42 protein-coding genes are annotated in these 54,241 nt (G+C 36.5%); 12 read left to right on the forward strand and 30 right to left on the reverse strand.

Translation table 11 applies throughout. The annotated features are described in order from the left end of the window. Window positions 1-774: 774 nt before the first annotated feature. The gene (locus D1839_RS14975) at window positions 775-996 is read right to left on the reverse strand and encodes a hypothetical protein (RefSeq protein WP_120380706.1); all 222 of its coding nucleotides are present in this window, start codon (window positions 994-996) and stop codon (window positions 775-777) included. 752 nt (window positions 997-1,748) lie between these two features. Here D1839_RS14975 and pdaB point away from each other — a divergent pair. Continuing rightward, window positions 1,749-2,507 carry a polysaccharide deacetylase family sporulation protein PdaB gene (pdaB, locus tag D1839_RS14980; protein ID WP_120380707.1) on the forward strand — a complete coding sequence of 253 codons (759 nt, stop codon included), beginning with the start codon at window positions 1,749-1,751 and terminating at the stop codon, window positions 2,505-2,507. A gap of 325 nt (window positions 2,508-2,832) precedes the next feature. On the opposite strand, the gene D1839_RS14985 is transcribed toward pdaB, so the two are convergent. Then, window positions 2,833-3,480: a KinB-signaling pathway activation protein gene (locus D1839_RS14985; RefSeq protein WP_120380708.1), complete on the reverse strand. Its 648-nt coding sequence runs from the start codon at window positions 3,478-3,480 to the stop codon at window positions 2,833-2,835. A gap of 666 nt (window positions 3,481-4,146) precedes the next feature. Between D1839_RS14985 and gerD the strand changes: the two genes are divergently transcribed. Continuing rightward, window positions 4,147-4,785 carry a spore germination lipoprotein GerD gene (gene gerD / locus D1839_RS14990; RefSeq protein WP_199690224.1) on the forward strand — a complete coding sequence of 213 codons (639 nt, stop codon included), beginning with the start codon at window positions 4,147-4,149 and terminating at the stop codon, window positions 4,783-4,785. Between the two features lie 599 nt (window positions 4,786-5,384). Here gerD and D1839_RS14995 read toward each other — a convergent pair. Next, on the reverse strand, window positions 5,385-6,443 hold the full coding sequence (locus D1839_RS14995) for an Mrp/NBP35 family ATP-binding protein (RefSeq protein WP_120380709.1): 1,059 nt from the start codon (window positions 6,441-6,443) through the stop codon (window positions 5,385-5,387). 484 nt (window positions 6,444-6,927) lie between these two features. After that, window positions 6,928-7,662 carry an N-acetylmuramoyl-L-alanine amidase CwlD gene (gene cwlD, locus D1839_RS15000; RefSeq protein ID WP_120380710.1) on the reverse strand — a complete coding sequence of 245 codons (735 nt, stop codon included), beginning with the start codon at window positions 7,660-7,662 and terminating at the stop codon, window positions 6,928-6,930. Window positions 7,663-8,094: 432 nt separating this feature from the next. On the opposite strand from cwlD, the gene D1839_RS15005 reads away from it, so the two are divergent. Then, entirely contained in the window at window positions 8,095-8,535 is a 441-nt protein-coding gene (locus D1839_RS15005; RefSeq protein ID WP_120380711.1) for a DUF948 domain-containing protein, read from the forward strand. Between the two features lie 393 nt (window positions 8,536-8,928). Here the strand turns inward: D1839_RS15005 and D1839_RS15010 are convergent, their stop codons facing one another. Continuing rightward, window positions 8,929-9,351 carry a DUF948 domain-containing protein gene (locus D1839_RS15010; protein WP_120380712.1) on the reverse strand — a complete coding sequence of 141 codons (423 nt, stop codon included), beginning with the start codon at window positions 9,349-9,351 and terminating at the stop codon, window positions 8,929-8,931. A 2-nt stretch (window positions 9,352-9,353) separates the two neighbouring features. Then, window positions 9,354-9,818, reverse strand: a complete 465-nt coding sequence (locus D1839_RS15015; protein WP_158589676.1) for a DUF948 domain-containing protein — start codon at window positions 9,816-9,818, stop codon at window positions 9,354-9,356. Between the two features lie 156 nt (window positions 9,819-9,974). On the opposite strand from D1839_RS15015, the gene D1839_RS15020 reads away from it, so the two are divergent. Together D1839_RS15020 and D1839_RS15025 are read left to right on the forward strand one after the other, a co-directional pair. Further along, the gene (locus D1839_RS15020; RefSeq protein ID WP_120380714.1) at window positions 9,975-10,826 is read left to right on the forward strand and encodes a YihY/virulence factor BrkB family protein; all 852 of its coding nucleotides are present in this window, start codon (window positions 9,975-9,977) and stop codon (window positions 10,824-10,826) included. An 857-nt stretch (window positions 10,827-11,683) separates the two neighbouring features. Then, window positions 11,684-12,850 (forward strand): bis-aminopropyl spermidine synthase family protein, encoded by a 1,167-nt coding sequence (locus D1839_RS15025; protein WP_120380715.1) that lies wholly within the window; start codon window positions 11,684-11,686, stop codon window positions 12,848-12,850. A 417-nt stretch (window positions 12,851-13,267) separates the two neighbouring features. On the opposite strand, the gene D1839_RS15030 is transcribed toward D1839_RS15025, so the two are convergent. The 9 genes from D1839_RS15030 to D1839_RS15070 all read right to left on the reverse strand — a co-directional run bounded on the left by D1839_RS15030 (window position 13,268) and on the right by D1839_RS15070 (window position 25,312). Further along, entirely contained in the window at window positions 13,268-14,614 is a 1,347-nt protein-coding gene (locus D1839_RS15030; RefSeq protein WP_158589677.1) for an efflux RND transporter periplasmic adaptor subunit, read from the reverse strand. Continuing rightward, window positions 14,614-15,234: a hypothetical protein gene (locus D1839_RS15035; RefSeq protein WP_199690225.1), complete on the reverse strand. Its 621-nt coding sequence runs from the start codon at window positions 15,232-15,234 to the stop codon at window positions 14,614-14,616. Before D1839_RS15035 ends, D1839_RS15030 begins: the two co-directional genes overlap by 1 nt. Window positions 15,235-15,696: 462 nt before the next feature. Further along, window positions 15,697-17,610 (reverse strand): vWA domain-containing protein, encoded by a 1,914-nt coding sequence (locus tag D1839_RS15040; RefSeq protein WP_120380718.1) that lies wholly within the window; start codon window positions 17,608-17,610, stop codon window positions 15,697-15,699. 11 nt (window positions 17,611-17,621) lie between these two features. Then, window positions 17,622-18,497, reverse strand: coding sequence for an AAA family ATPase (locus D1839_RS15045; RefSeq protein ID WP_120380719.1), 876 nt, complete (start codon window positions 18,495-18,497; stop codon window positions 17,622-17,624). A gap of 200 nt (window positions 18,498-18,697) precedes the next feature. After that, window positions 18,698-19,711, reverse strand: coding sequence for an NADP-dependent oxidoreductase (locus D1839_RS15050; protein WP_120380720.1), 1,014 nt, complete (start codon window positions 19,709-19,711; stop codon window positions 18,698-18,700). 674 nt (window positions 19,712-20,385) lie between these two features. Further along, entirely contained in the window at window positions 20,386-21,045 is a 660-nt protein-coding gene (locus tag D1839_RS15055) for an L-fuculose-phosphate aldolase (RefSeq protein WP_120380721.1), read from the reverse strand. A 313-nt stretch (window positions 21,046-21,358) separates the two neighbouring features. Further along, window positions 21,359-22,411: a s-methyl-5-thioribose-1-phosphate isomerase gene (locus D1839_RS15060; protein WP_120380722.1), complete on the reverse strand. Its 1,053-nt coding sequence runs from the start codon at window positions 22,409-22,411 to the stop codon at window positions 21,359-21,361. 25 nt (window positions 22,412-22,436) lie between these two features. Next, window positions 22,437-23,639 carry an S-methyl-5-thioribose kinase gene (gene mtnK, locus D1839_RS15065; RefSeq protein WP_286164828.1) on the reverse strand — a complete coding sequence of 401 codons (1,203 nt, stop codon included), beginning with the start codon at window positions 23,637-23,639 and terminating at the stop codon, window positions 22,437-22,439. Between the two features lie 344 nt (window positions 23,640-23,983). After that, window positions 23,984-25,312: a Na+/H+ antiporter NhaC family protein gene (locus D1839_RS15070; protein WP_120380724.1), complete on the reverse strand. Its 1,329-nt coding sequence runs from the start codon at window positions 25,310-25,312 to the stop codon at window positions 23,984-23,986. Between the two features lie 296 nt (window positions 25,313-25,608). On the opposite strand from D1839_RS15070, the gene D1839_RS15075 reads away from it, so the two are divergent. Both D1839_RS15075 and D1839_RS15080 read left to right on the forward strand, forming a co-directional pair. Next, window positions 25,609-26,367, forward strand: a complete 759-nt coding sequence (locus D1839_RS15075; protein ID WP_120380725.1) for a DeoR/GlpR family DNA-binding transcription regulator — start codon at window positions 25,609-25,611, stop codon at window positions 26,365-26,367. Window positions 26,368-26,437: 70 nt separating this feature from the next. After that, window positions 26,438-27,607, forward strand: a complete 1,170-nt coding sequence (locus D1839_RS15080; protein ID WP_120380726.1) for an iron-containing alcohol dehydrogenase — start codon at window positions 26,438-26,440, stop codon at window positions 27,605-27,607. Between the two features lie 285 nt (window positions 27,608-27,892). On the opposite strand, the gene D1839_RS15085 is transcribed toward D1839_RS15080, so the two are convergent. The 7 genes from D1839_RS15085 to D1839_RS15115 all read right to left on the reverse strand — a co-directional run bounded on the left by D1839_RS15085 (window position 27,893) and on the right by D1839_RS15115 (window position 35,830). After that, a complete protein-coding gene (locus tag D1839_RS15085; RefSeq protein WP_120380727.1) occupies window positions 27,893-28,090 on the reverse strand; it encodes a hypothetical protein in 198 nt (65 codons plus the stop codon). 31 nt (window positions 28,091-28,121) lie between these two features. Then, on the reverse strand, window positions 28,122-28,475 hold the full coding sequence (locus tag D1839_RS15090) for a hypothetical protein (protein ID WP_120380728.1): 354 nt from the start codon (window positions 28,473-28,475) through the stop codon (window positions 28,122-28,124). Window positions 28,476-28,775: 300 nt separating this feature from the next. Beyond that, on the reverse strand, window positions 28,776-29,084 hold the full coding sequence (locus tag D1839_RS15095; RefSeq protein WP_120380729.1) for a hypothetical protein: 309 nt from the start codon (window positions 29,082-29,084) through the stop codon (window positions 28,776-28,778). 979 nt (window positions 29,085-30,063) lie between these two features. Further along, window positions 30,064-30,993, reverse strand: coding sequence for a bile acid:sodium symporter family protein (locus D1839_RS15100; protein ID WP_120380730.1), 930 nt, complete (start codon window positions 30,991-30,993; stop codon window positions 30,064-30,066). Between the two features lie 654 nt (window positions 30,994-31,647). After that, a complete protein-coding gene (locus D1839_RS15105; RefSeq protein WP_199690227.1) occupies window positions 31,648-32,697 on the reverse strand; it encodes a DUF2332 domain-containing protein in 1,050 nt (349 codons plus the stop codon). Between the two features lie 527 nt (window positions 32,698-33,224). Beyond that, the gene (locus D1839_RS15110) at window positions 33,225-33,950 is read right to left on the reverse strand and encodes a glucosamine-6-phosphate deaminase (RefSeq protein ID WP_120380744.1); all 726 of its coding nucleotides are present in this window, start codon (window positions 33,948-33,950) and stop codon (window positions 33,225-33,227) included. Between the two features lie 293 nt (window positions 33,951-34,243). Next, window positions 34,244-35,830 (reverse strand): PTS transporter subunit EIIC, encoded by a 1,587-nt coding sequence (locus D1839_RS15115; RefSeq protein WP_120380731.1) that lies wholly within the window; start codon window positions 35,828-35,830, stop codon window positions 34,244-34,246. A gap of 720 nt (window positions 35,831-36,550) precedes the next feature. On the opposite strand from D1839_RS15115, the gene D1839_RS15120 reads away from it, so the two are divergent. Together D1839_RS15120 and D1839_RS15125 are read left to right on the forward strand one after the other, a co-directional pair. Then, window positions 36,551-37,807 carry a M20 family metallo-hydrolase gene (locus D1839_RS15120; protein WP_120380732.1) on the forward strand — a complete coding sequence of 419 codons (1,257 nt, stop codon included), beginning with the start codon at window positions 36,551-36,553 and terminating at the stop codon, window positions 37,805-37,807. 415 nt (window positions 37,808-38,222) lie between these two features. Further along, on the forward strand, window positions 38,223-38,705 hold the full coding sequence (locus D1839_RS15125; RefSeq protein ID WP_120380733.1) for a PTS sugar transporter subunit IIA: 483 nt from the start codon (window positions 38,223-38,225) through the stop codon (window positions 38,703-38,705). 279 nt (window positions 38,706-38,984) lie between these two features. Here the strand turns inward: D1839_RS15125 and D1839_RS15130 are convergent, their stop codons facing one another. Beyond that, window positions 38,985-39,758: a MurR/RpiR family transcriptional regulator gene (locus D1839_RS15130; protein ID WP_050349570.1), complete on the reverse strand. Its 774-nt coding sequence runs from the start codon at window positions 39,756-39,758 to the stop codon at window positions 38,985-38,987. Between the two features lie 938 nt (window positions 39,759-40,696). Here D1839_RS15130 and D1839_RS15135 point away from each other — a divergent pair. From D1839_RS15135 to D1839_RS21125, 3 genes are all read left to right on the forward strand, one after another. After that, a complete protein-coding gene (locus D1839_RS15135; RefSeq protein WP_120380734.1) occupies window positions 40,697-41,323 on the forward strand; it encodes a DUF3885 domain-containing protein in 627 nt (208 codons plus the stop codon). 433 nt (window positions 41,324-41,756) lie between these two features. Continuing rightward, complete coding sequence (locus tag D1839_RS21120) at window positions 41,757-42,521, forward strand: MFS transporter (RefSeq protein ID WP_330585551.1); 765 nt, start codon at window positions 41,757-41,759, stop codon at window positions 42,519-42,521. 4 nt (window positions 42,522-42,525) lie between these two features. After that, the gene (locus D1839_RS21125) at window positions 42,526-43,116 is read left to right on the forward strand and encodes an MFS transporter (RefSeq protein ID WP_330585552.1); all 591 of its coding nucleotides are present in this window, start codon (window positions 42,526-42,528) and stop codon (window positions 43,114-43,116) included. Window positions 43,117-44,069: 953 nt separating this feature from the next. Here the strand turns inward: D1839_RS21125 and D1839_RS15145 are convergent. From D1839_RS15145 to D1839_RS15175, 7 genes are all read right to left on the reverse strand, one after another. Continuing rightward, window positions 44,070-45,467: an MFS transporter gene (locus D1839_RS15145; protein WP_120380735.1), complete on the reverse strand. Its 1,398-nt coding sequence runs from the start codon at window positions 45,465-45,467 to the stop codon at window positions 44,070-44,072. A 607-nt stretch (window positions 45,468-46,074) separates the two neighbouring features. After that, window positions 46,075-46,497, reverse strand: coding sequence for an L-fucose mutarotase (fucU, locus tag D1839_RS15150; RefSeq protein WP_120380736.1), 423 nt, complete (start codon window positions 46,495-46,497; stop codon window positions 46,075-46,077). 15 nt (window positions 46,498-46,512) lie between these two features. Further along, entirely contained in the window at window positions 46,513-47,991 is a 1,479-nt protein-coding gene (locus D1839_RS15155; RefSeq protein WP_120380737.1) for a rhamnulokinase, read from the reverse strand. Between the two features lie 452 nt (window positions 47,992-48,443). After that, the gene (locus D1839_RS15160; RefSeq protein ID WP_120380738.1) at window positions 48,444-49,088 is read right to left on the reverse strand and encodes an L-fuculose-phosphate aldolase; all 645 of its coding nucleotides are present in this window, start codon (window positions 49,086-49,088) and stop codon (window positions 48,444-48,446) included. A 165-nt stretch (window positions 49,089-49,253) separates the two neighbouring features. Beyond that, window positions 49,254-51,041, reverse strand: coding sequence for an L-fucose isomerase (locus tag D1839_RS15165; RefSeq protein WP_120380739.1), 1,788 nt, complete (start codon window positions 51,039-51,041; stop codon window positions 49,254-49,256). Between the two features lie 482 nt (window positions 51,042-51,523). After that, the gene (locus D1839_RS15170; protein ID WP_120380740.1) at window positions 51,524-52,285 is read right to left on the reverse strand and encodes a DeoR/GlpR family DNA-binding transcription regulator; all 762 of its coding nucleotides are present in this window, start codon (window positions 52,283-52,285) and stop codon (window positions 51,524-51,526) included. 770 nt (window positions 52,286-53,055) lie between these two features. After that, entirely contained in the window at window positions 53,056-54,156 is a 1,101-nt protein-coding gene (locus D1839_RS15175; protein ID WP_120380741.1) for a class II histone deacetylase, read from the reverse strand. Between the last annotated feature and the right edge of the window lie 85 nt (window positions 54,157-54,241).

The following is a 54,241-nucleotide window of genomic DNA, read 5'->3' on the forward strand; positions in this document are numbered from 1 at the left end:
GCCGCCAGCGTTCGTCCTGAGCCAAGATCAAACTCTCCAAAAATAACTTGCTTTTGGTTTTCACCAAAGTGAAGTTGGACTTGTGCAAATCAGTAACACGTTACTGATTTACCAAAGAAGTTTGCGATGATGAACACCGTTCTTCATCGTTCTTAGCTTCTACCAAGATTAAAATCTCGGTCGATTTTTTATAAGAAAAACAGAGATTGCTTTTCTTGACATACTGGTTGTTTTGTTCAGTTTTCAAAGAGCAATTTATTAATTTGTCGTTTTTTGCGACAAGATATAATTTACCATGTTTCTTAATGGTTGTCAACAGTTTTTTTGAAGATTTTTATTTCGTTTTTCACTGTTGTGGTGCCGTTTATTGACAACAGAATTTAATATAGCATATATATTTTAAAATAGCAATAGGAAAATCTAAATTTTTCTTTATAAATCAGAAATACGCCGTATCTATGCCTGAAGATCAGATATAACCAATAATCTCAACAGTTTACAGCGCATTTAATCACACGCTCTTGCTTTTAATGGTTTCTATACTTCTAGTCCTTGTCAAACATCTGCCTTTTACCTTTCAACTCAGCAGGAACTCTCATCAAAAAATCCTGAATTGCCCATTAATAATGGTATTCTTAAAGTTATATAAGGATTTTACTTGATAAAGATAACTATCTTTTTTTCGAATATCTACTTTAAGAAGAATTAGGATCAATGCAAAAGTCATCATTTTACTATATACAGCATTTTGTATCTATCTCTTCATTATTTCATTTATTGATTTTTACTCCGTTTGGGCATGTATTTCATACATTCTTTTTCATTGGCTACTCTACGAAATAACTGAAATAACATTTGGTACCTTTCTCTCATGGATTCTTTAACTATATTATCAATTCGTGAATCCTCTAAATCCATTAAAAGTTCTTCTAGCTCTCTTCTGATCAAATATTCTAATTCCTTTTGTTCCATATTATTAATTAATAAACCTAGCATTTGTTTCACCGCCTCACATTTACTTAACCATTTTGCTTTTTACTGTTTTCAGTTTCTCCTACTTGAACAAAATCATGCAAAACATGTATATAAAATCATTCGCAAAACATATCGAATTATGTCGGTTTTTAGTAATAATTATCGCTTTTATTTTTAATTACTAATAAACAATTTATTTAGCAAGTGCTTTTATCATTCTTAGTGATGAGCACGGAAAAAAGAAGAATACGGCTACTTACAGTTTCCTGTCACAACAATCTTGAAATACGCCTTTTTCTTTTACCATATGCTGTTAACCTTAGATTTCTTTACCTTCGAAAAAAGCAGTCTTCTCCCAAGCGGCCGTTTATCTGATTGTCTGGGTCACCAACAATTCGAATAGTTAGCGCGACCCTTTCTCAAGTTTCAATTGCTCCATGGTTACTGTATGTAGAGCACCATTATGGCACTTTAGATGCGTAATAAGTGATTCTTGTTCTTAATACTTATACAACAACATAATATGTATTAGCGCTCTTTTATACAGGCCCTTCTCTCACTCCAAAACACGCATAGAACCAAAATTCCGGACGCTCTTTATCTCTATCTAAGAGACCTTTTCTTACTTAGCATCATACACATCATAAGCAATAGTAAAAGAAGGACAAGCCATGTATATAATAAACTTGACTGAAATTATTACATCCTGTTTAAGTTTTTAGTTGCAATCATCTACTTAATATTACTAATGGATTTATAAAGGAGGAGGAATATTGCAGCATTTCTATGTATGGCGCTTTAACAAATGGAAAAGGTGGTTTGCTGTAGCAGCTGTCGCTCTATTTACAGCAACATTTCTATGGCTAGAGTGGAATGGAGAATTTACAGTTTTTTCGAACAAGGAGCCCACTGCCATGTCAAAAGGTAATGCAAATGAGAATAATATTGCATTAACCTTTAATATTAGCTGGGGAGAAGAACGCGTTGATCACATCCTTAAACGGCTAAAAGAAGAAGGTGTCCAAGCAACTTTCTTTGTAAGTGGGGAGTGGGCAGAAAAGCATCCAGATATTGTTGAAAAAATTGCGAAAAACAAGCATGAATTAGGCATGCTTGGCTACCGCTATAAAAGTTACTTGGACCAAGATTTGGAAACTGTAAGCAAAGATTTGCGAAAAGCACGGGAAGTATTCCATAAATTAGGGTATGAAGAAGTGAGTTTATTACGCCCTCCTAGCGGTCATTTTAATAAAGATATTATAGAAACAGCTGAAAACATGGGATATAACGTGATTCATTGGAATGTGAATCCGCATGATTGGAAAAATCCTGGTACAAATACAATTGTAGATTATGTAATGAAAAATACAACAAATGGAGATATCATTTTACTTCATGCCTCCGATTCAGTAAAACAAACTGCGAAAGCACTAGAAACAATACTACCCGGTTTAAAAAATAAAGGGTTTTCGTTTGTTTCTATGACTGAATTAATTAATCAAGCCCATGCCAGCGCGGAATTAGTTGAGTAAAATGAATCTTCAGTTCGGAATTTTCATTTATCCTCACTGATTGTTAGTACCGTAATGGTATAATTTAAGTGCCTCTTCCAAAATAGGGTATTTAGGTTGCTGTTTTCTCCAAAGTAAAGATGCGTCGATGACCATCATCGACGCATTTTACGTATGACATAAAATGTAACATTCAAGTACGCATGGCTATAACCTTAAAGTCTCTAAAAACATGGAACATGTAACTTGCAGTTGAATCCTCCGCTTATTTTTTGGGGGTTTACTTTGCAGTATTAATGACAAGTTTTGATTGCCAGTTAGATATTGGATGAAGTATTCAGCCCCTTTAACCTTTTACTTTTGCTTTTATTGTTGCTCTATTTGAAGATGTAGCTTGAGAACTAGCATCATTCCGGTTGATTCGATGTAGTGCCAATAATTGATATGTATTACAAGCTAACAAAGGAACGATCATTAACCAAGCATAATCTGTGCCTTCTGTTCGCAGTCCTGGCACCCATTCAATAGTTGTGATTACTACCATTAAAAATAATGCAGGAATAAACGCTTGCTTGTTCGTTTCTTTTGCTTTAATGGTTGATACAATCCATCCGTAGGCTAATATAGCTGCTGCTATTAAGATATACCAATAAACAGCCACTTCTCCTTTTGTTGCTTGGTATGGAAAATAAACTAAATCAAACACAACAAATGCTATTAATAATACTTGCACGGTTGGCCAAAAAGAACGAAAAAATCCCAAACCAAAACGGTTAATAAATAAAAATGCAAAAAAACCCGTCTGACTGACAACACTAAATACAAGCCCCAGCCCGATAAAAAAGATAATTAACCCCAATAATTCCATCCAATTTATCGGGTCAAGATTTGCAGCGTAATCCTCTGCTTTTACAAAAAAGCTTGTAATAAGTCCTGCTACACCACCTATAATCAACGTTTTAAAAAAGAAATTGACTAATTTTCGAGTGTTCAAAACCCTTATCCCCCTAAACTTTATAACGTATTATTTTTACAATTATTCAGTAGGCGTATTTTATCCAAGAACAAAGGCGCAGTGCGCCCGTTTAGCAACGTAGCGACTGGAACGAATCAACTAAAGTTTTAGGAATCATGCTCCTGCAACAGGAGTATGCTGACACCTGAGCGACAAGCCCGTTTTTAGTCGGCCTTCCTCTTAGCTACAACGATGATGACTTATCGTAGGGCGATTTCGTGTGAAGTCGCCTAGTTGCTGGGCGCTTGCGCCGGACGTGGCTATTCGGTTATTTTGGTATCCCCAAGCACCTAATTTTATACTTTTTTATCTTTCGAATAAAGCGAAACCTTAGTTTCTCCCCACTGGTTATTAGAGTTGGGCATATGACTTGCAGTTGAAATCCTCCCCCTATCCCCTTAAAGTTTCAACTCATAGGATGGAAACAGCTTTATTGCCAGCTACCTCCGGAATAAAACAATATAGCTGCTCTCCGTGTCCAATACCCTTACAATGGATACAGATTTCTGGAACATCTTAACATACGGACAAACTTGCCTTCCTCTCCCGTATTCTATCATGAAGTAATCGTTTTTTCCTTATATAACGAATATTTTTCTCTGTATCCACGCAAATTAAAACAGAGAAGGAAGGAGGATTTCCAAAGTGAATTTGAATCGATTAAGAATCCTTGGCATCGCTGTTATCGTTTCTTTCATTATTATCAGTGGGTGTACAGATGGAAATGCCTCGGACAAAGAAGGAGATTACGATACAACAAAGAAAATGGTTGTTGATATATTACAAACAGAAGATGGAAAAAAAGCAATACGTGAGTTAATGACAGACGAAAAAATGAAACAAGAGCTTGTCTTGGATTCTGACGTTGTAAAGAAATCCATTAACGAAGCGCTTGTATCTGAAAAAGGAAAACAAATGTGGACAACGCTGTTCCAAGATACCGATTTTGTTAAAGAGTATACTAAATCTATGCAAGAAGAACATAAGAAGCTAATGAAAAGCTTAATGAATGATGCAGATTTTCAAAAACAAATGCTTGAATTATTGCAAAATCCTGAGATGACCGATCAAATACTCCAAGTAGTGAAAAGCCAGCAATTTCGTGAGCACCTTGAAGAGACTATTCAACAAACACTTGAAACTCCACTTTTCCAAGAAAAAATTCAAGAAACACTTCTAAAAGCTGCTGAAAAACAAGGTAAGCAAAAGAAAGAAGAAGGAGGAGGAAAAGGACAAGGCGGTGAGGGCGGCGGCGGAGCAGGCGAAGCTGGAGGAGGAGGTTAAAACACAAAAAGCATAAGTGCCTTGATCCCAATCACCTGATAAAGTAAATCTTCAATCCGTGACGATTTGTTTTCATCCCCCACGGATTGTTATAACCGTAATGGTATGACCTAAAGACCTCAAACGAATGGGTACCTAGGGTGCTGTTATCTTCCAAGACTTGTTGTAGTGTAGATTCTCCAGTTCTTGAAGCGGGAGCCTTACAGCACCTTATATAATCAGACGAGCCCATTTGAGTTACTGTAGAAAAGAAGCGACCTTATGAGCAAGTACTTGAGAATGTACCAAATTAACAAAATAGCACCTGACATTAAAAAACAGTGAATTGTGTTTAGTTCTATACTTTCTTATCTCCGAACAAAGGCGCAGAGCGCCTGGTTAGCAACGTAGCAACTGGAACGAATCAACTAAAGATAAAGGAATCATGGTGAGGCACGAACCAATGATGACTTAGTCGCCTAGTTGCTGGGCGCTTGCGCCGGACGTGGCTATTCCGTTAATTCGTTATGCCAAAGTAATAAATTTTATACTTCCTTACTCTTTAAGAAAAAAGACGTCTCAAGCGCACCAAATCAACGCTTGAGACGTCCTCTACAATTTTATTCTTCTAATTGTGCCACTATTTTAGCTGCAATTTTGTGGTATGCTTGTCCAATTGGATGGTCTTGCTGATAAATAGATGGAGCAAAAACATCCTCTTCCTCATACGGCTGCTGCAATGGCAATTGACCAAGTACTTTTGTTTTCAACACTTCCGCCAACTTCTTGCCACCGCCTTGACCAAATACATATTCCTTCTGACCTGTAAGCTCACTTTCAAAATAAGCCATATTTTCAATAACACCTAGAATTTCGTGCTCTGTTTTTAATGCCATTTGCCCGGCACGAGCTGCAACAAATGCAGCTGTTGGATGTGGTGTCGTCACGATTACTTCCTTACAGGATGGAAGAAGCTCATGTACATCCATTGCAATGTCACCCGTTCCTGGTGGCAGATCAAGCAATAAATAATCTAGATCCCCCCACTCGACTTCTTTAAAGAAGCTATTTAACATTTTTCCGAGCATCGGACCACGCCAAATAATCGGAGAATTATCTTCTACAAAAAAGCCCATCGAGATGACTTTCACGCCAAACCGTTCCACAGGGATAATTTTTTCGCCACGAACCTTTGGACGTTCTTCCACTCCCATCATATCTGGTACACTAAAGCCATAAATATCCGCATCAATAATTCCTACTTTTTTTCCTAAACGTTTTAAGGACATCGCTAAATTAACGGTGACAGTGGATTTGCCAACGCCACCTTTACCACTGGAAACAGCAATAAACTTTGTACCGCTATTCCCCCCCATTAACGCAACTTCTTGCTCTTTTTCAGCGGCAGGTTGATATTTCTTTATAACATCATCTGGTAACTGTTCAAACCGTAAACCTACTGTAGACGCTCCATTTCTCTTAAGGATTCCGACAATCTCCTGTTGCAGTTGCATCTGTTCAGCAGTATTGGTTTTGGAAATTCCAATTTTTACACTCACATGATTCTTGTCCTCTTTAATATTAACTTCCTTTATACCTTCAGTTTCTTCTAACGATATATGTAAAAACGGATCTCTAACAGGGTTAAGCAGTTGAATTACTTCTTCCTTCGTTAGCATCGAAATCACCATCCCTTTGTAAATGCATACAACGTCAGTATAACATAAAATAAAACATCCATCAGTTTATGAGATCGCATATCTTTATCAGTAATTTCCGTTCAGCTAATGAAAGCGTACTAGTTGCAAAAAGTTGTTCCATACTTACCTATTTCATTGTTTTTTTAGCTATTAACTACCAAGACTTGACCTTAAACTACCACTTGCTAAAGCAGGTGGATTTTAGACCTAAATGTCGGGACTAAAATCGTTTTTTAGACTAAAGACCTGCTCAAAGATCATAGACTGAATAAACCTCAAAGCTAGACTAGACTCACTCTTCTAGCTTGAATATTTGAATAGGTTACACTTGACTAGACAAAAAAGATAAGGCTAAAAGCGAATACCGTCTATAGATAGTGAAGATAACACGCATATGTAATTTAAAATAATGAGCGCTTCTAAGTACTCATAGTTATATACGTGTGTTTAGCCCAAAGTCTAACTAACTCTCTTCTCCGTCATCCTTTACCTCCTCTGTAATATAACGCAGAATACCTTTGTAAATGCTTGCAGCGACTTTTTGCTGGTAATCCGAATTTTTCAACAATTCTCGTTCTTCTGCATTGGATAAGAACCCGATTTCTACTAGTGCTCCTGGCACTTCCGCATGCTTTAGTAAATAAACATTATTAATCGCTAGCGCCACACGATTGGTATTCTCCAAATTACGAATCAACTCTGCCTGAATCATTTCTGCCAAATGCTTATTTTCGTCCTTAAGAGGATTATAAAATGTCTGAGCCCCTCTCCATTTAGACGAAGGTAGCGCGTTTAAGTGCAATGTAATAAAAAAATCAGCTTCTTTTTTATTGATAAACGCTAAACGGTTACGAATATCCTCCGATTTTCTTTTAGATAACCCTTTTACATCTGGTGAAGCGAGATCTTTATCTGTTTCCCGTGTTAAGTACACGATTGCTCCAACTTGCTGTAAGTATTTTTGTACTTTTTTTGAAACTTCTAATGATATATCCTTTTCCTGTGTATCATCCTTCCCAACAGCACCACCATCCGGTCCGCCATGCCCAGGGTCAATCACGATCGTCTTCCCGGATAAAGGTAATGAAAAGGAAGATCCTACATTAAAAGATAATGGATTGGCAATCGGTAACTGAATAAGATACCCTAAAACAAATACACCTACTAACCAAAGCACTATTTTATACCACCGCTTCAATTGCTAACCTCCTTTTTCCACTCATATCTAATTATCTTTCAAATACTTATCTTCAAAAGACATGAACCTATAATATGCTACTCTTTAATCAAAAGAGCGCAGAAAATATCAGCACTAATAAGAATAGTGTTACCCTTTGTTTAGGACACTGATCATAAAAGCGATTCATCAGATAAGCAAGGATGGCTACGACAGCCTGCATGGAGTGAAAATTTCCTTTTATAAAATCCCCCGAATCGTCTTTTTCTGCTTTTATCTATAGGGAAAATTCAACTGTAGTAAAATTCGCTTTATTCTCTTTTATAATCTATGGGACAGGCAATGGAATTATGTCTACGTAATCGGGTGGGTATTGATGCACCTTCGTTTACAATTTGACATTTCGTGGTATATTAAAGAAATACATCAATATATAAAAAAGGAGAGAGCCAAATGGATTGGTTAGGCCTTGGAGTTACTGTTTTTGGAGTTGCTTTCCTAATACTCTCTATTATATTAATTAAACCACTATTAAGCCTAGCAGGAGTACTAAGCAACCTACAGAAAACAACGAACAAGTTGCCAGAACAAGTGGAAGAACTTACTAATCAAGCTACCGATACCCTAAGTACTGGACATGAGACGCTCCATGAAGTAAATAAGCAAGTTAAACAATTAACACCTATCTTTCATATGGTTGGAGAGGCTTCAAGAGCCGCTAACGCCGCTTCATCCTCCATGGTAAATGCTGTAATGAGCGTACAAAATTCATCAAGAGAAGGAAATGTATTTACAAATAAACACCATCTCGAAGGTATTTACGGCCTTGCTACTTTAGCTTACTATGCAATCAAGCAAAGCAAGAAACAACCAGCTGCTGATAATCCTAAATAACATATTTATTTTTAATCAGGACAATCATTCACCTAACATTACTAATGATTGTCTCTTTTTACATTCCATTTCTTATTTAAATAGAATGATTCTATCAGTAAATTGTCTTTAACCCGCTACAAGGTTATGACCTAAAGACATTTGAATTGGAACGACGTTTTCATTAGGAAATTACTTCTACATATTTTTATGGTTTTTAATGAAAACACAACAAAATTCAACATGAACAAAGGCGCAGAGCGCCCGTTAGCAACGTAGCGACTGGAACGAAGCAATTAAAAAGGCAACTTTTATGAGTCTTGGTTTTTCTCTCATCAGTTGCCTGTATTGCTTTTAGAGCGGCTTGTTTTTACTAACTATTCGTATGGTTATTAACTGCTACACCTTGTTTTGCTACATTTTTTGCTGTCTGCGTTTTTTCAACCAACCATACCCCGTTGTAAAAGAACCAAACAAGCCCCCGGATTTCTTTTTACCCGTAGGATCACTTCCATTGTCAGACTTGTTCTTTAATGATTCTGTTACTTGGACGAGTGATGAGGTAAATTTCCGCGTCACATTTCCCACATCTCCCACTACATAAAACAGCGGACTAAGCTGCTTCATCTTATCATTGATATCCTCTAACGTATGATTGCTTTCTTTAATCAGTCCAGTCGTTTCTTTGACCATTGCGTTCATTTGATCTGGTACTTGCTCGACTGTTTTTTCAACACCTCGAAGAACACCTGCTAAGTTATTTAGAGCATATGACACGAATATGGCTGCAATAAAAAATGCAATGCCAATTAATAATACACCAATTTCTAATAACATTCTTATCCCTCTTTTCCTGTTTGATCGATTGCATCACTTCTTCTTTTTGCAGATGTATTTGCTTCTTTCCATTTCTTATATAAATAAGAAGCTGCTACTGACCAACGTACCCCTTCCACATAAGGTTTTGTTTCTTCTTCTAATTCATCACTCGTTAATGTTGGCTTTGTTTTTTGTATAGCCTGATTAATATGATTGACAGAGTGCCCCAAATTTTCAGCGGTGTCAAATAAGGAATCTGTGGCTTGTAATTTTTCCCCTATATCATCTACCGTTATTTGGGTTTGGTACAGTGTATTTTGCAGCTCTGGTATCGTTTGTTGCATATCTGTTTCTACTTGTCCTAAAGTACTCCCTGCTGTTCTTAATAATTTGGTAAAACGATGTAATACGATAACAATAAAAACAACTGTCAGCGCAAAAGCAACAGCTATTATTAACAATGTCAAATATAAAACGTCTTCCACTCGAAATTTCCCCCTTTCTTTATAATGCATTATACCACCGGCAAGATAAATTGAAACGCTATTTGTTTCCTGACTATCACCTCTACAAACGGTAGATTAGTCTACTTCGATAAAGGGTATAGAAGGATAAAGCAACTTTAGCTTGGAGGAAATTCTATGACCACCATTAAAAAATATGTTCATTTATTTTTAGAAAAATTTCAATCCGACCAAGTTCCTTTATTAGCAGCAGCATTAGCTTATTATTTCCTATTATCCATTGTTCCCCTTTTTTTAGTAGGATTTGCATTAATCCCCTATTTTCCAATTAACCCGGACGATGCCATTGCTTTTATTAACAGCGCTCTGCCAGACGAACTTGCTGTGTTATTAGAAGAAAATATTGTCAGCCTTGTCGAAGTGCCTCGCGGTGGTCTTCTAACGCTAGGGATCATCGGTGCTTTGTGGTCTTCATCTGCGGCCATGAACGCTTTTATCAAAGCAAGTAATGCAGCCTACGAGGTAGAAGAAACACGAAACATGCTGCTCGTTCGTCTCACTGCTTTAGGGCTTACCTTAAGTATGATTATTACTTTTATTATCGCAATCATTATGCCACTATTCGGCAATCTCATTCTACAATTCCTTGAGACCTTCATCGGATTAACTGCTGCAATGGGATTATTTTTGCAAGTTTTGCGATGGGCTCTCAGCATAACCGTGTTGACAGGTTTTCTGGTTATTTTATATCGTTTTGCTCCTAATAAACGACTCCCAATTAAGCATATTCTCCCTGGGGCAATTACTGCAAGTATTTTTTGGCAGCTAATCTCATTCGGATTCTCTTTCTATATTAGCAATTTCAGTAACTATTCTGCAACTTATGGCAGTCTCGGTGGTATTATTATTCTGCTTATTTGGTTTTACTTAACAGGGATGATTTTTATGAGCGGAGCGATTATTAACGTCCTATACCATGCTAAACGATCAAAAGCACTAGAACATGATCTGCATAGAACCTCTTCTTGACATAAACCTCTTGTCTAAATAGTTTGTGTTCATTTCATCCATAAATCTTTCAATTAGGAACAAAGGCACAGAGCGCCCGTTTAGCAACGTAGCGACTGGAACGAAGCAACTAAAGTTTTAAGTAATCATGCCACTAAAAACAGGGGTATGCCAACGCCTGAGCGGCTAGCCCGTATTTAGTCGGCCTTCCTCAGCTACAACCAATGATGACTTATCGGAGGGTGATTCGTGAAGTCGTCTAGTTGCTGGGCTCATGCGTCGGACGTGGCTTATTCAGTTATTTTGTTATACATAACCACTAATTTTATGCTTTCTTATCTCTTCAAAAAAGCTCATTCCCCTTTTCTATTTCTTTTTACATTCATCATAGTCATAAGAGTACCGAAAGTGGCTTGTTTTTTTGACTCCTAGAACCCGCCTTTTCAAGCTTGACTTTTCAGAACTTTAATGTATACTTTATCCTGACAAATAATGAATTATATAGGAGTTGTCTTGATGTCGGTTTTGGTTCTTAACTAACTAATTGTATATGGTTTGTTCTGCATTTTTTGTCGATAACCCATTTTTTGAGGGTTTATTTGACTTGGGAAAAAGCAGACTGCCAATTAAGTTAAGAACACTACGATCATCCATTAAATTTTACGACTATTAACTTAGCTGTTTATGCTTGTGATTTTTTTATTTTCAGAACCCATTTTGAAGCTAAAAAATCCCACTGATAGTCTATTCTTACGGACAGAAGATGAACGAAATGTTCAAATTCTGTCCTTTTTTGTTTAAATAAAAGCATGATTGGATGACGTTGTGCTCTTACATTTCGTATAGAACTTTATCATACCGATGGAAAGAGTGATTCCGTGAAAAATTATATAGAGAAGGCAAATACAAATTTAAATCTGCAAGAAGGAGCTAAGGTAATTGAACAGCTACTGATTGAGTGTTATATAAATCCAGGAATTTCAACCAAAAAATTGGCACGAAACGTACTTCTTCCTGTCCCAATTGCTGTTGCCATTAAGAAAGAGTTCATAAAAGCAGGTATTCTTATGCAAGATCGTGGTGTGCGTTGTACCCGTGAAGGGATCATCTACATTGAAAATGAATTAGGATATGGTGGGTTAGATAAGAGCTTGTACCAGAAATTAATGAACAGCCAAACCGATTGGAAAACAGAGCTTACTGATCTATTATCGATACTTACACAACTCTTTCAAATGCGACCGGAAGTAAATGTACAAATTGATCAGTCGAAATGCACTCCCACAACAAGCTTACATCGAGCAATCCTTTGTCTAAGAGAGCATTCATTAATTGGCAAAACGATTATATGTATTGGTGATGACGATCTAGTGAGTGTGTCACTCGGTTTACTACTAAAACGTCTGTTCCCTTTAAAAAGCACTAATACAATGATTACAGTCGTAGATATCGATGAAAGGTTTTTACACTACATTCATAATATAATGGAGCAGGATAAACTCCCAATCAACTGTCACCAAATTGATTTGCGTCAAGCGCTGTCTGAGACGTTGCACGGGAAATTCGATTGTGTTTTTACAGATCCGCCTTACACCCTACAAGGGATGGTGTTATTCGTTTCCCGTGGTATAGAAGCAATAAAACAAGAAAAAAGTTTACCTATATTTTTATCATATGCTCATAAATCTCCTGACTTTATGCTAGCCATGCAACGAGAATTTATCCGGATGGGGTTATCCATCAAAGAGGTAATTTTACATTTTAATGAGTATGAAGGCGCCCAAATGATTGGTAATAAAGGACAAATGATTATACTAAGAACAACAGAAGCTGCAAAACCAATTATCTCAGGGGATTACGAAGATGCCATTTATACTGGTGAAGTAAAACAAATTTTACGAACGTATGAGTGTAAACAGTGTCAACACTCCATACTTGTCGGGATCCAGGGTGATTTCTCAACCATAGAGGAACTGAAGAATAAAGGGTGTCCTATTTGCAATAGGAATAAATTTCGCTTAATTAAAAGGGAAAAGATGGGATAGGAAAAATAAGCTACGATAAGTCTTATGCTTAAACTGGGAAATGTAAGAAAAACACAGGCGTTTTCGCATAGTTAATATGCAGCAAATCATAGTTTGAGATAATAAAAGTATTTAATGTAATACGAGCTGAAAAAGGTACCGCACCCCGAAAGTTAGAGTGAAAAATCTAACTTTCGGGTATTTTGGTATGCAAAGTAAAGTGAAAAATTCATTAACTATCGTAAAATAATAACTAGCACGTACTCTAGGCTATAATTAATTAGCCCAAAACCTCGGTAATCCTAACTCAGTAACTGATATCGGCACCTAAATGCCCGATTCCTTTAGCTCATACCATTAAGACACTAATCATCAGTGGTGGATTGAAGTTTTACTTTATTGGTCATTTTTTTAATCAGCTATTTTTTTCCTAGCTTTTTATCTGCTTACTATCCCCGTCACGAAAAACGCAAACCAATCCATACCCTTTGGTGACATCGTGCTCTTGAATCCATTCTCCCATTTTAAAGGTGTAATAAATGCGGCTTGTGAACGTAAGTGACTTTCCGGCTGCAAAACTACTCTATCTCCTATATCTAGTCCTGATGTTATCTCAATCCGGTCTCCTTCCTCAATACCTGTCGTTAGTTTCTGGCGTATCACCTTACCACTTTTCGTCATCTTCCAAGCAAAATTTTGAAAGATCGCTGCTTCGTTCAGTACAGGAGCTTCTTTTGAAGTATCTGTTATTATGTCTATATTCACATGATATCCTGGTAAAAATTCTCTTTCTACAGCAGGTGGAAGCTGCTCTTGACCTTCCACTTTCTTATCCTTTGATTTTTTAGCCTGTTCATTATCTTCCGTTCCATCTATACTATCCCCAGCTGCATCTTGTTCATTAGGCTCCTTTAGCTCAATGATAAACGGATAAATACTGGAAGTTTTTGCAGCAGCTTCTTCCTTTGGTGTTTCACTCACTTGTGCTACTGTTCCAGTTAATGACTTGTTTAACTCGATAACCTCCATATCGACAGGTAGGTTCTTTTTAACATACACTCTTTCTTGTTCCGTTAGTTCCCCTGTCACACGCAGTTCCTTACCAGAAACAGTGATAATTGGATCATTTAATTGTTCAGAAAGCTGCGTTATTACTCCTTCATATGGACTTTCAACTGTAATCGTATCACCCGTTTCCTCCAGCTCAGCTAATTGTCTGTCCACACTTGCCAACGCAGCTTGCTTCTGTGCTACTTCTTGTTCCTTTTCCAACAAAAACTGCTGCTTTACTAAATTTGCCTGAACAGGGTCTTGGGGAATTTTAATTTTAAGCTCTTCCTCTGTCCATTCCAGACCGGCATCTGCTTCTAAATTGACATCAGGTATTTGCAACGCTGACATTTGGGTAATTGCTTGTTCAACCGCTGCTATTTCGTCTGTCAACTGGTTTCTCTTTTCGAGCAATTTAGACAATGCTTCTTGATAACGAGCTACTTTATAGGAAAATAGCGCATCACCAGCCTGCACCGAACTCCCTTCTTCCACTGCAAAAGCTTCAAAGCTCCCAGTTGATGGGTCAAAATAAACATGATTTTCTTGTGTAGATGCTAACACACCTATAGTATGTAATTTCTTTTCCAAATCAGATTGCAAAACCGCTGTCCAATCAGAAACATATGCAATGCGGTCTACTTTCCTGTCATCATCCATATAAACCAACAAAATATTCAAGCCGATAAATAAGGCAACAGCAATCATCTGTAATCGCTTTCTTTTATTTGACATTAATGAAACCACCCATTTAGTAAGTATTGATCCGCAAATGCCAGCACAGAAGCCATAGCCCAATAAAACGCGTGCAACCCAATCACCATCAGCCATAACCAAAGCTTCTTTATTTCACAGAAAAAACTTAAATACTTCACTTGAAACCCGATGATCCAAATTTGAAATAACGAAATCATTCCAAAAAAATAAGTGAAGTACTCATGTTCTGTAAGATAGGAAGCAATTATCCCGAATGATAGCGGAGAAACGTACCAATCCAGCCCATTCCACATAGCAAGCGGAATCCAAGTCAAACGTTCTACTAACATAACAAGTAAAACCATTTGTTGCATTGTCACTATTTTACGATAAGGTATCCCGGTAAGAGCATAGTAGAATAATGATGGGACAAATAAAACCAATCCTGCAAACAAGCCAGCATATCCCATTCTGCCAACCATAAACCAAAATTTCTGCTGCTCATATTCCAATGGACTGAGTTTTGCTATATTCGGAGAAAGAATGGCCGTACCCATCCCTATATAAGCCATTAAGCCATATAACAAAATCGTACAAACTATTAAAACACCAATACCCTTCCAGAAGTTCCGAATTCTTTCTGCATATTTTATTTGCACTAAATGGTCTTCCATTGAAAAAAGAAACTTAAACACATTGTTTTGATACGACATCCCCAACAACCCTTTTCCAAATTACCATATTAAATGTAGAAATATTGCTTCAATTTTATCGCACAATGAGATAAAAATCTATTAATTTTGTAAATTTTTGACTATCCCCTATGACAAGCAGTTTTCTCTTCTGCGAAAAAAGGAGCTGTTCGCAAACGAAATACTGGGACACCCCCTTTATAATGTAAGAATACCTAACTTACAGATGGTACATCTTTATTACCTCTTAAGGCTGGATTAATTGGTAAGCAGTTGTTTTTATTCAGTTTTTTCGTGAACCTTCCCAACTCCCTGACAGCGATGCTCTGATTGGCAACAGAAATACTTGCTTCTATAGCAAACATTCTTGAGGACACGCTAGAAATGCTCGTTTCCAAGGCGACCATGTTATCATGCGTCACACTGATACTAAAGCGTCTTTAATAGCAATTTTTTTATAAGTGGTGCAAAATGATTGGGAAGCTCTGCTACATTTGGAACAAGTATTCTTTCTCTTCCATAAATATTTTGCATCCATTGATCCTCAAGCTCATCAATCTCACCGTCGGCCAGAAATGTACCAATTACTTCTATTCCTTGCTTCCTTGCCTCTATTACTGCTAAATTCGTATCCACAATTCCATTTTGATTATAGTTTGCAGCGGCTGGCTCTCCGTCTGAAAACACAAGTAAAAATTTATTCTTCTCTCGTCTGGCAGCAAGCTCCTCCGTGGCTACACGAATACTAAACCCATCGCGATTATCCTCTTGGGGTTCAAGTTGCATTATCTTAGGGCCGTTAGATGCATAAAAAGAGTCCGTAAAAGAATGAATGACATGAAAATAGTTTGGTTGATAATGCTCCTTCACTTCCATTGCATCTTCCCAAAAACCAATAATGGAATGCGGAATATGAAAAGCTTTTAGCACTTCGTGAAATAACACAATTCCACGCTTTGTTTCCTCCATTTTCCCATACATGGAAGCCGAACAATCAACTAATAACGTAAATGCGGCATCAAACTCCTTTGCCTCCTCGTTCTTTTTATAGAAAATTCGCGGTTTCTCATCAAGGAAAATGGGCAGCAGCTTTCTGGATAAACGCCCAGCCATAATATCTTTTCTAGGGGCGTTCTGTTTATGCTCCAAAGCCTTTTTTAGTATATTTGCCAGCTTTCGCTTATACGGCTCGACATCATTCACATACTTATCATATAGGGATAACTCTGATTCGGTTGGGGTTACAGTTCGTTTAATCAGCTTTACTGCATCTTTATTCTCTCCTCCATATTTATCTTGATCACGTTTCCCTTGCTTATTTTCCTGCTTATCTAGTGACTCTAGATCCGAGTAATCTTTGTTTTTTGTTTGACCTGAAGCACCCTGTATCGTTCCCATAGCTTGATCGCCATCTTCTGTTTCCCTTGCTCCATTTCCCTTCAAATTGGTTTTCGTTCCAACCTCTAGTTCAAACTGCAGAAAAGTTTGCTTGCGGTTGCTGTTCTCGTTTTCTCTATGCCATGTCGAAAACGTTTCGTCAATATATTCGTTTTTGTCTTCATCCAAATCTTCTTTATCGTCATTTTCCAATGCGTCCGTTCGAGTTAATTCATCAAATAAAGTATTTTTAGAAAAAGCATCGACATGGCTGATTGGAAGTACAAAATAATCGTGAAGCATGTCGATATAATTATTGGCCGACAATTCTTTAAGGATGTCGAGCGAAATTCGCGCAATATCGCGCGTGTTTTTCGCTTCAAAGACTGCAAATAAACATGGAGCAAGCTTTTCAAGTTGTTCAAGCTGCTTAAATGTTGCTCTTGGAAAACTCGGCTCCGGAACATCAGCCTGGATGCGTAAATAAATTAAACAGAATAATTCATCAAGGGCAAGCCCCCTCGTTACATGGGCAGCACGATCATTGTCAAATTGATGCTCTAAATAGCTTTTTCTGATTGAAAATGCTCCCCTCGTGCCGGGTCGATCCTGCTTAATTCTTTCCTCGAGCCGTATATCTTCTAATAAAGCAAATAATTGTCCACCAAATTTAGACAATGACGAACCGCTTAATGTCTCTACGTATTGTTGCATTGCCTGTACATCTGTATAAAAGAGCGAGCCAATTGTTCGTAAGTAAATATCCGTTTTCAAGCCGGCTACTTGATATTCCCTTTTTGCAGTATCCCAAGTTCTGCTTGCACTTACTTCCCGATCGACTAGGTCAATATACGAACCAAACCGATAGATAAGTTTGAGATCAGGGATTCCTGATAAAACAGCAGCCAAGTCTTGTAACTGACGAAATAAATCGGTGTCTATGGTGCTGTGATGAAATCGATACATCATCCATACTCCTAACTAAATAATGTTTCCGCTAAACTCATGACAAATTCTCGTTCACGGTCTTCATCCAATTTATCAGCGATCGCCCGTTGAATAGCACGTCTAGCAGGTATATGTTTGCTTAAATCGCAAGCATCTAATAAGGCACGAATAGAAGCTCCATCCTCTGCAATTTTCCCTTGAGCTACTGCTTGAATAAGGTCATTGGACAATTTTACAAATAAATCAATTACCGTCTCGTCAACCAGCTGTGTATTACCGAGAATTAACTGCTTTAGTTGTTCTCCTTGAATATAAGGAATTTCAATCACGATAAATCGATTTTTAAGTGCCTCATTTAATGGAACAGTACCTACATAACCTTCATTAATTGCAGCAATAACGTTAAATCCGGTACGTGCTGTAACCAACTCATTTGTAAAAGGATTCGTAATCGAACGTCGGTAGTCCAGCACGCCATTTATGATTGGAAGTGTCTCTGGCTTTGCCATATTAATTTCATCTATATATAAAAAAGTTCCATGCTCCATTGCTTTAATCACCGGACCAGGGATAAATTCGATTACTTGCTTTTCCCCCTCATAATTAAGTGTTTTAAAGCCAAGCAAGCTTTCTGCATCTATATCGACCGAGGAGTTGATGCTAAACATGGGCTGTTGAAACAGATTGGATAATGTCTCAGCAAACTTTGTTTTCCCGGCTCCAGTTGGACCTTTTAGTAAAATGTTTTTTCCCAATAAAAGAGCTGTAATAGCATCAGTGACTATTTCCTTATTCGGTGGCATATAGCCGCCTTCCCTGATTAGCGCTGTATAGGTTGTGGAATTTGTCTTGTAATGTTCTAATTGCTCTTTTATGCTTTCTGGTAGTTCGTCTTTAATTTGCATACGTATAAATGCTCCTTTCAGGGTTATTGTACCCTGTTTGAAGGAATTACAAAAGTTAGCTGTTTCATACGGCAAGGCAATTTCTTTAAAATACACATATTATTAATAAGTTGCATATTAATATAAAGAATCAACCATCACACCAAAACTAGAGAGCACAATCTGCTTTATAGATTGTGCTCCAATTATATGTTCTATTTTTACTTTTGCTCCGCTACCTTCACCAGTTGCTTCCCGATGTTCTCGCCTGTAAACAAACCGATAAACGCATCAGGAATTGATTCAAACCCTTCTCTGATAGTCTCTTCATATTTTATCTCCCCACTGGCTATTGCTTTTCCTAACTCTTCATATGCTTCCTTAAAGTGGTCCGCAAAATCACCTACTAAAAAGCCTTGCATTTTGGCTCTAGCTTTAATCAAATATGTTTGTACTCGGAGACCGATATCACGTTCTCCCGCTTCCAAATTATAAGCAGAAATAGCACCACATACTGGTACACGTGCAAATGTATTTAATAACGGCCATACAGCGTCAGAAATCTCTCCTCCAACATTCTCAAAATAGATATCGATTCCATTTGGGCAGGTTTCCTTTAATTGCTGTGGCACATCTTCGTGTTTATAGACAATTGCGTCATCATAGCCTAATGTTTCTGTAATATAGTTTGCTTTTTCTTTGGAACCGACAATCCCTATTACGTGAGCGCCTGCTCTCTTAGCCAGCTGCCCTGCCACTTGACCGACTGCCCCCGCTGCACCTGAAATAACTACCGTTTCCCCTTGTTTTGGTTTGCCAATCTTCATCATGCCAAAGTAAGCTGTCAACCCCGGCATTCCCAAAGGTCCAAGAGCAACACTTGGACGTAAGCCAAATGTATTTACCTTCCGCACTTGATCGGCTTTAACGACATGATACTCTTGAAAGTCCAGCATTCCAGTGACAATATCACCTTGTTGGAATTGCTCACTTTTTGAAGTGACAACTTGAGCGACGACACCGCCGTTTAACGGGGCTCCGATTTGGAATGGTTCTATATACGAAGGACCATCTACCATTCTCCCACGCATATATGGGTCAACGGAAACATATAACGTTTTTAACAATAGTTGCTCATGACCAGGATTCTCTACATCAATCTCTTTAAAGGCAAACGTATTAACATTCGGCAATCCATTTGGGCGTTCATTTAAAACGAGCTGTTGCTGTTTCACTCTATTCCTCCTCTGCATAATTTGAGAAAATACATAACTTAGTTTACGCCATAACAAATCATTAAAAAGATGATTTGCTTCCATTTATGGATGCGTTTCTTTATGTATTACCCGTTTTGAACAATGCTAACACGATGGATTTATTTATGCTACCCATTAGCATATGCTTCTTTCACCCTTAAACCGATGGTTAGGTTAGTATTATAATAATATATATCTAAGGTCGGTTAAACAAATCGGTTATTTATGTTATCTTTCACTTAAACGTTATCCAACTCCTTGAAGAAAGAAGTTTACAGCAGATGATACGCGGGATATGATTTTCAAACTAATACAAATAAACTCCTTCTTGTGAACACTGATAGGGAGTTTATTTGGTTGCATAATGATTTATTTTTACAAGAAATCCCACTGGTGTCGAATTCAGCTAAGTTTTTGAACATCCTTTGTCCACGAACAAAGGCGAAAGCGCCCGTTTAGCAACGTAGCAACTAACCAATGATGACTTATCGTAGGGCGGTACCTAGTTGCTGGGCTCATGCGCCGGACGTGGCTATTCCGTTATATCGGTATCCCAATGCCAAAATTTTTATACTTTCTTCTCTCTCAAAAAAAAGAAGCACCACCTTTTCGATGCTTCTTGTCTGATCCATTACACAGAAAACATATTTAACTCACTCTTGACCGTATGTCCTTAATTGCCCGTACGTATCAAATTTTTCAACAACCTCTTCAAGTGCCTCGTCTGATAAAAGGACTGGTTTGCCTATACTACGCGCACGGTAGTAGAGCTTTGCAATAAATTCAATATCTTTTGCAACTGAAAAAGACGCAGGTAAATCTCCGCCAACGGCAATAACCCCATGATTACCAAGAAGCAAGCCTTTATCATTCCCTATCTTATGGAAAACCTCTTCTGCTAATTCATACGTACCGAACGTTTTATAATCACAGCAGCGAATTTTATTGCCCACTGATCCAATGATATAATGTAGTGGCAAGATTTCCTCATGTAAACAAGCAAATACAGTCGCATACTCCGAATGGGTGTGCACCACCGAGTTCACATGGGCTGTTCGTTGATAAAAAATGCGGTGCATATCGTACTCGCTGGAAGGCTTACGATTACCTTCCAAAACCTCACCTTCAAGATTTAGTAGTACGATATCTTCCTCTTTAATCTCTGGATAAGGAATACCGCTTGGTGAAATCAGCATCACTTGGTCTTCGCGAATAAATATACTAATATTTCCCCCGGTACCAGTCGTTAGCTTCTCTTCTAATAGTTTATTTCCATATTCCACAATTTGTTTCCGTTTTTCAACATATTTCATTGTATTATCCTCACTCATTATAGTTTTCTCACATGATCACATAGTGAATCTTCCATCAGCAGGGGTTTTACTTCCTCAACTGATTAGTAGTACGCAAGAGTATGACCTAAACACCCGAACAAAGTTTGGCAATCGACTTGCCAGTTAGACCCTCCACTTCTAATGTTTTAGTGCTTTACGCATAGGATTAAGTCAGATGTCTTACTGCCAGTTATTCGCGTGAAAAACTCATCCTGTGATCCTGGTCATCCATCCTTTCCAAAGATGATGATGGCAAAAGATATGACTCATAATTTTTTATATGGCCTGCTTTTTAATAAAAACGGGTCTCTTCCTCAGAAAAATATGTAGCTAAATCATAAGGAGAATAGACACCTTTATCTGTTACAATTCCGCTTATTCGCGATGGGCTAGTAATATCAAAAGACGGATAGATAGCTTGAACTCCTGCTAATGTATTGGGGATTCCCCGATACGCTAACACTTGTTTTGGATCACGTTCTTCAATCACAATATCTTCCTTTGTCTGCTTATCTGTATCTGGAATCCCTGTAACATAGTAAGGAACTTCATAGTGTTGACCGACAATAGCCATCTGATTGGTACCAATTTTATTGGCTATATGACCGTCCCTTGCGATCGAATCAGCTGCTGACGTAAACACATCAATATGTTTATATTCCATTGCATAGGCTACCATGTTATCAGTAATGACCGTTGTTGGAAAGCCTAAATCAATTGCACAGCTAGAGGTTAAACGTGCACCTTGCAAATACGGGCGTGTTTCTGCACAAAAAATCTCCAAATCTTTATTTTCTGATCTCGCAGCTCGCAGGAAGGTGCCGACTATAGTTTCTCCGAAGCATTGTGTTAAGATCTTTCCGTTATGAGGCATCAACTTGATTAAATGCTTGCCCACTTGATCCATAATCGAATACCGGCGATTCAAAGAATCTACCGTTGATAGAAAAATAGCTTCAATCGGATCCTCACCCTTTGCTAGCGCTGCTTTTCCTACGTTGAAGCATCCCTTTGTGATTTTTCCCATTCGGTTGGCCGTGGTTGGTCGTGCATAAGCAAGCGTGTGAGCTGCTTTTTCTAAAAAAGCTACTTGCTCTGCTTCTTTTTTTCCCCGCGTTTCATAAGCCGCTAAAGCCATGCCCATACCAGCTGCCGTATATGGTCCGGCACTTTGCGTCACCATATCTGTAATCGCTTGGGCAACCTCTTGGTGAGTCGTACATTCTACAAACCGCACTTCTGTCGGGTAAATCCGGCGATCTAATATTCTTACTTTGCCATTTTCATACCAAGCTACATTCTCATATGTCAATAAAAATGGCAAATCATAATCAGCACGTTGCATCTTCAACAACCTCCTCAAGTCGTAGTTAAGCCATTATCATATTAAAACGGCGAACTAATTCCGTACCTGTTACGATCTCTTTCCGTTGTGTAATTAATTCTATTCCCATCTTAAGCAGTGCACGTTCCATCGCAATACGTTCTTCTCCAAGCGGCGCTTCTGACACTTCTTTTACTTTGGAATCACCGATGACACGACGAATGATTTCTGTTCCTGCATATCCTAAAGAATCAGCCATCACTTCAGCTAAGTAAGACGCCTTAAATATCGCCTTTGTATAGAGTGGTAACGTTACTCGTTCATTATAAACAGCTACAAGTTTATCCTTCACCTGATCATAAACCTCAGCAATGGTAAGTTCTAACCATGCTTGAAACTGCTTATCTCCATTGTAATAATGAGCACGCGCTAATGGAAAGAATAAATTTCCAATGACGTTCCCGATATCGTAGCCCATCGGCCCATAGAAAGCAAACTCCGGATCAATGACTTTTATACCCTCTTGATTAATAAAAATCGAGCCAGAATGTAAATCTCCGTGTACTAAAGCTTGGGCATTGTTCATATACTTGTTGCGCAGTGTTGCTACATGACTGACTAATGCGTCATTCTGATAAATATGTTCTTCGACAAACTGTTGGTTAGCTTCAATAATAATATTTTGGCCTTTATAGTTATAATACGGCTCTGTAAACACAAGGTCTTCACTAATGTCACACATATCTACATTGGTAAAATTCTTGACCAACTCTTTTTTCTCGTGACGATCCCAGCATAAATCCGTTGTTGGTAATAGCGCCTTTGCTAAAAAAGTACTTATTTCTTCTGCAAAATTCGGAAAGATTTGTTCCTCCATTAATTCATAACGTAAATTCTTAAACGCAGAGATATCCTCCATCGTTAGTGCGCTCATCGTTTCATGATAATTAAAAATTTCCGGGATAAATTCCGGCACTAAATCGTACTGTATTTTTAAAATATCTGCTTCAATTTTGTTTCGTGAAATATCCAGTGGACGACCAGAAGATCGTAGTAATACATCCGCTTGTTTCACGACGACACTCTTTCCTGATGTTTCATCGACCACTTGAAACACGTAATTAATATTACCATCGCCAATTTCACTTACCGTAAGTTTTGCATGTTTAGAAAATAGCTCCAGCTCTTCGGTCACAAATTCTTTTACATCTCTATGGGACATTAAAAAATGCTGTGTAAATTTAGACAACGTACTCTCCTCCTGTTGACTTTTTTGATTGACATATATATTTCCGAAAGCTTTCATGAACTCTTAAAATGGAACAAAATTCGCCAAAGCCTCTATAAGTTCTTTGACATGTCTTTTTCCCTAACACATGTTACTATTATTATATAAGCTGTTCTTTTATAACTGAATATAAAAGGTTTCATGGAGAATACTACTCATACCTTCCATGTGTAAAATATTCAGGGTACAAAAGAATATTCATTTTCACTAACGAGGAACTTCCCAAAGCTGATTATAAGACGAGTCGGACAACCGTCTCAGAAGAGAAGCTCCTGCGTATATTGACTGTTAAGTAATTCACATAATTAGTTAACCTTTACATCTTTCCCTTTTGGAAAACCTATTGCAATAGAAATTAACCCGACTACAATCATTAAAATAGAGTACCAGTTATAGGGCATAATACTAACAGGTGATACTCCTGCCATTCCACCAATTACTAATAATTGCCCAGCATAAGGTAACAAACCATTAAATGCAGAAGAGAATACATCTAACAAACTTGCTGTACGTGAACGCGAGATACCGAATTCATCAGATATATCTTTTGCTAATGGTCCTGCAGCTATAATCGAAATCGTGTTATTCGTAGTTGAAATATCCATTAGGCTAACAAGAGCTGCAATAGATAACTCTCCACCACGTGCTGTTTTCGTTTTTCTAGTAAGTGTATGAAGAAGCCAATCAATTCCTCCGAGATATTTCATCAATGCGACAAGTCCACCAACCAAAATAGCAATAATAGCCATATCTTCCATGCTCCTCATGCCATCATGAGCAATCTTCATGAACTCGATAATCGTAAAATCTCCATGGTATAAACCAATGAACATACCTGCAAAAATTCCTGTAACCATCACTGTAATTACTTGAATACCGATTAATGACAAAACGATAACTAGCAAATACGGAATAATGTTTATCAAGCTGTATTCATAAGAACCAGAGATGGAAACGGTATCTATGGGAACAAAAACCAATAATATTAAATTAATTACTACTGCCGGCAAAACCATTAGAACGTTTGCTTTGAATTTATCTTTCATAGATATTTCTTGCGTACGGGTTGCAGCAATAGTTGTATCAGAAATAAAAGACAAGTTATCACCAAACATGGCAGCCCCTACAACAATCCCACATACCAGTGCTATATTACATCCGGTTTTATCAGCTATATCAATCGCTAGTGGTGCCAAAGCCGCTACCGTTCCCATGGATGTTCCCATTGAAAAGCTAAGTACACAACCAATTATAAACAAGCCTGGTAAAATCAAATTAGAAGGCAGAACACTTAAACCTAAATTTGTAACCGAATCAACAGCATTCATTCCACTTGCTACACCATGAAATGCCCCAGCTAAAATAAAGATAATAACCATTAAGATCAATGTGTGATCGCCGCCACCTTTACAAAACATCGTCACACGCTCTTCAAGCTTTGTTGGGTTGTCTTTATTCGACATCATTAATGCAATACCTGAGGCAATTAATATTCCAATCATTAATGGCATATTTTCAAAATTACCTGAGATCAAACCAGTTAACATATATAAAGCCAAAAAGATGATTAGCGGAACAAGCCCTATAAATTTCCCTTTATTGGAAATTTTGTTTTTTTCTTCGTTTTTCTGCATTAGGATTCTCCTCTTATCTAAGATAGTTAGAAAACAAGACTCCCCCCAACCTTAAATAAATCTTTACTCCTTTCCGCTATATTTATTTATGAAACTTTATGTATACGCTCCCAACGGAATTAATCATAAGCGAGATAAAACAGATTGTCAATACATTTCAAAGAAATTCAAAATAATTTAGTTTGATTTATTTTAATTTATTTGTAAAAAGTTTGAAACCATACTTTGTTTTGTTTACTTTTAACTTGTTTTGTGATAAGGTGCAAGTAGTAAATCGTAAAGGAAAGATTCTTTTGATGAAATATGACAGATTACAAGAAATTTTAAAACAACTCAATCATACTGGTAGCGTAAAAGTGACAGATTTGAGCAAACGATTAAATGTAACAGAAGAAACGATCCGCAAAGATTTAGCAACTTTAGAGAAAGAAAAAAAATTAAAGCGCGTTCGTGGCGGAGCCTACCAACCCAAAACGTTTGATAAAGAAGTACCAGTTTTATTAAGAGAAACGATGTTTAAAGAAGAAAAGCAAATTATGGCTAATAAATGTTTGAAATTTATTGAAGATGGTGATTCCATTGCTTTAGACAGTTCTACAACATCATTATCTATCGCAGCTTTATTAAACAGGACCACATTAAAAGTTACAGTAATTTCCAATTCATTAGATATTGCAAACGTCTTAAAAGATCATAAGTCCATTAAGTTAATTATAATTGGCGGTAACTTTAGAAATGTAACCCACTCTTTTATTGGCGTGAATGCCCAGGCTGTTATTTCCAGATACTTAATTGACAAAGCATTCATAAGTAGTTCAGGCATTAGTCTTCACATTGGTCCAACGGATTACAGTGAAGAAGAATCACTGATTAGAAAGCAGTTCCTGCAGCAATCGGAGCAAAACTTTTTAGTAGTGGATCACACAAAGTTTGATTTTAGAACCATTCATTTAATTGATGACTTTTCTCATATTTCTACAATTATTACTGATCAAAAGCCATCTAATGAATGGATTGAATTCTTTCAAAGTAATCATATGCAATTAATTTATTAATCTCATTGATTCCTTTAATGATATACGTCTCCCAACAAAAACTTATATGTTAAAGGAGTTTAAATTAATCATGCAAAATTTCAACTACTATAATCCAGCAAATATTTATTTTGGAAAAGGTGAGGAAAGTCGTATTGGAGAGCTTATTGACGCAGAGAGTCATTCCAAAAATGTCTTAGTGCTCTATAGCGGCGACTACGTCTTTGATTTAGGGATTTATGACACAATCGAAGCAAAGCTGTCCGAGAAAAATATAAAGATTTTCAAAAATGGAAATATCGTTCCCAACCCAGAAATCACTTTAATTCGTCACTTGGTAACCATTGTAAAAGAAAATCAAATTGACTTCATTTTAGCTGTAGGTGGTGGCAGCGTTATCGATACAGCTAAAGCCGTAGCCTTTGGTGCATTGCACGATGGGGATGCTTGGGATTTCTTTATTGGTAAAGCAGAAGTAGAAAAAGCATTACCAATTGGTGTAATATCTACAGTTGCCTCTTCTGGATCCGAAATGTCAAACGCAACCATTGTTTCTAACGCTGAGCATAAACTAGGTGTTGAAACAAATTTAATTATCCCGGCATTTTCGATTCTTAACCCGGAATTTACAGTAAAACTCCCAAGTTATCACACTGGCGTAGGCGTATCCGATATTTTAACGCATCTTTTAGAGCGATATTTCACTAACATCGAAAATGTCAATTTAACCGATTTTCTTCTCGAAGGCGCAATTCAATCACTTTTAATCAGCGGGCAAAAATTGATGAATCAATTAGAAAATTACGATTTAAGAGCTGAAATAATGTGGACTGCCGTCATGGCGCATAACAATAGTTTAGAATTAGGGCGTGAACCAGATTGGGCGTCACATCGAATTGAGCATGAAATTAGCGGGCAGTATGGAATTGTCCATGGTGAAGGGATGGCAGTTGTCTTCCCAGCTTGGATGCAATATGTAAGCCAATTTCATCCAGATATTTTTGTTAAGTATGGAGTCCGTGTATTCCAAATTGATCCTTTTGCTTATTCTAAAGAGGAAATTATTCAACTGAGTATAGAAAAAACGCGTGATTTCTTTAACAGGATGGGAATGAAATCTCGTTTGAGTGAATTCGGAATAGACGATACACATTTTGTCGAAATGGCAAATCGAGCAACGAAGAATAACACCCAGCCTGTCGGACATTTGAAAAAGTTGGATGCTGCAGATATTGTCGAAATTTTAAAATCAGCTTTGTAATAGCTTAAATAGCTTATTATTCTGTCCTTGGATATTGGTTCACATAAGCGGATAGATACCTTCGTGGGTTATTAGTACCCGAGTGGCCCTCCCCTAAAGGCCTTTTGAACATAGTTTACAGGACTTGCAGTTAGTCCTCCAAACTTACCCTTATGGATTTATAAATTACCACCCTAGTATGGATGGAGAGTTTTTGCTGGCTATTACACGTGGAATAAAAAGCATCCCAGGAGTTCGAGTAATAAACGAACTCTTGGGATGCACTACCATAAACGATGCTTTCCGTTATTCAAGAAAGAAAAGCTGTCGTAATAAATCTATATTGATATCCCATTCAAATTTACTTATATAGCTCATCCAGTGTGTACCTGCTATTTCTCCACTAATTGCAATCGTTCCTAAAAATATGCTAAAAATAATAAGAATCACCAAATAACAAACGAATGCTTCTTTCCATTCTGCTTTTTCTTGGGACTGCTTCAATTTTCATTCTCCTTTCATGCTTTCATAATCGTTATGAAGCATGAACAGAGAGATAATTAGAATGGTACTTCATTGATTCCACCATTCGAATCGTATCCGTAACATAGAGTTCCCTATCGTTAAAATAATCTTTCATTAAATTGGAAAGGAATACGACTTGTTTCATAGGAGGCATTCTTGCTACTAATGAAACATCGTTTGGTATAGGAATAATAGGTGAAGTAACTTGGATCGCTTCGTCTTGAGAAGCTTGTACAACAGAAGTGATGGTTGTATCTTCTACTTTCATACTAGGTAGTTGATTTATTCTCTGGACTGCTTGACTCGACAGTAAACATACAAATAATACCAGTATTATGAACGACCGAAAGAATCTGTGATTCAACTCTCCACCTCCTTATGTATTACTATACCATGTTTAGAAAAATGTTTGCCGTTTTTATCGTAAAGCAAGCCTTTGCACTATTCATATTAAAATATGATAGATGGACTATTCCCTTTTCCCACTAATTAACCCCTCAGACTACTTAGGGTTCAATAAATATCGGTCTCATCATTGCAGTAAAACCCTTCTAAATAAGAGCTCGCTCGCACTCTTTTGTCGAACAGAGCATGGAATAATGGCTATCTCAATGCGTCGTTATGGGCAGTTCATTATGATGCGTAAAAAAGTTGGTATCTTCATCTAATTATTGGGAGAGTTGGTCAACTCAGATATACTTTTTAATTTGCGTTCAGTTCCAAATTCATCACCACACCATATCCAATCATGACCAATTTTTTGAATACCTTTCAAAAGAGGATGGATTAAGATATTTGGTAGTCTGCCCTCTCCAGGCTGCCACAAGCCTTGCTCCTTACAAACCTGTTCGATGGTTATAGCAGTTGCTTCATCCATTTTATCCTTAGCTAAAGCGGATATACTCGTTCGCAGACCTACTATATCAAGCTGGTTTATATCAGCTATGCCAGACAAGTTTAAAAAGTTTGCCAAGGAACTATTTTAAACCGATCATTTAGCTCATTTTCATCAGGAAAGGCTGCTCTTCTATCCTGTTTTGGCTTAATAAATGGGTGGAAGAAGATAAACACTTCTTCAGGTCACAAACTGGGTATCGATGCGGATTTGGAAGAGTATTTGACATAGAATCACCTTTTCTAATTGATGTTTAATTTTTATTCAGAAATAGCTTGAGATATATGTTTAGCATTTCAAACTTTATAATAATTTATCAGTATACATTCCCTTAACAAATTACATATGTTTATTGTTGCAATGCTAATAGATCAAGCTTTGATTATCAGGTCTACACATAATATGGGGTACTTTGTTGGTTATAAATAACTTACATTGATTTAGAAAAATGAGTATGAGGGGAGATGATTCAGTTCATACAAACGAAAGAAAGGATGATGGGTTATAAATGTATGAAATGCAACTCTAATTACGGATTAACAGATATGTTTGAAGGCTTTTTCAATGTAAGCAGGGTGGAGAACTCTAAAGCATTAAACCGATATTATTAAAACACATTGCACGGAAAAAATTGGCTTACCCTTTGAAAAGCCTCTCATCTAAGAGAACGAAATGCACTACTCACTGTTATGCAAGAGTAAGCCAACTATGGATAAAACGAATCACATAACCCTACAGGTTTCCCGTAAAGACCGAATCAGCTTATATACTATATTTATGGCTCTGACGAAGAAGTATAAAGGAGTTGTCCAACAGCTGCTGCAATTGCCGCTGCCCCAAAAGATGCTGACTCGCCTTTAATGGTTCGTCAGGTCGAAGAATAGTATTTGTCACTTGTTCCTGTTTGATCGTAATTAAAAATCCCTTTATTAGGAAAATTATTAACAAATTACCCAATTTAGTTTGTAAATAATGAATTCGCTTTTAACTATCCTACCCATTTAACAAAAGGCATTATTATCGTTGAAGGCACCTACTAGCTGCAGGCGCCCGTCAATCATTTATTTGATTTTTGCGCCCAATATGTTGCAAGTATGGGACCTGATATATTATGCCAAAAACTAAAAATAGCACTTGGGACTGCTGCCAATGGACTGAAATGAGCAGCAGCTAGTGCAGCGCCTAGTCCTGAATTTTGCATCCCTACTTCTATAGAAATAGCTTTTTGATCCATAAATTCTAACTTAAACAGTTTTGCAACGAAAAAGCCAATTAAATAGCCTAATCCATTATGTAAAATGACAACAGCAAATATGAGCAAGCCAGATTCAATTATCTTGTCCTTACTTCCTGCGACCACTGCTGCGACAATCAAAACGATAGCGACTACAGAAATTAATGGCATCAGATCGACCGTTTTCTTTGCTTGTTCTTTTAAGAAAAGTTGGACAATTAAGCCTAAAACAATTGGTAATAAGACAATTTTCACGACAGACATAAACATGCTCGATGCCGACACTTCTAACCATTCCCTTGCCAGAAAGTAAATGATAGCTGGTGTTAGCAATGGAGCAAGCAAGGTTGATACAGATGTTATAGCAACCGATAGGGCAGTGTTTCCTTTTGCCAAAAATGTCATCACATTGGATGCCGTTCCTCCTGGGCAAGCACCAACTAAAATAACGCCAATAGCGATTTCTGACGGCAGGTTTAACCCTTTTGCCAAACCATAAGCGATAAGCGGCATGAATATAAATTGTGAACTAACACCTATAGCAACACTTTTCGGTTGGTGAACCACTTCACGAAAATCTTGAACGGATAACGTCATTCCCATGCCAAACATGATAAACCCAAGCAAGATAGAAATGTAATTACCAATCCATAAAAATTGTTCTGGGAACAAAAATGCAATTACTGCTATTAGAAGTACCCATATAGCAAATGTTTTTCCGATAAAATGGCTGAATTTGATGAATGATTGCATTATTCTACCTCCTGTTTTCTTATCTTACCACAAGAAAAGACAAACAAGAAGAAGAAAAATATCCAATAAACTAAGCAACAAAGGCACAGGAAGCCCATTTATAATGGAACGAATCCTAAATAAAGTGAACCTTCATTACAGTAGGAGTTTTCTTCATTCCGTTGATGGTTAGATGAACGAATCGTGGATTTAGGCGTTGTTACCTCCCACTTCGATTTTGCGCTGCTCTCACCTTCCATTCTTAAATGGGGGGCCTACAACGCCTTTTTACGAGATAAAGGAACCAATGCCACTAAAACCCGGAATGCCAACGCCTGAGCAGCAAGCCCGCTTTTAATCTCAACCGATGATGACTTATCGTAGGGCAATGGAGCGGAGTTACCTAGTTGCCGGAGCTTGCACTGGACGTGGCTAGTCAATTATGTTGTTTTACACAAGCCGCTAATTTTATACTTTTGTATGAACAACCGCCTTCCAGTGCCATTCATTATAAATGGCTCCAAATGCGGACTATTTGGTGGTTTCTTCTCTCTTAAAAAACTAACTCATAGTGGACTAATTTTGATCGTTATTGGAGCTTTCATATAATAGTTGTTAGTTAGCAATTTTAGATCACCTCGCTTTTTAGCTTCTCATCCACCATAACTCTTGAAATTATCCTTTGCCATCAAATAAATTCCACCTGAACCATCTACCATGCCCATCTGTCTCTCCAATTGTATGATGATATTCCTTTCCCCCAACTACGTAGTCCAGATGAAGATCACCATCCCATATGTTATTATAAAGATGGAAGATGTCTCTTTTGTTGCCAATCTTTTTAATGTTTTGAAGTAGCTTTAGCTTTAAATCTTTTGATATTTGGTTAGCAACATGAGTATGGAAAACACAAATGGTTGCATCTGTAGGTGCTTTCCCAGCAACCTCAGGAAGTAAAGCCACTCCGTCCCCTTCGATTAGTTTGACTGGATTTTCCTGCATCTGTTTCACAGCATTTTTAAACAAAGCCGACCTTTCCTGATGTTCTGGCCATATTAACGCTTCTAACCACTGTACATCTGCTGGATCATTTACATCGCTGACATGTAAATCAATACCTACTTTCCATGCTACCGGTGGGCTGTCTACATAGAGTAAGGGGCTGCCCACAGATTTAATCTCCGAAGTTATATGTACAGATGATTGCAAATTACCATAAACCGTTCCATTATTATTGCCATATGAATAGCTATAAGTGTCCCATAACAGTTGAAGCCCAGCACTGGTGCCAATTTCAATCAAAGCTAGTGGCTTGTTAGTAATGTTATACATATAGCAAAAGCTTGGGTAAAGATAAGCACAGCGCTTTATTTCATTTGTTTGAACTAACTTGCTTTCTAAAAGCGTTTGTATTTCAGCTTTATAATGGAGACAAAAGTCTTTAAAAGGAATAAAAGACGCTTTGATATCTTTAGGTTCCTGAACAATGCTAGGGTAATACTCGCATAACCCATGACTTGTGCCCTTTAATAATAAATAGTGAACCGCACCGAATAACATATTGGGAATCGGCTGTCCTGCTCTTGTATATGTGCATAATTCTAATATTTCTTTATCCTCCGCAATTTGATTGGATAAAAATTCATATAATTCGCTGGAATCTTTACATTCATGCTTAGCAAAATTCCTAAACCGTTGTGCTAGCATAACTTTTTCTTTTTTCAATACACTACCCCTCCCTCATATTTTGCTCTTTCTGTTTACTTTCTCCTTCTGCTTTCAGCCCCTTTTTAAAATGATAAAAATTGTCCTTTATGGAAATATATTTTGTATAAAGGAAATAAGTACATACAGGATGGCACAAACGACTACGCTTCCATTATAAGTTTACTAATCATGCTAATAATTAACAAATTTCAGCTGTACTTTCGGAACTGGAAAATGGAAATACCTTGAATACCTTATTTGAATATCTTACAATTTTGGCTACTGTTATCTTTTTTAAAAACAACTAAACAGGTCTTTGTCGATATTATTCAGGCTCTCTGCACATATTTGCTTACTGTAATTAAGACAGGCAGGCTATTTTATTTTACTTTTTAAGTCTAACTACTTTTTTACTTCAAATATAATTTACCCCATTATCCCTAAACTCAATAATAACAGCGCCCAACAACTCTACGTTAGAATAAACCAATGCAATAAGGGCCTATCCCTACTGTTGATAACAGTGTGAACAGACCCCTCATTAATTATTTTTCTAGCAGAGATGCAGCTTCTTCATCTATAATCACAATTGCATTTTCACATTTTCTTAATGCAGTAGCAGGACAGTCCGGAGTAATTTCGCCTTCCAGTAAAGCTTTTACTGCTTCTGCTTTATGTTTCCCTGATACGAGCAGGATAACTTTTTCTGCTGCTAGGATTTCAGTGAATCCAAGAGTTATCATTTCTGTTGGGGCATCTTCTCTTTCTATGCCATACTCCCTCATCGTGCTTTGGATGGTTGATTCGTCATGCTGTGCTAAGAAAATTGTTGAATCAAAAGGAGTTCCCGGCTCATTCGCTCCGATATGACCGTTTGTACCTAAGCCTAACAATTGCACATCTCTAGGATATTGGTCAAGAATGGCTCTATATCTGGCAATTTCTTTATCTGTGTCTTGAGCTTCCCCATCAATTAAGAATATATTTTTGGGCTTTGCTTCAACTAAGTTATATAAATTTTCATACATAAATGTTCGTACTGTATACGGAGCATCTTTAGGACCCATATACTCATCTAAATTCAAGATAGTCGTTTGGCTAATGTCTAAGCCGTTTTTAATATCTTCTACAAATAACTTAAATAATCCTCTTGGTGAACCGCCTGTAGTCATAGAAATAACCGGTTGTTCTTTCGTTTCAATCATTTCTTTTATTATTTCATAGCCCTTTTTTGACATTTCGTCATAATCTTTTACAAAAATTGTTTTCATCTGTTTTTTCACTACCGCAATCGCTTTAGTGAATCTTCCCTCCTCTAAAAATGTTCATATATAAAGTAAACTTTCAGTGGGGTTTTCTTTCATCCCTCACTGATAGTTAGTACCGTAATGGTACGACCTAAAAGTTCCTTACGAAACTTAGGTGCTGCTACCTCCCGCTTAGACTTGTTGTGTATAGATTCTCCAATTCCTAATGGAGGGCCCACAGTGCCTTATAGGCGGGATAGAATGGTTCATCATGAAGACGAACCATTATTTATTAGATTTACAGTAAACATTTTATCCTATTTCCTTACTTCATTTTTTAAAGATCGTGCAGCTTGTTCTACCTTAGGACCATAGACAACTTGTAGGTTTTTCTTATCAATTTTAACCAACCCCATTGATCCCGTTGCTTTTAGCAATGATTCATTTACTAATGAGGTGTCGTTTAATACTAACCGTAATCTAGATATACAGTTATCAATTTCAACAATATTTTCTTTGCCACCTAATGCTTGTAGTATATTAGCTCCAAAATGGTTATCATCTGATGCTACAACTTCATCTCCTTGATTTAAATCAGACTCATCACTTCTACCAGGTGTTTTAATATTAAATTTCTCAATTACGAATTTAAACACAAAGTAATAAATTACAGCATACACGATGCCTACTAATACAATCAAATACCATCTCGTATACGTACCTTGTAAAATTCCAAAAATAGTTAGATCAATCATTCCGCCTCCAGCATTCCCGACAGCAACATCCATTAAAGTCATGATTAAGAAAGATAAACCTGCCATAAATGCATGGAACACCCAAAGAACTGGTGAAATAAAGATAAAAGCAAATTCTATTGGTTCCGTAATACCTGTGATAAAAGCAGTAAGTGCTGATGCAAGAAGCATTCCTTTAATCTTAGGACGCTGTTTCAAATAAGATGTCTTATACATGGCATAACATGCGGCAGGTAATCCAAATACCATAAATGCATGAGTACCTTGAGTTAGAAAGCGCGTCGATTGTCTTAATATATCAATATCAGGTTGTGATGATGCCATAACGGAGTTAAAAATCGATAATGCTCCTGATACTGTTTCACCGTCAACTACTGCTGTACCACCAATTGGTGTAAAACGAATTAATTGATTCAATACATGATGGAGTCCTGTTGGGATAAGCAACCGCTCAGAAAACCCATACATAAAAGTACCCAATGCTCCTGATTTACTTATCAAGCTTCCTAGACCATTGATGGCGCTATTAAAGTAAGGCCAGATAAAGAAAGTGATAATAGAAAGGAACGGGATTGTAACAATAATAACAATTGGCACAAAACGATTCCCACTAAAGAAGCTAAAAGCTGTAGGAAGTTGCTTCGTATGGTATCTGTTATGAATAAATGCAGTCCATAATCCTACAAGTATTCCACCAAACACTCCCATCCGGTACGTAAATACACCTAACATCGTTTCATAGGCATTAGAGATTTCAAATGCTTTGATTTGGTTTAATCCATCTTGCATTAAATATTCAACAGAAGTCGTTTCAAGTGTAATACCTTTTAATTCTAATAAATAGCCAATTACGATATGAAAAATGATAAAAGCAATCACTACAGCAAAGCCTGCAATTTCTTTATCTTCTTTTGCTAAGCCGGTAGCTACTGATATAGCAAACAAAATTGGCAGTAGACCAAACATCATAGAAACAATTGCCCGAACTCCGCCTATAAAATTTTGAACTGCTTCAAAGTTCGCAACGGTTTCCCCGACAAGAGACGGATTTTGTAGGATAGATACAATACCAAGTAACAAACCTGAAGCTACAATAATTGATAATGGCCCCATTAGCGTTTTTCCAAATTTTTGAATAGCAGTTCTCATAATTCTTCACCTTGCTCTCAATTTATATTTTATAAATAATAAAAAACTAGTAACTGAATATAATGTAACTTGTTATTCCTATTTCTTGGTATTCCTTTTTTAAAAAAAGCTGAAGGCGATCATTATTGCATGTTCTCCGGAAACATACGCTTAATCTCTAGAGATTGAAACAGATAAAAGGAAGCCCTTTCATCTCTTCTTTCTGAACACATAGTATCACTTTAAAAAATAGCCAACAATATATTTTCAGCATTTAAATTCGTTAATCTACTTTTGAATATTCATTCACATCATGAAAATATAATCAGTGGAAAATAAAGCTTATCAAATCTATAGTGAAATATTGTGATATCGCCATTTATCCTCTTATTCCACCTTATCTTTGTTATGTATAAACCTAAACCATAAATCTCCTCATTCATTTTGGTCCCATTAACCTAATCGCATCTCTACAATATTTAACTTAACTTAAGTAAATCACGCGATCACTTCCATATACAAAATTACTCCTTACTGCTTCTGCCATGATCGAGTAAATATACTGAGCAAACTATTTCAAGAATGTATTTCCATACCCCGTACATTTTTTACATAAAAGAAATTTTATTCTAAATAAGATTTAAAAATCTTAAACTCCAACATGTATTGTTCCGCTATTTATCTAGTGCTACGATGAGTCCAGAAACACTATCAATTATATAATTGAAAGGAAAGATAGGTATGGAGGTTAATCTGGCTAGAGTAATTAAAGACATCGAAACATTAGCAACTTTTACGGCAACCCCAGGTAATGGGGTTACGAGGTCATCCTACTCTCATGAAGATAAATTAGCAAAAGAATATTTGAAAAACGAAATGGAAAGAATCGGCCTAAAAGTATGGGAAGACGGATTCTCAACATTATTCGGACGTAGAGAAGGGAAAAATCCTAATGCGCCAGTAATTATGATTGGCTCGCATTATGATTCTGTAGTAAATGGCGGAGCTTTTGACGGCGTTGCCGGAACAGTCGCGGCGTTAGAAATTTTACGTGTTTTTCACGAAAATAATATTGAAAACGAATACCCGATAGAAATCATTGCGATGAATGCTGAAGAAGGTGAAACATTTGGATCAGGTACAGGAGTTTCAAATTCACGGGCACTCGTTGGAACGTTAACAGAAAAAGAACTAGATACTGTTAAAAATAGACACGGTTTAACAAAACGAGAGGCAATGAAAGAATATGGTCTAATTCCTGACTTAGAAGCGGCTAAAAGGGAAAAAGGTTCCATTAAAAACTTCATCGAACTCCATATCGAACAAGGACCTGTTCTTGATAATCATAATATTGATATTGGTTTAGTCGAATATCTTCCAGGAATCGGTAGATATAAAGTGAATTTCTATGGAAAATTAGCAGACTCTACAGCACCCATGGACAATAGACAAGATGCTATGGTTGCAGCTTCAAAATTTGTTTTAGCCGTGAACCAAATTGTTAAATCATTAAGCCCCAGCATTACCGGAACAGTAGGAGAGTTGGAAGTCTCGCCTAATTCCCATCAATTCGTACCAGAGTATGTGCAAGCCAAAGTAGAAATCAGAACTTTTGATGTAGCAACGCTTAAAAATGTTCATTTATATGACCTATTGATGAAAGAAATAAACTCTATCGAAGCAGAAACAAACGTAGAGATAGAATTGATCGAAATGGCTCGAGTAGGCTACAGCAACCCAACTCCACCTAGCGTAATGGTAAAAGAAAATGTAGAGCTCATGGAGAACATTTGTAAAGAGTTAGGTTATAAATATACGATCATCAACAATGGAACTGGGCATGATGCGATGATTATGGCAGATTTTGCGCCTACAAATTTTATATATGTACCAAGTAAAGAAGGTATATCCCATCATCCAGATGAATGGACAGACTATGAGGATATCAAAAAGGGCATTCATGTGATGATGCAATTAGTATATAAATTATGTAAATAATCCATAATATACATTAATATTAGATAAAGTGAACCTACAATTAGTTAGGTTTTCATTCCTCTCCCACGGCTTGTTAGCGCCGTTATGGTATGACCTTAGGATCTCTTATGAAATAAGGCATTTAGGTGCTGCTATCTTCCATCAAAACTGGTTGTAGTATGGATTTTCCAATTTTGAGAATCTTGACAGCACCTTTCATATGGGATAAATTAATCTATTCACAATAGTACAATATACAGAACTGTTCAATGGCTACAGGACACCATACGAGTAGTAAATTATCTAAATTCGCTTAACACAATAAAATACTTGAATCCTTGTGGTTCTATCTTTTATCGATTAAACAGTGTATCTATCCGAGATAAACCAGAATATTCATTTAAATACTAAACATACGATGTAGGGAGTTCGTTCAATGTTAAACTTTTTTAAAAAGAAGAATAAACCAATTAAAATAAAATCGCCAATTATGGGAACTGCACTTCCTCTATCTGAAGTTCCGGATGAAGTATTTGCTTCAAAAATGATGGGAGATGGCGTCGCTTTCGAACCGACAGAAGGCATATTATATGCACCAATGGATGGAGAAGTCATTCAAGTATTCCCGACAATGCATGCGGTAGGAATCAAATCCAATCATGGTTTAGAAATATTATTGCATATTGGAATAGACACGGTGAATTTATCAGGGGAAGGGTTTAAAAGTTTTATAGGTGTTGGCGACAAGGTTATAGTCGGGCAAAAATTAATTTCTTTTAATATAGATTTCATAAAAGAAAATGCCAAATCTGCTATCACGCCTCTTATCATTACAAATATGGACAAAGTGGAGAAAATGGAATATACCTATGGAGCTACAACAAAAGATTCTGTAGTATTAACAGTAAGTATAGCGTAGTTAAATATATCGATAAAGTGAATTTTCAATTAGTTAGGTTTTCATTCATCCTCCATGGCTTGTTAGTACCGTAATGGTATAACCTAAAGACCTTAGGGCACTTAGGTGCTGTTATCTCCGTCTTAGACTTACAGCTTACCCAAATCCTGAAGTGGGATCATCTTATATGCGGGATAAACCAACGGGAGGATTATCAGTTATACTCATTATCCCGATAATCCTCCCGTTACATTTAAAAGATCGCCTATAACATGTTCATGATCTAGCGACATACAACGTTCATTCGACCTCTTTTAGATAATTGATAAACCCCTCGTACAATAAACTTAATACCAGATTTAATGTACAAAATGATGAGTTGTTTAATTGGCTAATTTTATTTAAATTAGACACTTGATAATAAAGATTATAGTCTGCTAAATAAGCTAATTCATTTCTGGAAAAAACAGTAACTGAAACCATCGGTACCTGCTTTACAGCAATATTTCTAACCATCGAATCAATGGATTTCATATTCCCAGATAAAGAGGCAACTATTAATAAATCATTCGGAGTGATACTTTGAGAGATTAATTCAAGTTCAGTTTTACTTGGTATGATATTTAAATAAATATTATTGTTCAATAAACATCTTGAAAAGTCTTTAAGCATTAAATTTTGCCCATATCCGGTTCCATAAGCAAAAATATGATCGGACTCTAAAAATAATTGATATATTTTTTCTAAACTTTTATCCTGTTCAAAAAGTTTAATCGTTTCCTTCACATCTTTTAGTATAACTGAGCTATTGAAATATTGGTTATTTGGCACCCTGGTTTCTTTCCTGCGATCCGCTTCTTCTTTTAGAAAATAGCGAAATTCACTATAGCCATGGAAGCCTAGTTTCTTCGTTGTTCTAATGATCGTAGAAGGCGAGACATTGCAATACTTAGCAATCTCTGTTACCGTTTTATCCTTACATAACTCTATATTTTGGCTAACATAACTGATGACGTGTAAATCATTATCATTTAATTGATCATAGTATTTATTAATCAGCACCTCTAAATTCATGTTTAGGACGACCTCCCTAAATACTTCTAAGTCCTTGTAAGCTTCTGCAAAGTCGCTTTGCATTCCCTACTCCAATGACGTAGACGCAGTTTTTTTATGCTAAATTTCCCGCAACTAGAATAATGATTGAACTATATCCATCTTATTAATAACCCTCCACAACATATAACACATGCAAAAACACTTTTCCATAACCAGTTTTTCATAACCAACTGCTAAATATACCTGGGGCTAAAAGCAGATTATTTTCCATTATTATAACACACTGCATAGCAGATCTACGGCGATACTTTGCGACCTTGGTTAGTTTACTTTTATCCTTTATTAAAACAAGCGATATCCTATTAGTCTCTAAGCGGAAAATTTCTTTTGGTATGAATTATATTACATCAGGAACCCAACTAAGAATAATTGCTGGCACTGGGCTGGGATTCGAAGATGAAATAGACATTATGCTTATGAACTGTCGAACCATCTATATCTAGAGCTATTATGAACAAAACTCATACTTTTTACCTCAATATATATAAAACTATTCTCCTTTTATACAAATCTCCGCATAACTAATACTCGATAAACCATATAATTAGAAAATCAATCAGGATAACTCTTTTTCGGACTCCATAAAAAGCTTCTTTGTAGAACCTTTACATTTACTGCTTCTAGCTTCTGATTCCAAAACAGGGAATTTGAAGGAATTTTTCAAGAAATACTTGAATTTATTAAGGATTTAAGTGAAACTTCATTTAATAAGTATTTTTTTGTTGAAATTGTAGATCAAGGTTAACTTCACAACATCCGTGAACATCCTTTTTCTTCGTGGAATATATTACTGCCGACGCCGAACCCTTCTCTTCTTTATTCTGACAATCTAAATAATAACGTTTATGTAGGTTCTCTAGTATTAGCCACTACAGCACAACTAAGGAGGTTATCATTTGACATTTCACCAATGGTGGTCATCTATATATCAAAATGGCTTACATGCACCACTTTTTTATACCATGCCTGTTGGATTGCGATTTGAAATTGGACCAGTTGAATATTCAACCAGTGATCCCAACTACTTTAAAATTGCTGAACAAAGGGCGCAAATGGTTTGGAACGATTTATTTAAACCGGAAGAGGAAGTGTACGTAGTGTTACAAAAATATCATGCCCGACCAGAAACATATCGCAGGCACTGCTTCTTGAATCGCTATTTTTATGAGCGCCCTGCATTATGTCAGCTTAGTTACGAGGTCTTGCCAAATCCATATGATGATGAAGATGATAAAACAAAGCTGCACCGCTTTGCCGTGAAAACTACCGTCGCAAACGTAAAGAAAAGAGCATGGATTCAGAAGTGCATTTGGAAAGATTTTACGGGCAAGGGGATTTTCAATGATTTCGAGTTATATATAGTCCGAATAAAGGACGGCGTGGTTTATTATTTATACGATGATCGCGGTTTAGACGTGGCAGGAAAAGCGAAAACTCCTTTACAAGCATTATATGATTCTCGCACATCATTTTTATTAGAATACGATAGACAAAGAATGGATCAGCAATTTGCAGGGCCGTAATGTGGCGGTTTTATCTCTGTCTTGAAATACCCGTTCGAGAGTTTGGTTCTGAGACACGAGCGAGACCATTTGTTTCAAGTTAAATATCTCGCTGCATTCCACCGTCGTTATAATTGTAAACTTCGGCGAAAAAGTTGTGAACTCCAGCGAATTCTGGACATGAGTCCTGTGTTTTTTTAATGAATGTAAGCGTTGACATCTGTTGGATGATCTTGTATTCTTGTTTTACAAGTTAAGAGGTAGCGGAGATTAGGAGACCATACTATTTATATACTTTCATTTGCAGAAAGTATATATCTCAGTATGGTTCCTTTTATGTTAAATCTCTGTTCGCCCTCTAATTAACTTACTTTTATAAAAGGAAGGGAGAATACACCTTGTATCCCAAAGGGGAAATGGATCTCTAATATTTTTAAACATGGAGGGGAGATATGTGTTAGAATTGTTCAAACCAGCTCCGGCCAAGGAAAGATTACCAGAGGATAAGATAGATTCCGGGTATAAAAAACTTAGGTTTCAGGTCTTTATGGGAATTTTCATTGGCTATGCAGCTTACTATTTAATTCGTAAAAACTTTTCGATCGCGATGCCTTATCTGACTGAAGAAGGGTTCTCAAAGGGAGAATTAGGGTTAGCGTTATCAGCTATTTCCATTGCATATGGGATAAGTAAATTCGTCATGGCAACTGTCTCAGATAGGAGTAACGCAAGAGTTTTTCTAGTTACTGGTTTAATTTTATCTGCAACTATAAACTTGTTAATGGGATTTGTTCCTTTCTTTACTTCAACCATTACCATCATGTTTATTATGCTGTTTCTTAATGGCTGGGTTCAGGGAATGGGCTGGCCGCCATCTGGTCGTGTGCTCGTACACTGGTTTAGTGTTAGTGAACGCGGAGGCAAAACCGCTATTTGGAATGTAGCTCACAATGTTGGAGGAGGACTTATGGCTCCATTAGCCATTGGCGGTGTGTCCCTTGCGACCACATATTTCGGAGCAACTTCGATAGGATATAAAGGAGTATTTGTTCTTCCGGCTCTAGTCGCTGTTGTAATTGCAATTATTGCTTTTGTATTAATTCGTGATACTCCACAATCCGTCGGTCTACCACCGATTGAAGAACATCGTGATGACTACCCAAGTAAATCCAAAAAAACATTTGAGACTGAACTAACCACTAAAGAAAATTCTATTTAAATATGTGTTAAACAATAAATGGGTATGGGCTATTGCTATTGCCAATATATTTGTTTATTTCGTACGCTACGGTGTATTGGATTGGGCTCCAACCTATTTAAGCGAAGAAAAAGGATTTAATATGAGTGAATCAGGAATTGCTTACTTCCTATATGAATGGGCAGGTATTCCTGGTACATTATTATGTGGTTATATTTCTGATAAAGTATTTAAAGGACGTCGTGGACCAGCGGGTGTAGTGTTTATGATCGGGGTAATGATTGCAGTGCTTGTATATTGGTTTAACCCCGCCGGTAATCCTCTGATTGACAACATGGCATTAATCGCTATTGGTTTCTTAATTTATGGTCCGGTTATGCTAATTGGTTTACAGGCGCTTGATTTTGTACCTAAAAAAGCTGCAGGTACTGCTGCTGGATTAACTGGTTTCTTTGGATATATCGGTGGTGCCGTATCAGCGAACGCTATTATGGGATTTGTTGTGCAACACTTCAGCTGGGATGCAGGATTTATGCTGTTAACCGTGTCTTGCATACTTTCGGTTGGTTTATTTGCCATCACATGGAATGTACGTGGACAGGAAGTTGTAAAATAAAACTAATTAAACTTTATGGCGGGTATAAATTTCATAATGTCAGGTCAATAACTTTTTAGTTCCTTTATAATATATTTTAGTTAGTCAATTGTTCCTTTTTCTTTAAAAGAACAATAGTATGTGGTATTTACCAGTTGGTTTAAAAAGGTACGTTATTTAGTTTGCTATTAAAGTCATTTTGGGTATCAATTGAAAATGGAGCACTATCTTCTCTATTATCTACATTTAATAATGAACATGAATAGAACATAAGCGCTCCTTAATGGTTCTTGAGCGAATAAAAGGATATCGTCACGTAAGCTTTACGAAAAATATAAATTGCACATATTATTGAAAGAAAAGGTTGTATGAAAGTGCGAAAAATTTCCACCAATCTCCCTTTATAGCTGAATATGAAGAGGCTCTCTGTCTAAAGTGAATCAGCTTTTTAGCAGTAAATTAATCTTCAATAAGTAAGGATTTCCTTCCAGCTCCTATTGGTTGTGCCATAATGGGATAATACCGCTTATGAAGTTGGGAGTTCATGTTGCTGTTATCCTCCATTTACACTTGTTACAGTCCAGATTAGCCAACGACTACCAAAATGGAAGTTTTACAGCTCCTTATATAAAGCCCTTCTTGTAGTTAGTGCAAACACTGAAAAAGTTCTTTTCTAAAAAACCTAAAAATCAATTTCTAAGTTCACGTAGTATATAAGCGTGTTTTTAGGATTTTACGTTCATTCCCCCCATTCATTGTGGGGGGAATAGGAACGCACTACTTTTTTCAAGGCTTTAACAGCTTTTGAATGTCACTTTTATCCACAACACGATATTTTTTCCTTTTTATTTATTAGTTGATGATTACCTTTGGTACAGATTCTTTATTAGGATATTTTGCAATTATAATCAGTAGAACAGAGATTATGAAGCAAAAATCCTTAGCTACTTCATTTTTAATTTCAACCTGTAACGCTAGTTTTTAACTGCTGCCCTTTCTCTAATATCATTTACAATTTTTGAATAAAAAGTATCTAAGTCATAAAAATAAAATAAGACAATTAGTAATACTCCTAAAACTGCAGGTGCAAGTATAAAAAGAAATGTAATAGCATCGTATACAGCTGCAGGTTGCGTTGTGCCAATGCTGCTAATATACCCGTTTGCTCCTAAAAACAATCCTACTCCCCCAGAAGCTGCTCCTGTTCCTACTGTTGTGGCGAAAGTTCCACCAGCAAACGTAAGTCCTTCGTTTCGCAAACCATTTTTCCATTCACCATAATCAATAACATCAGCAAGCATAGCATATGCAGTCCCCATAATTGGAGAAAATCCCAGGCCTCGAATAACGGAGCTAATCCCGATAAGCACAAGGCTAGTTGAATCAAATAACATGAATAAACTGCTAGCAATCAGAGCAATTAACCCAATAATTATGGTTTTTCTTCTTCCAAGTCTTTTAATCACAAAAGAAATCGTTAAAAAACCAACAAGTAATCCACCCGTAAAGAAAGTATTAAGCGCCCCAACATATTTAGCATTGTTTAAAATATGCTCTGCGTAATAGACGTTCACGTTATTTAACATAAACAATAATGACCACGCAAAAAGTATAATAAAGAATAAGATAATCCAATATTTATTCGTCACTACTAACTTTAATGATCGACCGAACGAAAGATTCTCTTGCTCCTCAGAATCAGCTGCAGATTGTACTCGTTCCTTAGTATTTCGGAAAGTGAAAAGGAAAACGAGAGACATCCCAATTGCATATAGAATCATTACATACGTCCAGGATATTGCTTTTCCTCCAAACATTTCGACAAGAGGCATTGTAATTGCACCTAGTATAATAGACATCGCAAAATAAGAAATCATGCGCAAAATATTTAAGTCACTTCTTACATTCTGATTTCTTGATATTAAACTCCCTAAAGTCCCATACGGTATATTACTTGCTGTGTATGCTATAAAATATACGTTAATAATAACAGCGACATATACTAAAGTTGCTGTTTCGCCCCAACCAGTTGGTATTGAAAATGATAGTACCAATGTTATTGCGAAAGGAATAATTGTCCATAAAACCCATGGACGAGCTTTTCCATGTTTGGAAGTAGTTTTATCAACAAAGTGTCCCATTATAACATTTGTAGCAGCATCAAAAAATCGACTAAAAAACAAAATTGCTCCTAATATTGTTGCATTTATACCAACATAATCTGTTAAATAAAACATTGAAAAAGAAGCAACACTTATTGCCGCAAAAGCAGTGGCTCCATCTCCAAGCCCATATGCTAATTTTTCTTTAAAAGCTATTGCTTCGCTTTCATATATCGATTTGTTATTTACAAGCTTTTTTCCAGAAATCATTTCATCTTTCTCCTTCAACTAAATAGTAAAAAATCAATGGCTAAACCTTGGCTATTTGGTTTCACTGCAAACTAACTACATCGGAACATAATACTACAGATTCGAATGTGTACTAAATAGTAGCTTTAATACTTCTTTTTCACGTACCAATTCGACTTTAATCTACAAGCTGATTAAAATGATAACGGAAAAACCAAAACATAATTGGCTTGGTGAAAAAGCTTATACATTATCACCACATGAATTAAGAATTTTTGTTCTGTTGATGGCTTACCGAGATACCGAGCGATGGTAAAAATATCATTATTCGTTCTATTAGCGCAAGACTTGACTAGGTACTATTGTTGGAATTGTAATCGAATACAAGTAACAAAAAAGTGTTTCATTTTCCTGCCTAAAAAGAGATTACACAATGAATGACCAGGTAATTATCCGGAAATTATGACACCCATGGAATATCAAGTTCCTTCAAGACGAATAGCAAATCTCTTCAGAATCTTTAAGGCACAATAACCATTTATTGTGATTATATTCACAATAAATTTAATGCTTATATAAAAACACACCGTAAATTAACATATACTTTTTTTATCCTGCAAAAGTTGAGTTATATTACCCCTTTTTTTATAATTACATTTCCATATAACGCTGTTTCACCAGTAATAAGAACTGCAAAAGCGCCTTGTGCTTGTTTATAAAAATCAAATCGTCCCATATATTTAACTTGAGCATTCGGATGTTCTCGCTCAATAACTTCTGAATACGCATTCCATATTACGGGTTCAACATCATCACCTTCAACAACTTCCATTAACGCATATTGATAATTAGAATATTTATCGAGTGGAAATAACTCTAAAATTGCCTTTAACAACTCGGGAACAGTGTGCCCATCCGCTCTTACTACTCTTTGCCCGACCCTTTCTGCCGGAAAGTTAGCATCTGAAATGACTAATTCATCCCCATGACCCATTTCCATTAATATTTTCACTAAATTCGGACTTAATATAGACGGTATTTTTTTTAACATATTATTTGTCCCCTTTCATATTAAGATATTACAAAATTGATTATATTTATCTTCTAAACAGGCAGTTTTGCGAGGTTTATAAATTTTAATTTCCTCAGAGTTTTTAATTAATGCAACAATATCTTCTCTTCTATTTATTAACCCTAAAGTTATGAGCTGTGAAATTATATTTCCTAAAGAACTTGCTTCTATGGGGCCTGCTATTACTTCTCTATTCGTAAAATCTGCTGTAAGTTGACATAATAATTCGTTTTGGATTCCTCCTCCTACCATTTGTATTTGGTTAATTTGACGATGAGTAATATCTTCTATCTGTTCAATTGTATTTCGATAAGACATTGCTAAGCTTTCTAAAATCACTCTAACCAAACGCCTCTTAGCTTTTGGAATTTCTTGGTTAGTTTTCATGCAAAAGTTTTGTATCTTTTCTTCCATATTTCCTAGTTTGGAAAAAGGATCAGCATTAGGATTAATGTACGATTTATTATCTTCTATTTCATCCGCGAGAGCGGCGAGAGTTTTATGTGCTAACCTCTCTCCTTTTAGAGACCATTCACGTCTTAATTCATTGTAAATCCACAATCCTGTTGTATTTTTTAAAATGCGATAATTACCACCAAACGTGCCTTCATTCGTTAGCCCGGCTACAAAGGCCTCATTTGTGATTACAGGATGCGTGGATTCAACACCAACTAAAGACCAAGTTCCACTGCTAATAAAAGCAGTTTCTTGAATGGAGTTTAAGTATGGGATAGCTAATACTGCACTCGCTGTGTCATGACTTCCTCCGGCTACGACCTTGAACGCGTCTACCCTTAATTCATTACATAACTCAGGTGTTAAGGTACCTACAGTTTTACCTCCCTTTGAAATAGTGGAAAACCAATCAATTGGTATACCAATTTTTTCCATTATTTGCTTAGAAAACTGTCTGGAGTTTACATCTAATAAGCCACTCGTGCTCGAAATTGTATATTCGTTAATTATTTGACCCGACAATAAGTAGGTAATAAGATCAGGCATAAATAACACTTTTTTTACTATTTTCTTCAGATATGGTTTACTAGTTAGATCTGCGTGGATTTGGTTAATGCTATTAATTAAATCTGGTTGAACTCCAGTTTTTGTAAAGAAGTCTACTTTTGATAACTTATTATAGAATTTATTTTCATATTTTTTCGTTCTTTGATCACGATAACTGAGTGGATTAGAGATAAGATCACCATCTTTATCAAGATAACAGTAATCTACCCCCCAAGTGTCTACCGCAATTGATTCAATAGGTATCCCATCATTAGAAGATTTTACAATGCCTTTTTTAATTTGTTGAAAAAGATTTAATACATCCCAATATAAATTATCTCCAACAGATATAGGATGATTATTAAATCGATGAACTTCATATAGTTCAACTTTTTTACCATCAAATAACCCCTGCATAACTCTTCCTGAGCTTGCCCCTAAATCAACGGCTAAAATTTTTTTATAAGCCATTAGTTATTCACCTCACTTATTCTAATATAAAGTAACCATTGCTTAACTAAACCTTATATAGAATTGATATTGAAAGGGAAGTAAGGCTATAATAATACTAGGAAAATCTTTTTTAAAATAATTAGATCATGAGTTTGTGTTTTCAGTACGCTTTGGATTAAGAAACAAATAGGAGATTGATATCCTTTAGCCAACTCACAATCCAACTATAAATGTTGTTTGGTTGAAAAAGAAGTCCATAGCAACAGATAATATCTGTTGCTGGAAATAGCCATCTTTCCCTTGACTCGTATATCCAAGACTAGTTAAAGACTTTGAAAATACCTTTAAAAAATGATGCATATTGAATTAGGTTATGGTGTTATTCGTAAATAAAAGGGTTTAACACGTTTTTAGGATTGAGGCTCCAGCAAAGTAAGGAGCAACGGTAGAATTGACCAAACTTGAATCCTTTATTGTCCATAAGTAACAAATCTAGTAACCATCTTATCCATTTCTTCATCTGATAGAATTACGGGATTTCCAACTGCTTTTGATTGCCAATATAAACGAGCACAAAATTCCAATTGCTCCGTGATCGCAAATGCCTCGTCAAGGTTACTGCCGACTACATTTATACCGTGGTTCGCAAGCAATACGGCTTTCCTTCCCTCCATTGCTTTAAATGCATTCTCAGCTAGCTCTTTCGTTCCATAAGCCGCATATTCAGCACAGCGGACATTCTTCCCACCGGAATGAGCCACAAGATAGTCAATAGCTGGTAAATCTTCTCGCAAACAGGATATTGTAGTTGAATATAACGCATGAGTATGAATCATAGCATTCACATCCTTGCGATTTTGATAAACAACTGCATGCATTTGATATTCGCTGGAAGGTTTTAAGGTACCCTCAATAATTTTTCCGTTCAAATCCATGATCACAATATCTTCCTCTTGCAATTTATAGTAATCCATACCACTTGGAGTGATTGCCATATAACCAGATTTTTTATCAAAAAGACTAATATTTCCTCCAGTGCCGACTGTTAACCCAGAATCAATTAATTTCTTTCCGTACTCGACTAGTTGTATTCGTTCCTTTTCTAACAGACCCATATATATACCTCCATTGTAGCTTAAAAATTAAATTATAAAACTAATTACAATTTATCGCCTATTCTCTAATCGGCCAGATGTTTTCTTCATTTTGGTAGAAATTCGAGTGCTTTTTAGAATATGTTCTCCGCTTGGAATGGATACCCCATTCCAAGCGAGGAGGTATTATTTATATAGTGGACCATATTCCTGACATGCTTCAAAATCAGTTCGCTCTTTTTCTTTGGTTCCAAAACCAGTAAAGGAATGTGGTCTAAAAATCCTTTCATCCTCAACGTTATGCAGCACTACCGGAATACGCAGCATACTTGCTAAGGTAATGAATTCGTGTCCGACATGTCCATAAACCGAAGCACTATGATTTGAGCCCCAATTAGCCATTACATTATAAACAGTCTCAAACCCTGCCGCCCCTAATTTAGGTGCAAACCAAGTTGTCGGCCACGTTTTATCAGTACGTTCATCTAAGATATCGGAGAGCTCTTTATCTAGAGCGCAGCTGTAACCTTCAGCAATTTGCAGAGTTGGACCTACTCCTTTAACGAGATTTACTCGAGCCATTGTCATTGGCATTTCAACATCGGTATAGAATCTCGATGAAAATCCTCCTCCACGAAAATATTCATAATTAGCTCTATTCCATTCTACTTTGGCCATGATTTTCTCTATATCATCTTCAGTCATATTCCAAAATTCCTTCATGATAGGATTATCATGTTTATCTGTTAATGGACCAGCCCAATCTAAAGCGGAAGCTCCTGAATTCTTTAAATGAATTACTCCATTTTTGGCTTTTCCACCTAATTTATGACCCGTCACCCGCTCAACAGATTCTGGACTCCAGTAAGTTCTTACATCAGAAAATAGTGGTGCTTTGTTAGTCAATAAAGTTCCAAAGAGCATGGAAACTCCATTCAACGTATCATTTTCTGTCGCAAATGCAGTCACTGGTCTTGGCCCATTCCAGTCAAAAGTTGAAGTCATAATAGCTTCCGTAAAATCTCCATTAGGTAACCAATCTGTCCATTGTCTTTGCCCTTGGAAGCCTCCAGAAATAGCATTACGACCTTTAGCTTCTTCTTCCCACCCTAATTCTGCCAATGTTTCATTACTGTATAAAATATCTCGAGTTATGATCGCATGCTTTGCAATAAATTCCCAATCTTCTTCGGCAGGAATAACTTTTGATTTTTCAATGATTTTTGGGAAATCCTTTCCTTCATTGATATCAGTACCTTCTTTACAATACTTCTTAATCCAAGCCAATGCTTTTTCATATTCTTTTTTATCGTAAATCTCCAGTTTCATTCTTCTTAAGATCTCTGTCATATCAACATATTCGACAGTCATTCCTAAATATTTATTAAAGAAGTCATCATCAGCTTGAGACCCAACAATTCCCATACAGGAGGAACCAATATTGACATAAGACTTTCCTTGCATTTGCCCTACAGCAAATACCCCTTTAGCAAAGGTTAAAATTTGATCTTCTACTTCTTTAGGGATACTATCATCATCTAAATCCTGAATTTCCTCTCCGTAAATCTTATACGTTGGGTATCCTTTTTCTGCATATGCAGCCATCGCGGCTGCAACATAAACCGCTCCAGGTCTTTGTGTTCCATTAAAACCCCAAATACCTTTAATTGTGTTCGGATTTAAGTCTAATGTTTCTGTTCCATAATTCCATGACGCTGTTACAGACAGTGTACCAACGATATTTTCTTCTTTAAACAGTTCATCAACAGCTCCAGCGTCCCCTCTTCCACCAATCGTTCGATCTGCTAAAACACACTGAACAGAAGTTCCGTCTGCATAGCGAAGGTTATTTTCAATCAGTTCTTTTGCTGACCGAGCCATTGTCATCGTTTTTTCTTCCAAAGATTCTCTTACACCGCCATGACGGCCGTCTATAATAGGTCTGATACCAAGTTTAGGATAACTTAAAGCCATTAATATTCTCTCCTTTACATTTTCTGTCCACTAAATAAAATATATATCCTAGGGAAAGCGATTTCAATGGTCTGAAGGGGTATTGGCTTTTGTTCAAAAACATTATCTTTTTCGTTCAAATTTGTTCAAGAATACGCTAAGTATGGTATTTTTGAGATACTGGATAATGGGTATAATGATCATAAAAGGAGGGGTAAAGAGGATTGTTTAGAAGGAAAAATGGGGGTTTTGTCCACGTTTCAAGAACTAGAGCATAGCCTGGACCAATAGTCGGTTAACTTGGATAAATTAACCGTAGAAGTAAAATAAAATACACTATAAAGAGAAGCAGAGAAAGAAAATAAATGGTCCGGAACAGAGCATATCCACAAAAAATTGAAAGTATGGAAGGATCAAGAACTTACTTATGACTAACGCATTAAAGGAGAAGAGGTTTCAAAATCAAAATTTTGTTTTTTTATGGAGAAATCATTTATATAAAATTAACAACCAGGCCAAACAACTTCACAATCTTGATTTAGATTATTGAGAAATTTATCATCTGGTTTTTTATCTGTGATTATGTGATTAATTTCACTAAAATGAGCTAATTTAAAAAAGTGCCTGGTATCAAATTTTGAAGAATCAACTAATAATATAGTCTTTTTGGTGTTACTTATCATTTTTTGTTTAATTAAAGCCTGGTTATAGTCGGCTTCATAACTACCAATATTATCAATACCTCTACAACTAAAAATAGCAATATCTGTATAAAAGTTATCAAGAAAGTTTACTGCAAAGTTTCCAAGTATCGAATTTGTCCCGTGAATAACTTCTCCTCCTGTAATAAATAATGAGACATTAGGCATTTTATTCAAGTGAGGGGCTAGATCAACACTGTTTGTTATAATCCGCAAATTGTCAATTTCTGTTAGAAAAGGAAGAATAAAAGAAGCCGTAGAAGAACTATCTAAAAAAATGGCTTGGTTCGATCCAATAAAAGTAGAAGCTATTTCTGCTATTGAATATTTAAGTTTTACGTGCTCATCTAACCTGGATTCATAAGAATAATCCATGTTTTTAGGTATTGATAATCTTACTTCCCCGTGTTCTCTAATTACCCTCCCTTGTTTTTCTAATTCAATTAAATCACGTCTTATAGTGGAAGTACTACTATATAATATAGATTCCAATTTACGAGTTGAGATGACTTTTCTTTTCTTTAATATTTCCATAATTTTAGTTTGCCTTTCAATCATTGCCATTTCTATTCCCTCCTATTTTACATGGGAAATTTTCAATAATATATTGCCAATAATTGCATCAAATATTTATACAATTACTATATGTGTAGAGCAAAACACTGTCAATTAGCTTGTGGAATTAAGATAACTAAGGTTGAGTTTGCTATTCAGACTTTTTCTAAGTATTAAGAGACGTATTAGAATTCATTATCCTGTTTTCCCATTGTTTTTAAATATACTCATTATTACTAAAGTCATACTGATCCCCTTAACTTTCGAACTTTAATTTTTGATTATAATGGGCTGTGTTAAAGTATATTATTTATTTGTTCACTTTTGGATCAGCAAAAATAGATGTAATACCCTTTATGATAGGTCTAAAAAATAAAATGCATGACCAAAGGAGATAAATGTGATGATCTCCTTAGAAACTAACTAGAGGACTTCATCTCTGACATGTGGATACGCCTTTTCTCATTTACTTTGAAATTGTTCTAATGCCAGTAGGACTTCTTTTTTATCTTTAACGCAATAAGTAATTTTAAAGTTGGCAAGAATTTCTGTTACGGTTTTTAACAAGCACAATTTCTGAGCGATATTATGAGTAACATGGCCAGACCACTTGATTAGGAAACATGGTGAGGTAACAAACCAATGATGACTTATCGTAGGGCAATGGAGTGAAGTCGCCTAGTTGCTGGGCACTAGAGCCGGACATAGCTTATTTGGTTCATTTCGTTATCCCAAAGCCAAAATCTTTATACTCTTTCTTATCTCTTAATAAAGCTGTTTTACAAATCCCAATACTTCCTCTGAACACCAATTACTTTATGAACCGCCTCCATCTGATTCGGATACAAAGGGCCTTCATGGTACCCCTGATCAAATGGGTCGTCAATTCCACTCTTTTTCCCAGATAACGCTTCCATAACTTTTAATGTACAAAAAGGAACGTATGCTGTACTGTATCCACCTTCGTGGCAAGCGACTAAGCGTCCACTACAATGCTTTTCAGCCAATTGTTTCACTCTTAATCCCATGTCGTAAAACCCCTCTGCTGTAACGAGCATTCTTCCTAAAGGATCAAATCGGCTTGGATCTTGACCAGCTGATACGAAAATAAATTCTGGCTGAAATTGGTTTACAATTGGCTCCACTACATGCTCAAATGCATACTGATACCCTTCATTTCCAGTTCCGGCTGGTAATTCAATATTTACGTTAAAGCCCTCACCTTCTCCCTCACCTATATACGTAATCTCCCCACGATTTTTCGGAAAAATGTTCTCTTGGTGAATAGAAATAAAGAGTACATCTCGATTAGAGCAAAAAGCGCTCTCCGTCCCATTTCCATGATGCACATCCCAATCTAGAATCAGAATCCGCTTCAAACCATATTGCTTATGTAAATACTTTGCACCGATCGCAACATTATTGACTAAGCAAAAACCCATCCCTTCTCCAAATTCAGCATGATGACCAGGCGGACGTGTAAGAGCATAGACATTTTGCACTTCTCCTTGCATGACTGCATCCACAGCAGTCAACACCCCGCCAGCCGATAATAGGGCAATTTCATACGAATTCGGACCTACAATTGCATGCTCTCCTACATCACCACCACCTGCATCACTTAGCTGCTTTAGCCGTTTAATATACGCCGCGTCATGATTCATTTCTATTTCCTGTTTTGTCGCTGTTCTCGGTTCAATAAGCTGGAATTCTTTAATAAATTTCGAACGATCTAGTAAATTTTTAACCCGACGCTTCGTTTCTGGATTTTCAGCATGGATATCCTCTTGAATCCAACCACCAGAACTAAGATTTAATGCTCCATTGCCAGTTTGATGCCAAAAATAGCTTTCATCATAAATAAATCCCGTTTTTTTCATGAATAATCCTCCTCGTATATTATGTTTAGGCATTATTTTTCCGCCTATTATTCCTTACTAATTTGCTTGTAAATATGTCAATTTC

The organism is Roseburia sp. 1XD42-34, assembly GCF_009917385.1.
Lineage (GTDB): Bacteria > Bacillota > Bacilli > Bacillales > Amphibacillaceae > Virgibacillus.

What these genes read in the sequence shown, in the direction of transcription:
- D1839_RS14975 (WP_120380706.1), bottom strand. Translation starts at nt 996, where the DNA reads ATGCTAGGTTTATTAATTAATAATATGGAACAAAAGGAATTAGAATAT.
- D1839_RS14995 (WP_120380709.1), bottom strand. Translation starts at nt 6,443, where the DNA reads ATGCTAACGAAGGAAGAAGTAATTCAACTGCTTAACCCTGTTAGAGAT.
- D1839_RS15005 (WP_120380711.1), top strand. Translation starts at nt 8,095, where the DNA reads ATGGATTGGTTAGGCCTTGGAGTTACTGTTTTTGGAGTTGCTTTCCTA.
- D1839_RS15010 (WP_120380712.1), bottom strand. Translation starts at nt 9,351, where the DNA reads ATGTTATTAGAAATTGGTGTATTATTAATTGGCATTGCATTTTTTATT.
- D1839_RS15020 (WP_120380714.1), top strand. Translation starts at nt 9,975, where the DNA reads ATGACCACCATTAAAAAATATGTTCATTTATTTTTAGAAAAATTTCAA.
- D1839_RS15030 (WP_158589677.1), bottom strand. Translation starts at nt 14,614, where the DNA reads ATGTCAAATAAAAGAAAGCGATTACAGATGATTGCTGTTGCCTTATTT.
- D1839_RS15040 (WP_120380718.1), bottom strand. Translation starts at nt 17,610, where the DNA reads ATGTATCGATTTCATCACAGCACCATAGACACCGATTTATTTCGTCAG.
- D1839_RS15045 (WP_120380719.1), bottom strand. Translation starts at nt 18,497, where the DNA reads ATGCAAATTAAAGACGAACTACCAGAAAGCATAAAAGAGCAATTAGAA.
- D1839_RS15055 (WP_120380721.1), bottom strand. Translation starts at nt 21,045, where the DNA reads ATGAAATATGTTGAAAAACGGAAACAAATTGTGGAATATGGAAATAAA.
- D1839_RS15060 (WP_120380722.1), bottom strand. Translation starts at nt 22,411, where the DNA reads ATGCAACGTGCTGATTATGATTTGCCATTTTTATTGACATATGAGAAT.
- D1839_RS15070 (WP_120380724.1), bottom strand. Translation starts at nt 25,312, where the DNA reads ATGCAGAAAAACGAAGAAAAAAACAAAATTTCCAATAAAGGGAAATTT.
- D1839_RS15075 (WP_120380725.1), top strand. Translation starts at nt 25,609, where the DNA reads ATGAAATATGACAGATTACAAGAAATTTTAAAACAACTCAATCATACT.
- D1839_RS15080 (WP_120380726.1), top strand. Translation starts at nt 26,438, where the DNA reads ATGCAAAATTTCAACTACTATAATCCAGCAAATATTTATTTTGGAAAA.
- D1839_RS15100 (WP_120380730.1), bottom strand. Translation starts at nt 30,993, where the DNA reads ATGCAATCATTCATCAAATTCAGCCATTTTATCGGAAAAACATTTGCT.
- D1839_RS15110 (WP_120380744.1), bottom strand. Translation starts at nt 33,950, where the DNA reads ATGAAAACAATTTTTGTAAAAGATTATGACGAAATGTCAAAAAAGGGC.
- D1839_RS15115 (WP_120380731.1), bottom strand. Translation starts at nt 35,830, where the DNA reads ATGAGAACTGCTATTCAAAAATTTGGAAAAACGCTAATGGGGCCATTA.
- D1839_RS15120 (WP_120380732.1), top strand. Translation starts at nt 36,551, where the DNA reads ATGGAGGTTAATCTGGCTAGAGTAATTAAAGACATCGAAACATTAGCA.
- D1839_RS15125 (WP_120380733.1), top strand. Translation starts at nt 38,223, where the DNA reads ATGTTAAACTTTTTTAAAAAGAAGAATAAACCAATTAAAATAAAATCG.
- D1839_RS15130 (WP_050349570.1), bottom strand. Translation starts at nt 39,758, where the DNA reads ATGAATTTAGAGGTGCTGATTAATAAATACTATGATCAATTAAATGAT.
- D1839_RS15145 (WP_120380735.1), bottom strand. Translation starts at nt 45,467, where the DNA reads ATGATTTCTGGAAAAAAGCTTGTAAATAACAAATCGATATATGAAAGC.
- fucU (WP_120380736.1), bottom strand. Translation starts at nt 46,497, where the DNA reads ATGTTAAAAAAAATACCGTCTATATTAAGTCCGAATTTAGTGAAAATA.
- D1839_RS15155 (WP_120380737.1), bottom strand. Translation starts at nt 47,991, where the DNA reads ATGGCTTATAAAAAAATTTTAGCCGTTGATTTAGGGGCAAGCTCAGGA.
- D1839_RS15160 (WP_120380738.1), bottom strand. Translation starts at nt 49,088, where the DNA reads ATGGGTCTGTTAGAAAAGGAACGAATACAACTAGTCGAGTACGGAAAG.
- D1839_RS15165 (WP_120380739.1), bottom strand. Translation starts at nt 51,041, where the DNA reads ATGGCTTTAAGTTATCCTAAACTTGGTATCAGACCTATTATAGACGGC.
- D1839_RS15170 (WP_120380740.1), bottom strand. Translation starts at nt 52,285, where the DNA reads ATGGCAATGATTGAAAGGCAAACTAAAATTATGGAAATATTAAAGAAA.
- D1839_RS15175 (WP_120380741.1), bottom strand. Translation starts at nt 54,156, where the DNA reads ATGAAAAAAACGGGATTTATTTATGATGAAAGCTATTTTTGGCATCAA.